63 protein-coding genes, 1 tRNA gene and 1 pseudogene (2 of these 65 running past the window's edge) are annotated in these 54,683 nt (G+C 60.4%); 14 read left to right on the top strand and 51 right to left on the bottom strand.

Annotation, left to right across the window (positions count from 1 at the left end):
* The 3 genes from GVK95_RS16115 to GVK95_RS16125 all read right to left on the bottom strand — a co-directional run.
* On the bottom strand, positions 1–448 hold the 5' portion of the coding sequence (locus tag GVK95_RS16115; RefSeq protein ID WP_159951427.1) for an ABC transporter permease. It extends 371 nt beyond the left edge of the window; 448 of the gene's 819 nt are visible here — the first part of the coding sequence; it begins with the start codon at positions 446–448; its stop codon lies off the left edge, out of view.
* Positions 445–1,233, bottom strand: a complete 789-nt coding sequence (locus tag GVK95_RS16120) for an ABC transporter ATP-binding protein (protein ID WP_200844303.1) — start codon at positions 1,231–1,233, stop codon at positions 445–447. Before GVK95_RS16120 ends, GVK95_RS16115 begins: the two co-directional genes overlap by 4 nt.
* 183 nt (positions 1,234–1,416) lie before the next feature.
* Positions 1,417–2,469 (bottom strand): ABC transporter substrate-binding protein, encoded by a 1,053-nt coding sequence (locus tag GVK95_RS16125; protein ID WP_200844304.1) that lies wholly within the window; start codon positions 2,467–2,469, stop codon positions 1,417–1,419.
* Between the two features lie 250 nt (positions 2,470–2,719).
* Here GVK95_RS16125 and GVK95_RS16130 point away from each other — a divergent pair.
* Positions 2,720–3,658, top strand: a pseudogene (locus GVK95_RS16130) (bifunctional helix-turn-helix transcriptional regulator/GNAT family N-acetyltransferase); the annotation flags it as partial.
* A gap of 107 nt (positions 3,659–3,765) precedes the next feature.
* Here the strand turns inward: GVK95_RS16130 and GVK95_RS16135 are convergent.
* The 3 genes from GVK95_RS16135 to wrbA all read right to left on the bottom strand — a co-directional run bounded on the left by GVK95_RS16135 (position 3,766) and on the right by wrbA (position 4,956).
* Positions 3,766–3,850, bottom strand: a tRNA-Leu gene (locus tag GVK95_RS16135).
* A 79-nt stretch (positions 3,851–3,929) separates the two neighbouring features.
* Complete coding sequence (locus GVK95_RS16140) at positions 3,930–4,190, bottom strand: PilZ domain-containing protein (RefSeq protein WP_159951431.1); 261 nt, start codon at positions 4,188–4,190, stop codon at positions 3,930–3,932.
* A 169-nt stretch (positions 4,191–4,359) separates the two neighbouring features.
* Positions 4,360–4,956: an NAD(P)H:quinone oxidoreductase type IV gene (gene wrbA, locus GVK95_RS16145; RefSeq protein WP_159951433.1), complete on the bottom strand. Its 597-nt coding sequence runs from the start codon at positions 4,954–4,956 to the stop codon at positions 4,360–4,362.
* A gap of 257 nt (positions 4,957–5,213) precedes the next feature.
* Between wrbA and GVK95_RS16150 the strand changes: the two genes are divergently transcribed.
* The 3 genes from GVK95_RS16150 (at position 5,214) to gpt (ending at position 7,765) form a co-directional block, all read left to right on the top strand.
* Positions 5,214–5,999, top strand: coding sequence for a competence/damage-inducible protein A (locus tag GVK95_RS16150; protein WP_159951435.1), 786 nt, complete (start codon positions 5,214–5,216; stop codon positions 5,997–5,999).
* 141 nt (positions 6,000–6,140) lie between these two features.
* Complete coding sequence (locus tag GVK95_RS16155; RefSeq protein ID WP_159951437.1) at positions 6,141–6,983, top strand: universal stress protein; 843 nt, start codon at positions 6,141–6,143, stop codon at positions 6,981–6,983.
* 284 nt (positions 6,984–7,267) lie between these two features.
* The gene (gpt, locus tag GVK95_RS16160; RefSeq protein WP_159951439.1) at positions 7,268–7,765 is read left to right on the top strand and encodes a xanthine phosphoribosyltransferase; all 498 of its coding nucleotides are present in this window, start codon (positions 7,268–7,270) and stop codon (positions 7,763–7,765) included.
* A gap of 69 nt (positions 7,766–7,834) precedes the next feature.
* Here the strand turns inward: gpt and GVK95_RS16165 are convergent, their stop codons facing one another.
* On the bottom strand, positions 7,835–8,656 hold the full coding sequence (locus tag GVK95_RS16165; RefSeq protein WP_159951441.1) for an SDR family oxidoreductase: 822 nt from the start codon (positions 8,654–8,656) through the stop codon (positions 7,835–7,837).
* Positions 8,653–9,846 carry a phytanoyl-CoA dioxygenase family protein gene (locus GVK95_RS16170; protein WP_159951443.1) on the bottom strand — a complete coding sequence of 398 codons (1,194 nt, stop codon included), beginning with the start codon at positions 9,844–9,846 and terminating at the stop codon, positions 8,653–8,655. The genes GVK95_RS16165 and GVK95_RS16170 overlap by 4 nt, the downstream gene beginning before the upstream one ends.
* 96 nt (positions 9,847–9,942) lie before the next feature.
* Between GVK95_RS16170 and GVK95_RS16175 the strand changes: the two genes are divergently transcribed.
* Positions 9,943–10,968 carry a LacI family DNA-binding transcriptional regulator gene (locus tag GVK95_RS16175; protein WP_159951445.1) on the top strand — a complete coding sequence of 342 codons (1,026 nt, stop codon included), beginning with the start codon at positions 9,943–9,945 and terminating at the stop codon, positions 10,966–10,968.
* Positions 10,969–11,010: 42 nt separating this feature from the next.
* On the opposite strand, the gene GVK95_RS16180 is transcribed toward GVK95_RS16175, so the two are convergent.
* Together GVK95_RS16180 and GVK95_RS16185 are read right to left on the bottom strand one after the other, a co-directional pair.
* Positions 11,011–11,640, bottom strand: a complete 630-nt coding sequence (locus GVK95_RS16180) for an NAD(P)H-binding protein (protein ID WP_159951447.1) — start codon at positions 11,638–11,640, stop codon at positions 11,011–11,013.
* A 163-nt stretch (positions 11,641–11,803) separates the two neighbouring features.
* Entirely contained in the window at positions 11,804–13,711 is a 1,908-nt protein-coding gene (locus tag GVK95_RS16185) for a methyl-accepting chemotaxis protein (RefSeq protein WP_159951449.1), read from the bottom strand.
* A gap of 773 nt (positions 13,712–14,484) precedes the next feature.
* Between GVK95_RS16185 and GVK95_RS16190 the strand changes: the two genes are divergently transcribed.
* Entirely contained in the window at positions 14,485–18,261 is a 3,777-nt protein-coding gene (locus GVK95_RS16190; RefSeq protein WP_159951451.1) for a vitamin B12-dependent ribonucleotide reductase, read from the top strand.
* An 843-nt stretch (positions 18,262–19,104) separates the two neighbouring features.
* Here GVK95_RS16190 and GVK95_RS16195 read toward each other — a convergent pair.
* Complete coding sequence (locus tag GVK95_RS16195; protein WP_159951453.1) at positions 19,105–19,464, bottom strand: DUF559 domain-containing protein; 360 nt, start codon at positions 19,462–19,464, stop codon at positions 19,105–19,107.
* Positions 19,465–19,560: 96 nt separating this feature from the next.
* Between GVK95_RS16195 and GVK95_RS16200 the strand changes: the two genes are divergently transcribed.
* A complete protein-coding gene (locus GVK95_RS16200) occupies positions 19,561–19,740 on the top strand; it encodes a YegP family protein (protein ID WP_159951455.1) in 180 nt (59 codons plus the stop codon).
* A gap of 628 nt (positions 19,741–20,368) precedes the next feature.
* Here the strand turns inward: GVK95_RS16200 and GVK95_RS16205 are convergent.
* Positions 20,369–20,800: an OsmC family protein gene (locus GVK95_RS16205; RefSeq protein WP_159951457.1), complete on the bottom strand. Its 432-nt coding sequence runs from the start codon at positions 20,798–20,800 to the stop codon at positions 20,369–20,371.
* A gap of 1,140 nt (positions 20,801–21,940) precedes the next feature.
* On the opposite strand from GVK95_RS16205, the gene GVK95_RS16210 reads away from it, so the two are divergent.
* Positions 21,941–22,252, top strand: coding sequence for a DUF1883 domain-containing protein (locus GVK95_RS16210; protein WP_159951459.1), 312 nt, complete (start codon positions 21,941–21,943; stop codon positions 22,250–22,252).
* 33 nt (positions 22,253–22,285) lie between these two features.
* On the opposite strand, the gene GVK95_RS16215 is transcribed toward GVK95_RS16210, so the two are convergent.
* From GVK95_RS16215 to GVK95_RS16225, 3 genes are all read right to left on the bottom strand, one after another.
* Positions 22,286–23,599: a replication-associated recombination protein A gene (locus GVK95_RS16215; RefSeq protein WP_159951461.1), complete on the bottom strand. Its 1,314-nt coding sequence runs from the start codon at positions 23,597–23,599 to the stop codon at positions 22,286–22,288.
* A complete protein-coding gene (locus tag GVK95_RS16220) occupies positions 23,596–25,008 on the bottom strand; it encodes a DegQ family serine endoprotease (protein WP_159951463.1) in 1,413 nt (470 codons plus the stop codon). The genes GVK95_RS16215 and GVK95_RS16220 overlap by 4 nt, the downstream gene beginning before the upstream one ends.
* Before the next feature lie 108 nt (positions 25,009–25,116).
* On the bottom strand, positions 25,117–26,142 hold the full coding sequence (locus GVK95_RS16225) for a serine hydrolase (RefSeq protein ID WP_159951465.1): 1,026 nt from the start codon (positions 26,140–26,142) through the stop codon (positions 25,117–25,119).
* A gap of 148 nt (positions 26,143–26,290) precedes the next feature.
* On the opposite strand from GVK95_RS16225, the gene GVK95_RS16230 reads away from it, so the two are divergent.
* Complete coding sequence (locus tag GVK95_RS16230) at positions 26,291–26,656, top strand: hypothetical protein (RefSeq protein ID WP_159951467.1); 366 nt, start codon at positions 26,291–26,293, stop codon at positions 26,654–26,656.
* 92 nt (positions 26,657–26,748) lie between these two features.
* Here the strand turns inward: GVK95_RS16230 and GVK95_RS16235 are convergent, their stop codons facing one another.
* From GVK95_RS16235 to GVK95_RS16245, 3 genes are all read right to left on the bottom strand, one after another.
* Positions 26,749–27,081, bottom strand: a complete 333-nt coding sequence (locus tag GVK95_RS16235) for a DUF5615 family PIN-like protein (RefSeq protein WP_200844305.1) — start codon at positions 27,079–27,081, stop codon at positions 26,749–26,751.
* Positions 27,078–27,302 carry a DUF433 domain-containing protein gene (locus GVK95_RS16240; RefSeq protein WP_159951469.1) on the bottom strand — a complete coding sequence of 75 codons (225 nt, stop codon included), beginning with the start codon at positions 27,300–27,302 and terminating at the stop codon, positions 27,078–27,080. The genes GVK95_RS16235 and GVK95_RS16240 overlap by 4 nt, the downstream gene beginning before the upstream one ends.
* Before the next feature lie 148 nt (positions 27,303–27,450).
* On the bottom strand, positions 27,451–28,359 hold the full coding sequence (locus GVK95_RS16245; protein ID WP_159951471.1) for a LysR substrate-binding domain-containing protein: 909 nt from the start codon (positions 28,357–28,359) through the stop codon (positions 27,451–27,453).
* 115 nt (positions 28,360–28,474) lie between these two features.
* Between GVK95_RS16245 and GVK95_RS16250 the strand changes: the two genes are divergently transcribed.
* Both GVK95_RS16250 and GVK95_RS16255 read left to right on the top strand, forming a co-directional pair.
* The gene (locus tag GVK95_RS16250; RefSeq protein ID WP_159951473.1) at positions 28,475–29,611 is read left to right on the top strand and encodes a TauD/TfdA family dioxygenase; all 1,137 of its coding nucleotides are present in this window, start codon (positions 28,475–28,477) and stop codon (positions 29,609–29,611) included.
* The gene (locus tag GVK95_RS16255; protein WP_159951475.1) at positions 29,608–30,372 is read left to right on the top strand and encodes a class II aldolase/adducin family protein; all 765 of its coding nucleotides are present in this window, start codon (positions 29,608–29,610) and stop codon (positions 30,370–30,372) included. Before GVK95_RS16250 ends, GVK95_RS16255 begins: the two co-directional genes overlap by 4 nt.
* Positions 30,373–30,384: 12 nt before the next feature.
* On the opposite strand, the gene GVK95_RS16260 is transcribed toward GVK95_RS16255, so the two are convergent.
* The 3 genes from GVK95_RS16260 to GVK95_RS16270 form a co-directional block, all read right to left on the bottom strand.
* Positions 30,385–30,813 carry a VOC family protein gene (locus GVK95_RS16260; protein ID WP_159951477.1) on the bottom strand — a complete coding sequence of 143 codons (429 nt, stop codon included), beginning with the start codon at positions 30,811–30,813 and terminating at the stop codon, positions 30,385–30,387.
* Positions 30,814–30,978: 165 nt separating this feature from the next.
* On the bottom strand, positions 30,979–32,814 hold the full coding sequence (gene ilvD, locus GVK95_RS16265) for a dihydroxy-acid dehydratase (RefSeq protein WP_159951479.1): 1,836 nt from the start codon (positions 32,812–32,814) through the stop codon (positions 30,979–30,981).
* A 360-nt stretch (positions 32,815–33,174) separates the two neighbouring features.
* Positions 33,175–33,378 (bottom strand): DUF1059 domain-containing protein, encoded by a 204-nt coding sequence (locus GVK95_RS16270; RefSeq protein WP_159951481.1) that lies wholly within the window; start codon positions 33,376–33,378, stop codon positions 33,175–33,177.
* A gap of 478 nt (positions 33,379–33,856) precedes the next feature.
* Here GVK95_RS16270 and msrP point away from each other — a divergent pair, with 478 nt between their 5' ends.
* From msrP to GVK95_RS16285, 3 genes are all read left to right on the top strand, one after another.
* Positions 33,857–34,804 carry a protein-methionine-sulfoxide reductase catalytic subunit MsrP gene (msrP, locus tag GVK95_RS16275; protein ID WP_159951483.1) on the top strand — a complete coding sequence of 316 codons (948 nt, stop codon included), beginning with the start codon at positions 33,857–33,859 and terminating at the stop codon, positions 34,802–34,804.
* A gap of 2 nt (positions 34,805–34,806) precedes the next feature.
* Positions 34,807–35,442, top strand: coding sequence for a protein-methionine-sulfoxide reductase heme-binding subunit MsrQ (gene msrQ / locus GVK95_RS16280; protein WP_159951485.1), 636 nt, complete (start codon positions 34,807–34,809; stop codon positions 35,440–35,442).
* A gap of 533 nt (positions 35,443–35,975) precedes the next feature.
* The gene (locus GVK95_RS16285; RefSeq protein WP_159951487.1) at positions 35,976–36,221 is read left to right on the top strand and encodes a hypothetical protein; all 246 of its coding nucleotides are present in this window, start codon (positions 35,976–35,978) and stop codon (positions 36,219–36,221) included.
* Positions 36,222–36,291: 70 nt separating this feature from the next.
* Here the strand turns inward: GVK95_RS16285 and GVK95_RS16290 are convergent, their stop codons facing one another.
* The 30 genes from GVK95_RS16290 to fusA form a co-directional block, all read right to left on the bottom strand.
* Positions 36,292–37,263 (bottom strand): hypothetical protein, encoded by a 972-nt coding sequence (locus GVK95_RS16290; RefSeq protein ID WP_159951489.1) that lies wholly within the window; start codon positions 37,261–37,263, stop codon positions 36,292–36,294.
* Between the two features lie 429 nt (positions 37,264–37,692).
* Entirely contained in the window at positions 37,693–38,115 is a 423-nt protein-coding gene (rplQ, locus tag GVK95_RS16295) for a 50S ribosomal protein L17 (protein WP_007598335.1), read from the bottom strand.
* A 116-nt stretch (positions 38,116–38,231) separates the two neighbouring features.
* The gene (locus GVK95_RS16300) at positions 38,232–39,242 is read right to left on the bottom strand and encodes a DNA-directed RNA polymerase subunit alpha (protein ID WP_007598337.1); all 1,011 of its coding nucleotides are present in this window, start codon (positions 39,240–39,242) and stop codon (positions 38,232–38,234) included.
* A 100-nt stretch (positions 39,243–39,342) separates the two neighbouring features.
* Positions 39,343–39,732 (bottom strand): 30S ribosomal protein S11, encoded by a 390-nt coding sequence (gene rpsK / locus GVK95_RS16305; protein ID WP_007598338.1) that lies wholly within the window; start codon positions 39,730–39,732, stop codon positions 39,343–39,345.
* A gap of 126 nt (positions 39,733–39,858) precedes the next feature.
* Entirely contained in the window at positions 39,859–40,227 is a 369-nt protein-coding gene (gene rpsM, locus GVK95_RS16310; RefSeq protein WP_007598340.1) for a 30S ribosomal protein S13, read from the bottom strand.
* 230 nt (positions 40,228–40,457) lie between these two features.
* On the bottom strand, positions 40,458–41,108 hold the full coding sequence (locus GVK95_RS16315) for an adenylate kinase (RefSeq protein WP_159951491.1): 651 nt from the start codon (positions 41,106–41,108) through the stop codon (positions 40,458–40,460).
* Positions 41,105–42,445, bottom strand: coding sequence for a preprotein translocase subunit SecY (gene secY, locus GVK95_RS16320; protein ID WP_159951493.1), 1,341 nt, complete (start codon positions 42,443–42,445; stop codon positions 41,105–41,107). Before secY ends, GVK95_RS16315 begins: the two co-directional genes overlap by 4 nt.
* A 239-nt stretch (positions 42,446–42,684) precedes the next feature.
* Positions 42,685–43,164, bottom strand: coding sequence for a 50S ribosomal protein L15 (gene rplO / locus GVK95_RS16325; protein WP_159951495.1), 480 nt, complete (start codon positions 43,162–43,164; stop codon positions 42,685–42,687).
* Positions 43,165–43,180: 16 nt separating this feature from the next.
* A complete protein-coding gene (rpmD, locus tag GVK95_RS16330; protein WP_007598359.1) occupies positions 43,181–43,390 on the bottom strand; it encodes a 50S ribosomal protein L30 in 210 nt (69 codons plus the stop codon).
* A gap of 14 nt (positions 43,391–43,404) precedes the next feature.
* Entirely contained in the window at positions 43,405–43,974 is a 570-nt protein-coding gene (gene rpsE / locus GVK95_RS16335; RefSeq protein WP_113140776.1) for a 30S ribosomal protein S5, read from the bottom strand.
* A 144-nt stretch (positions 43,975–44,118) separates the two neighbouring features.
* A complete protein-coding gene (rplR, locus tag GVK95_RS16340; protein WP_007598363.1) occupies positions 44,119–44,481 on the bottom strand; it encodes a 50S ribosomal protein L18 in 363 nt (120 codons plus the stop codon).
* 12 nt (positions 44,482–44,493) lie between these two features.
* Positions 44,494–45,027, bottom strand: a complete 534-nt coding sequence (gene rplF, locus GVK95_RS16345; RefSeq protein ID WP_007598365.1) for a 50S ribosomal protein L6 — start codon at positions 45,025–45,027, stop codon at positions 44,494–44,496.
* Positions 45,028–45,069: 42 nt separating this feature from the next.
* Positions 45,070–45,468, bottom strand: coding sequence for a 30S ribosomal protein S8 (rpsH, locus tag GVK95_RS16350; protein WP_007598367.1), 399 nt, complete (start codon positions 45,466–45,468; stop codon positions 45,070–45,072).
* 12 nt (positions 45,469–45,480) lie between these two features.
* Positions 45,481–45,786, bottom strand: a complete 306-nt coding sequence (gene rpsN / locus GVK95_RS16355) for a 30S ribosomal protein S14 (protein WP_007598369.1) — start codon at positions 45,784–45,786, stop codon at positions 45,481–45,483.
* A gap of 33 nt (positions 45,787–45,819) precedes the next feature.
* On the bottom strand, positions 45,820–46,377 hold the full coding sequence (gene rplE, locus GVK95_RS16360; protein WP_159951497.1) for a 50S ribosomal protein L5: 558 nt from the start codon (positions 46,375–46,377) through the stop codon (positions 45,820–45,822).
* Positions 46,370–46,678: a 50S ribosomal protein L24 gene (gene rplX, locus GVK95_RS16365; protein ID WP_113140772.1), complete on the bottom strand. Its 309-nt coding sequence runs from the start codon at positions 46,676–46,678 to the stop codon at positions 46,370–46,372. Before rplX ends, rplE begins: the two co-directional genes overlap by 8 nt.
* Positions 46,679–46,691: 13 nt before the next feature.
* Positions 46,692–47,060 (bottom strand): 50S ribosomal protein L14, encoded by a 369-nt coding sequence (rplN, locus tag GVK95_RS16370; RefSeq protein WP_003495199.1) that lies wholly within the window; start codon positions 47,058–47,060, stop codon positions 46,692–46,694.
* 230 nt (positions 47,061–47,290) lie between these two features.
* Positions 47,291–47,527: a 30S ribosomal protein S17 gene (rpsQ, locus tag GVK95_RS16375; protein ID WP_009109530.1), complete on the bottom strand. Its 237-nt coding sequence runs from the start codon at positions 47,525–47,527 to the stop codon at positions 47,291–47,293.
* Positions 47,528–47,538: 11 nt separating this feature from the next.
* A complete protein-coding gene (rpmC, locus tag GVK95_RS16380) occupies positions 47,539–47,739 on the bottom strand; it encodes a 50S ribosomal protein L29 (protein WP_009109531.1) in 201 nt (66 codons plus the stop codon).
* An 11-nt stretch (positions 47,740–47,750) separates the two neighbouring features.
* Positions 47,751–48,164: a 50S ribosomal protein L16 gene (gene rplP, locus GVK95_RS16385; RefSeq protein WP_159951499.1), complete on the bottom strand. Its 414-nt coding sequence runs from the start codon at positions 48,162–48,164 to the stop codon at positions 47,751–47,753.
* A 37-nt stretch (positions 48,165–48,201) separates the two neighbouring features.
* Positions 48,202–48,924 (bottom strand): 30S ribosomal protein S3, encoded by a 723-nt coding sequence (gene rpsC, locus GVK95_RS16390; RefSeq protein ID WP_159951501.1) that lies wholly within the window; start codon positions 48,922–48,924, stop codon positions 48,202–48,204.
* Positions 48,924–49,313: a 50S ribosomal protein L22 gene (gene rplV / locus GVK95_RS16395; RefSeq protein WP_009109538.1), complete on the bottom strand. Its 390-nt coding sequence runs from the start codon at positions 49,311–49,313 to the stop codon at positions 48,924–48,926. Before rplV ends, rpsC begins: the two co-directional genes overlap by 1 nt.
* Before the next feature lie 2 nt (positions 49,314–49,315).
* Positions 49,316–49,594, bottom strand: coding sequence for a 30S ribosomal protein S19 (gene rpsS / locus GVK95_RS16400; protein WP_009109540.1), 279 nt, complete (start codon positions 49,592–49,594; stop codon positions 49,316–49,318).
* A gap of 15 nt (positions 49,595–49,609) precedes the next feature.
* Positions 49,610–50,446: a 50S ribosomal protein L2 gene (gene rplB, locus GVK95_RS16405; protein WP_159951503.1), complete on the bottom strand. Its 837-nt coding sequence runs from the start codon at positions 50,444–50,446 to the stop codon at positions 49,610–49,612.
* Between the two features lie 17 nt (positions 50,447–50,463).
* A complete protein-coding gene (locus GVK95_RS16410) occupies positions 50,464–50,757 on the bottom strand; it encodes a 50S ribosomal protein L23 (protein ID WP_009109905.1) in 294 nt (97 codons plus the stop codon).
* Positions 50,754–51,374 (bottom strand): 50S ribosomal protein L4, encoded by a 621-nt coding sequence (rplD, locus tag GVK95_RS16415; RefSeq protein WP_159951505.1) that lies wholly within the window; start codon positions 51,372–51,374, stop codon positions 50,754–50,756. The genes GVK95_RS16410 and rplD overlap by 4 nt, the downstream gene beginning before the upstream one ends.
* Before the next feature lie 13 nt (positions 51,375–51,387).
* Positions 51,388–52,026, bottom strand: a complete 639-nt coding sequence (gene rplC / locus GVK95_RS16420; RefSeq protein WP_159951507.1) for a 50S ribosomal protein L3 — start codon at positions 52,024–52,026, stop codon at positions 51,388–51,390.
* Positions 52,027–52,202: 176 nt separating this feature from the next.
* Positions 52,203–52,511: a 30S ribosomal protein S10 gene (gene rpsJ, locus GVK95_RS16425; protein ID WP_009109911.1), complete on the bottom strand. Its 309-nt coding sequence runs from the start codon at positions 52,509–52,511 to the stop codon at positions 52,203–52,205.
* A gap of 254 nt (positions 52,512–52,765) precedes the next feature.
* Complete coding sequence (gene tuf / locus GVK95_RS16430) at positions 52,766–53,941, bottom strand: elongation factor Tu (RefSeq protein WP_159951509.1); 1,176 nt, start codon at positions 53,939–53,941, stop codon at positions 52,766–52,768.
* A 71-nt stretch (positions 53,942–54,012) separates the two neighbouring features.
* Positions 54,013–54,683, bottom strand: partial view of an elongation factor G gene (gene fusA, locus GVK95_RS16435; protein WP_159951511.1) — the 3' portion only. 1,429 nt of this gene lie beyond the right edge of the window; only the last 671 of its 2,100 coding nucleotides appear in the window; the start codon falls outside the window, past its right edge; it ends in the stop codon at positions 54,013–54,015.

The raw sequence follows: 54,683 nt of genomic DNA on the forward strand, positions 1-54,683 counted from the left end.
GGAAGAAGGAAATCAGGAAGGCGGTCAGCACCGCCGGCACAGTGCCGATGCCGAACCAGATGACAAGGATCGGCACCAGCGCCACCTTGGGGATGGCGTTGAAGCCGATCATCAAGGGGTAAAGCCCGGCATAGATCGACTTCGACCAGCCGATGAACAGGCCGAGCCCAAGGCCCGCGACGACGGCAATCAGGAAGCCGAGCGTCGTGGTGTAGAGCGTCTGCAGCGAGTTCTTCCAGATCGGCGACCAGTATTGCACGATCGCCTCGAACACTCTTGTCGGTGCCGGCAACAACGTCTGCGGCAGGGCAAAGGCGATGACCGACAGTTCCCAGATGGCAAACAGGCCGAGCGTATAGAGGAAGGGGGCTGCCCGCACCCAGTTGATCCGCTGCATCAGCGGCTTGACCACCGGTCGGGTCGGCACGGTCTCTGATGTCACACTCATGCCACCACCCTCGCCTTGGCAATTTCCCCATGCAGCAGATGCACCATGTCGTTGAAGGCGCCGTCATACATCAGGTCGATGTCGCGCGGCCGGGCAAACGGCACGGTATGTTCCTTGACCACCCGGCCGGGCCGGGCACTCATCACGAAGATCCGGTCGGCGAGAAACACCGCTTCGCGCAGATCATGGGTGACGAGCACGATGGTCACGCCTTGCGCCGCATGCAGGTCGCGGATGACGCACCAGAGTTCCTCGCGGGTAAAGGCATCGAGCGCGCCGAACGGCTCATCGAGCATCAAGAGTTCCGGCTCGTGTATCAGCGCCCGGCAGAGATTGGCGCGCTGCTGCATGCCGCCCGAAAGCTGCCAGGGGAATTTCGAACCGACACCCTTCAGCCCGACGATCTCAAGCAGGTTCTCCGCCTTCTCAATGTATTCTTTTTTATTGGCTCGCAGCCGGTGGCGATGACGCTCGACGATCTCCAGCGGCAGAAGGATGTTTTCGAGCGTCGTGCGCCAGGGCAGCATGGTCGGGTTCTGGAAGGCCATGCCGACGATCGAGACCGGCTTCGTCACCTGCTGGCCGCCGACGATGACGACGCCCGCTTGAGGGATATGCAGCCCGGTCACCAGTTTCATCAGGGTCGACTTGCCGCAGCCGGACGGCCCGACCACGGCGGCAAATTCGCCCTTGGCGACACGCATCGTCAGGCCGGAGACGGCCAGCGTGCCATCGGCACCGCCATAGCGCATGTCGACATTGTCGATGGAAACGAGGTGGGACAATATTCTCTCCGTCCGTATTGCAGAGGATCCCAAGACCCCCTCTGGCCTGCCGGCCATCTCCCCCACAAGGGGGGAGATTACGCGCAGCACGGCCTCGCCAGATTAACGCACCCACTGAAATGCTGACATGTCGGCAGATGAAGCCCCTCCCCCTTGTGGGGAGGGGTTGGGGAGGGGAATGCCTTACGGCAACATCCGATCTTCCTTGGCCGGCAGGAACGAAGCGTCGAAGACCTGTTCGGCCTTGACAGCGCCCTTCAGGCCCATCGAGATTTTCAGCGTCTCGATCGAGGCGGCAAGCCTTGCCGGATCCACGCCACCGAAACCGTTCTCGATGACAAAGGGCGTCTTGATGTTCATGGCATTGGCCATTTCCAGGCGTTCCTTCTCGATCTCGGGATTGAGGGTCTCGTTGCGCTTCAGGACGGCGGCCACACCTTCTTCCGGATTGGCGACCGCATCGGCAAAGCCCTTGGCCAGGGCTTTCAGGAAGCCCTTGACCGCATCCGGGTTCTCGGCGGCGAAATCGGTATTGACCAGAACGCTGTTGCCATAAAGGTTGAGGCCATGTTCGGCCATCAGGATGGTGGCGATATCGTCGGCCGGCACGCCTTGTGCCTTGAGGTTCAGGATCACCGAGAAGGCAAAACCGAAGACGGCATCGACGTCGCCCTTGGCGAGCATCGGTTCGCGCACCGGAAAGCCGATGCTCTCGATGGTGATCTGGCTGTCGTCGATCTTGGCGACATCCTTGAAGGCCTTCCACTGGGCGAAGGCGCCGTCTGGCGGCGGTGCGCCGAGCTTCTTGCCTTCCAGCGATTTCGGATCTTCGGTGATGCCGAGCGCCTTGCGGCCGACGACCGCGAAGGTCGGACGCTCATAGACCATCATCACGGCCTTGATCTTCTGGGCCGGATCTTCGTCGAGGAACTTGATCAGCGAATTGATGTCGCCGAAGCCCATCTGGTAGGCGCCAGTCGCCACCCGCGGGATCGCCTCGACCGAGCCATTGCCGCTGTCGATGGTCACGTCGAGGCCCTCGGCCTTGAAATATCCCTTGTCGAGCGCCAGCAGGAAGCCGGCGGCCGGGCCTTCGAACTTCCAGTCGAGCGTGAACTTGACCGCCGTTTCGGCATGGGCTGCCGTCACCGGCAGGACCAGTCCGGCGACAAGGCCCATGGCAGTGGACAGCGCAGCGGACAGAACCGTCGCTGCGAAAGTGCGTCTCTTGATCATCAAATCATGCTCCCCGTTCTTGGTGTTGTACCCATCAAAAACAAGTTTGCGCCGCAGCGCAAGCAAAGATTGCTCAAACTTTCGTCAAGTTTTGGACTGATTGTTTTTTGATCAATTCGCGGGCGCCGGGAAGATCCCGCCCGTGCGTCGCCGCGAGCGAAATCCTGCCGCACCGGTATCGAACGGGCTTGAAGTTGGATCCCTATCTTGCCAATATAGTTGCATCGATCAACCAATGTGGACGCCACGCATGACAATCGCGACACCCTCGACCGTGGAAACAGTGCGTTCCGCTGCGCGTGCACTGGTACGCCGGCTTGGCTTTCTCGGCGACGACCTGGCCGAAAGCGGCCTGCCGGCATCGGCCGTTCACGCTCTGATCGAGATCGGCGCAGCACAGCAACTCACGGCGAAGGACCTGCGCGGCCTACTGGGACTGGAAAAGTCCAGCGTCAGCCGGATGTTGCGCAAGCTGGTCGAGGCCGGGCTGCTGGAGGAGCGGCCGGACGACGAGGATGCGCGCGCCAAGCAGATTTCGCTGACACCGTCCGGAGCGGCCAAACTGGCGCAGATCGATGCCTTTGCCCGCCGGCAGGTCGAAACCGCCCTCGCCCGGCTGACGCCGACGCAGGGCGTGACCGTGACGCAAGGGCTGCAGCTCTATGCCGAAGCCCTGTCGCCGGCGCCGGAAAATCCGCGCTCGTCCTCATCCCTTTTACCTCTGGCCGAGATCTCCAACGGCTACCGACCGGGCCTGATCGGTCGCTGCAGCGACATGCATGCGCGCTACTATGCCCGCACCGTCGGTTTCGGCCGGGAATTCGAAGCCATCGTCGCCACCGGCCTGTCGGAATTCTGCACCCGCATCGAACATCCGGACAATGAAATCTGGACCGCCATCGCCGACGAAACGATCGTCGGCACGATCGCCATCGACGGCGAGGATCTGAACAGGCCGGCCGAGACAGATTTGGACACAGATCACCGCTCCAACGCTGTCTCGGGCACTGGCATCGACAACGGCATCGGTAATGGCGGCCGCATCGCCCATCTGCGCTGGTTCATCGTCGATGACGACCAACGCGGCAGCGGCCTTGGACGCCGGCTGCTCTCAGCCGCCCTTGCCTTCGTCGATGCCCGTGATTTCGCCGAGACGCATCTGTGGACCTTTCGCGGCCTCGATGCCGCCCGCGCACTCTACGAGGCACACGGCTTTGCATTGGCCGACGAGTATCAGGGCCGGCAATGGGGGAGTGCGGTGATGGAACAGAAGTTTGTCAGGCGGCAGATGGCCCCTGGTGCGGGCGGCGGGGGTCGAACCCGCACAGCCGAGGCCGAGGGATTTTAAGTCCCTTGCGTCTACCAGTTTCGCCACGCCCGCAACTGTGCCCTGTTTCATCCACTTGACGATTGTCGTCAAGGGTCGTTGGTCACGTCGCGGTACGCTGGCCCGGTGTTTGTCAGTTCATCTTGCGATCGGTGAACTCGACGCCCAGTTCGCGCGCCGTTCGCCAGCGCACGTGGCAGTCATGGGTGGTGCCGTCTTCGAAGCGCAGGCGGAAATCGGCGGGAATATCTGCCGTCGATTCGAACTGCACCTTGGCGCCGGCTTGCGACAGGTTGCGCACCATGCAGTCAAAGGTCGAATAGCCGCCAGCCAGAATGGCGCGGCCAGCCTTCAGCGCGCGGGTGCGCGGTATCTCTCTTCGTTCCGATTCCATGGCAAAGGCACCTGGCATTGATGTTGTGCCCGCCATCTATCGCAGATCGGGTTTAATCGCTGTTGAAACCAATTGGTTGGATCTTAACGATCGGAAACCTTGCAACAAAAGAGGGCGGGAAAACCCCGCCCTCGATGCATCGATTTGACAATTATCAGGCCGGCAAGAATCAGGCCAGCTTGGCGGCGAGCTTGGCGACATGCGCGCCCTGGAACTTGGCTGCTTCGAGCTCGATCTCGGACGGCTGGCGCGAACCATCGCCATCTGTGATCGTCGAGGCGCCGTAAGGCGAGCCGCCCTTGACCGCTTCAACGCCCATCTGGCCCTGGAAGGCGTAAGGCAGGCCGGCAACGACCATGCCGTGATGCAGGAAGGTCGGGATGAAGCCGAGGATGGTGGTTTCCTGTCCGCCGTGCTGGGTGGCTGACGAGGTGAAGGTCGAGCCGAGCTTGCCAACCAGCTTGCCGGAGAACCACAGGCCACCGGTCTGGTCCCAGAAATTGCGCATCTGCGAGGCGACCGTGCCGAAGCGTGTGCCGGCGCCGACGATGATCGCGTCATAGCCTGCCAGTTCGTCCACCGTTGCAATTTCGGCCTTCTGGTCCATCTTGAAATGCGAGGACTTGGCGACCTCTTCCGGAACCAGTTCCGGAACGCGCTTGACGATGACGTCGGCGCCGGCCGACTTGGCGCCTTCGGCAACGGCATACGCCATGGTTTCAATGTGACCGTAGGACGAATAGTAGAGAACCAGAACCTTAGCCATGACGTATCTCCTGTTGGATGTTGCTGGACTGTTGTCTTGCTGGGCGGTGTCGCCGCCCCGTATTCGATGGGTTGAGATCTAACGCAATCTGTCGCGCAGACCAGCCACGTCAAGAGGAACGCAGTGTTCACTCAAATTGCACTTACCCTTCTCAGAACGTTCACAAAGCGCTAGATTTGCCGATTGTTGCCGATACCAGCGCGTCGCCTCCCGGGTTATGGCCCGGGGTCTCGCCCCACCAGACTGACAGGATCTCCATGAGCCCCACGATCAAGACCGCCGGCATGCTCGCCATCGGCGACGAACTTTTGTCCGGCCGGACCAAGGACAAGAATATCGGCCATCTCGCCGATCTGCTGACGGTTGCCGGCATCGACCTGAAGGAAGTCCGGATCGTCGCCGACGAGGAGGATGCCATCGTCGAGGCGGTCAATGCGCTGCGCCAGCGCTATGACTATGTCTTCACCTCCGGCGGCATCGGCCCGACCCATGACGACATCACCGCAGACAGCGTGTCTACGGCCTTCGGCGTGCCTTGCGTGCATGATCCGGATGCGATGATGCTGCTCGGCAACATGTATGCGGCGCGCAACATGGATTTCACCGAGGCACGCCAGCGCATGGCCCGCATGCCGCAGGGTGCCAGCCATATCCCCAATCCGGTCTCGACCGCCCCCGGCTTCATCATCGGCAATGTGCATGTCATGGCCGGCGTGCCGCAGGTCTTCCAGGCGATGATCGCCCATGTGATCGAAACACTGCCGACCGGCACCAAGGTGCTGACCCGCGCCATTGCCTGCCCGTTCGGCGAAGGCGATATCGGCACGCTGCTCGGGCAGATCCAGAAGGCGCATCCGCTGACCTCGATTGGCTCCTATCCGCAATTCGACGGCAAGCGTTTTTCGACCGAGCTTCTGGTGCGCGCCCGCGACGAGACGGCGCTGGATGCGGCCGCTGCTGATGTCGCCGCCATGGTCGTGCAAATTGCCGCAGAAAAGGACGCCCTGGCGAAGCGCGATCTCGGCACTGGCGAGGTCGCCTGACGGCACGTCGATCCCTGAGCGACGCCTGGACAAAAATCTTGTTCCGTTTCGCCATTTGACCGATGTCAAAGCGGAACTTCGTCTTGACGGTCATAGTTTTCTCATGCGGACATTGCATAAGGACCGCGTGAGGAGACGACCATGGGTTATCGTACACTTCTTGCCATATTGGACACGCCGAACACGACGAAGCAGGTCACCGATTTTGCGGTGGCGTTTGCCAACCAGTTTCAGTCGCATGTGATCGGCGCGCATGCCGAGGCGATTGCCATGGTGCCGCTGGTGGCGCCGATGGAAATCCCGGATCCGGCCACCATCCAGGCGCTGCAGGACATGGCGCATCAGGAAACCGAGAGCGTCGAGGCGCTGTTCCGCGCAATTGCCGCACGCGAAGGCCTGTCGCATGAATGGCGCAGCTTCGTCACCTCGGCCGGCCTCAACTCCGCAGCCCTGATCGACAGCGCCCGCTCGACCGATCTGGTCATCGCGCCGCAGGGCGAACACGGCCTGCTGTCGGAAACACGGGCCGAGCTCGAAAGCTTCCTGTTCGAAAGCGGTCGCCCGGTACTGCTGGTGCCGCATATCCTCAAGACCCCCAAGCCGATCAAGCGGGTGATGGTCGCCTGGAACGGCTCGCGGGAAGCGGCGCGCGCCACCTTCGATGCCCTGCCCTTCCTGAAGGCAGCCGACGAGGTCGAGGTGTTCAGCGTCGATCCGCCGGAAAACAGCATCCAGACGGCCGCTGTCGCCGGTGCCGAGATCGCCTCCACCCTTGCCCGCCACGGCGTCAAGGTCACAGTGGCCACGTCCGAGCAAAGCGGGCTGTCGCCGGCCATGGCAATCGAAAACCGGCTGTCGGACAGTTCCATCGACCTCTTGGTCATGGGCGCCTACGGCAACAAGCGCTGGTGGGAAGTGCTGTTTGGCGGCGTCACCCGCACGGTGCTCGATTCGATGACGGCGCTGACGCTGCTGTCGCGCTAGGCATCCAGGCCGGCGGCATATTGGCCGGGCCTTGCCATGCGGCAGGGATTCCGGCTAATAGCAGCGGCCAAAGACCAGTGCCCGATCAGGGCGGCATTCGCGCGGTATAGCGGGATCCCGAAACGTGTCTGCGGCGTCCGCAACGGATCCGCTCTCCTTTTCGGATACCGAAACCGCGCGAAACGCATTTCGGGCATTGTCCCGACATGCGACGCCGCCCCGGCTCCGGTTTTGAACGCCGCTTGTGTCGGCGCCCGAAAACCTTGCCTGCGGAGCCTTGCGACATGTCTCTTCCCGATAAAGCCTTTCCCGTATCCTGGGACCAGTTCCACCGCGACGCGCGTGCGCTTGCCTGGCGTCTTGCCGGTCTCGGCCAGGAGTTCCGTGCCATCGTCTGCATCACCCGCGGCGGCCTGGTGCCGGCGGCGATCATCTCGCGCGAACTGAATATCCGCCTGATCGAGACGGTCTGCATCGCCTCCTATCATGACTATGTCAACCAGGGCGAAATGAACCTGCTGAAAGGCATCACGGCCGATCTGATGACCGATGGCGGTTCCGGCGTGCTCGTCGTCGACGACCTGACCGATACCGGCAAGACGGCGCTGGAAGTGCGCCAGATGATGCCGAAGGCACATTTCGCCTGCGTCTACGCCAAGCCGAAGGGCGTGCCGACGATCGACACCTTCGTTACCGAAGTCAGCCAGGATACCTGGATCTATTTCCCCTGGGACATGGGCTTCACCTATCAGGAGCCGATTGCCAAGGGTTCGAAGGGCTGAAAGCTCTCGGCTTCCTGTGATGAAAAAGCCCGCGTCGCCGCGGGCTTTGTCTATTGTGGGGGTTCCTTGCTAAAGCGCATGCCTCGGATGCGGGCTGTCCTCGTAGGCGCCCCAGATCGACTGGTCGAAATTGATCGTCGATCCGGTCATCAGGCCGGATTCGGCCGATGACAGATAGGCGACGGCCCGTGCCACCTCGGCCGGATCGACCAGGCGTCCAAAGGGCTGCGCGGCGGCGGCCTTGTCCAGCCAATCCTCGGCTGCACCATGGAACTCGCGCTGGATCCGGTCCTCGCCGTCGCTCGACATCCAGCCGATATTGAGCCCGTTGACCCGGATGCGGTTCTTCAACAGCGCAAAGGCGGTGTTGCGGGTCAGCGTGTCGAGCGCGCCCTTGGAGGCGCAATAGGCGGCAATAAAGGGCTGACCGCCCATCGCCGACATCGACGAGATGTTGACGATCGTGCCCTCGGTGCCATGCTCGCGCATGACCTTGATCGTATCCTGCATCAGGAAGAACGGCGCCCGCGTGTTGATCGCGAACATGCGGTCGAACAGATCCTGGTCGGTGTCGAGGATCGTGCCGCGATCGGTGATCGCCGCGACATTGACCAGTGCATCAATCGTCCCGAAACGCGCCTGCGCCGCCGCGATCACCTTGCGGCAATCCTCGACCTTGCCGAGATCGGCTTCGACGAAGACAACCGGCACCTCGTAGCGTTCGGTGATTTCGGCAGCCTTGGCCCTGCCCTTGTCGGCATTGCGGCCGCAGATCGTCAGGCCTTTCGCACCGCGTTCGGCAAACAGCCGGGCGACTTCCGCGCCCAGTCCCTGGGTGCCGCCGGTGACGACCGCATATTTTCCATCCATTCTACCCATGATACTCCTCATGCCCTGCGCTTGGCGGCGTGACGCTTGATCACGTCGGCGAAGCTTGCAGCGTCCATCCCGGCCTCCAGGGCCTCCGCCATGATGGCAGCCTGCGTCTTCGGCGCAAGCCCTCCGACCGGCGGATCGCTGTCGAGATTGGTCGGGAAGGCATAACCCTCGGCGGTGGCGGCGATCGCATTGGCAACATCCTGCGCCGTCATCGTGCCGGACTCCTTCGCCTCCAGCAGGGCCGGATAGACGGCCGTCGACATTCGGTCGCGGTCGATAGCCTCCATGGCCCGGCCGAAGGCGGACGAGACCTGCAGGAGGTTTGCCATGCGATAGATGTCGGTCGAGACATTGTTGCCGGCGCCATGCATCAGGGCCGGATTGAAGAAGACGGCGTCGCCCTTGGCGAGCGGCAACTGCACATGATGCTCGGCGAAATAATGCTGGAATTCCGGCCGGCCGAAGGCGAGGTAGCCCTCGAAGAAGGTCTGCGAATACGGCAGGAACAGTGTCGGGCCGCTTTCGATCGGCATGTCGCAATGGGCAACGGCGCCCTGCAGCGTGAGAACCGGCGAGATCGCATGGATATGGCCGGGATAGGCCTGCATCTGCGCCGGCGACATGAAGCCGAGGTGGTAGTCGCGGTGCGCTTTCTGCGCCGCTCCGCCCGGATTGACCCGGTTCATCTGCGCCGTCATCTGATAACCGGTGCCCAGCCAGGCCTGCGACACCATGGCGATAGCTTGCGAGGCATAATAGCTCGCAAAATTCTGCGGATCCGCCAGGCAATGCTTCTGCAGCGAATTCCAGATGCGGTCATTGGCGCCGGCCTTGGCGAAATGGTCGGCCGCAACCTTGCCCTTTTCCCGTTCGTCGCGAACGATCGCGTCGAAGACTTCGGTGGCCCGGTCGACGACGGAAAGATCCGGCATCGCTCCCTTGATGACGATCACGCCCGGTCCTGTGGCAAATGCCTCCACCCATTCGGCCATCAGTTCACGGCGCAGATGCGGGTCGAGGCTGATCTGGCGGAGCTTGATCCCGTCATAGATCAGGACATTTTTCTCGACACCGACGGCAAAAGGCCAGTCGGCCGGATCGGTGGTCTTTTCCACGCCGGCCCTGAAGTGATCCAGCCGGCCGCTGTCAGCGTTCAGCCAGACCTTGTCGCGGCGCCGGCTCGAAAGGGTTTGAGCATCCATGGTATTTCCTCCCTTTGGTGTTTCCGGACTTGATCCTAGGCAAGGGCGCGCGCATGAATAGCCGGAAATCACCTCAAAAACACCTCAGTAGGAAGAATGAAGCCGCCCTATCCGTTGAAGGACATTGCCTTCCAGGCCGGGCTCAGTCTCGCGACTGTCGATCGGGCCGTGCATCAGCGTCCCGGCGTGCGCCAGACCACCCGGCTGAGGATCGACGCGGCGATTGCCGAACTCGACCGGCAATATGCGCAATCGGGACTGGCGGGCCGACGCTTCGTCCTCGATATCGTCATGGAAACACCGCAGCGCTTTTCCAATGCCGTGCGCGCCGCCTTCGAAGCGGAGCTTCCCGGCATGCGGCCGGCCGCGTTTTCAGCCCGCTTCCATGTCGCCGAAACGATGAGCGAGCGCGATCTGATCGCCATCCTCAAATCCATCCGCCGACGCGGCAGCCATGGCGTGGTGCTGAAAGTGCCGGCAACGCCGGCGATGTCGGACATGGCAGGATCACTGCTCGAGGCCGGGATACCCGTGGTGACGCTGGTCACCGACCTGCCGGCCGTTGTGCGCACCGGCTATGTCGGCATGGACAACCATGTTGCCGGCGCAACCGCCGCCTATCTGCTCGGGCGCATGGCAGGCCCGCAGCCCGGCAAGGTGCTGGTCGCCCTGTCGAGCGCGCGTTTTGCCGGCGAGGAGGAGCGCGAACGCGGTTTTCGGCTCGCGCTGCAGGCGCGGTTTCCCTGGCTGTCGGCGGTGACGATCTCGGAAGGTTTCGGCGTCGATCGCACGACACGGACGATCGTACGGGATGCGCTGGAAAACCATCCTGACATACGGGCAGTTTATTCGATCGGCGGCGGCAACCGGGCCATCCGCCAGGTCTTTGCCGAGCAGAGGCGTGCTTGCGATATCTTTGCCGGCCATGATCTCGACAACGACAACCGCCAACTGCTCGCGACCGGTGACCTGACCTTCGTCATCCATCACGATCTGCGCCAGGATGCCCGCAGCGCCTGCCAGATGGTGCTGGCCTATCACCGCATGCTGCCCGCCGATTTCAGGATTGCCCCGTCAAGGGTTGCAATTGCCACGCCCTATGATGTCGGCGGAGCGACCTGACAGGCGTGTCATGTCTCCGCGCCGCTCCCGGTCGATAACCCGTCACACCAGCGCGTCAGACGTAACGACGGTCACGCCCGGCACCGCAGAGAACGCCTGCTCCAGCATGACCCGCGCGATCGTCTCCGGCCGGTTTGCCTGCAGCGACCGGGGCAGGACCGGTTTCAGCCGCCGCAGCAGCGTGCCGAACATCTGTTCGGCCGGACGCGGTTCGGTCCGGGGGCCATCGATCAGGCCGGGACGGACCAGCACCGTGCGCTCGAAACCCAGCGCCACGACATCCTTTTCCGTCTCGCCCTTGACGCGGCTGTAAAAGAACAGGGACTTCACGTCGGCGCCTTTCGCCGAATTGAGGACAAAGGTCCGCCCGCCGCCTGCCTTGGCCAGCCTGGCGATCTCGACCGTGTAGTCGTGGTCGATGCGGTGAAATCGCTCGCGTGAGCCCGCCACCTTCAGGGTCGTGCCCAAGGCGCAGATGACCGCATCGGCCTTCCAGATTTCCGCATCCTGAGGCAGGTTGTCGAAATCGATTTTGGGTGCGGTCAGCCGCGGATGCTCGGCCAAGGCCCGGCGCGTTGGTGCCGTCACGGCGGTGATCCGTGGATCGGCCAGCGCCAGTTCCAGCACATGACTGCCGACGAGCCCGGTCGCGCCGAGCAGTAACAGATGCATGATATCCCATATCTCCCGCTGAAATCCTTCCGCCTGCCCTGCGCTCAAGTCCCTGAGGCTGGGCTGGGTAGATGCAGCATGCCTTTGTCCGGCCATCGCCCGCAACGGAAAAAGGCGCCGCATTGCTGCGACGCCTTCAATATGTCGGCTATGCCTTGCCGTATCAGGCAGCGCTGCGATACTGGGCGCCACCCGATGCGCCCGCTTCCAGCTGGAAGCGTTGCAGCTGCGCCTGCAGCTGGCGGGCTTCGCCCGCGAGAACCTGGCTGGCGGCCGTGGTTTCTTCGACCATGGCTGCGTTCTGCTGGGTCATCTGGTCCATGTGGTTGACCGAGGTGTTGATCTCGCCGAGGGCCAGCGACTGTTCCTGGGCTGCGCGGGCAATCGAGGTGACGTGGTCGTTGACGCGGTTGACCAGTCCTTCGATCTCCTTCAGCGCCTCGCCGGTGGACAGGACGAGCGACACGCCGCCCTTCACTTCCACAGCCGAGGTGTTGATCAGGGTCTTGATCTCCTTGGCAGCGTTTGCCGAGCGCTGGGCCAGTTCGCGGACTTCCTGGGCGACGACGGCGAAACCACGGCCGGCTTCACCGGCACGGGCTGCCTCGACGCCGGCGTTGAGCGCCAGCAGGTTGGTCTGGAAGGCGATCTCGTCGATTACCGAGATGATCTGGCTGATCTTCTGCGAAGACTGCTCGATGCGGCCCATGGCGTCGATGGCGTTGCGGACGATATCGCCCGACTTGCCGGCGCTGTCCTTGGTTTCGCGCACCATCTGGGTCGCTTCATGCGCACGCTCGGTCGAAGTCTTGACCGTGGTGGTGATTTCCTCGAGGGCTGCGGCTGTTTCTTCCAGCGAGGCTGCCTGCTGCTCGGTGCGGCGTGCGAGCTGGTTGGCGGACGAAGACAGCTCACCGGAATTGTCGGTGATCGTGCCGGCGGCCTGGCGGATGTTCTGCATGGTGCCGCGCAGCGTTGCCATCGTCTGGTTGACGTTGGTCTGCAACTCGGCAAAGGCGCCCTGGAAGTTGCCCTGCATGTCGTGGGTCAGGTCGGCATCGGCCAGCGCTGCAATGACACGGCGGACTTCGGTGACGCCAAGATCGACGCTTTCTACCAGTTCGTTGACGCTGTCGGCGAAACGCTTCAGGTCGGCATCGTCATAGGACTTGGCGATGCGCTTGGAGAAGTCACCGGCGGCTGCGGCAGCGACAATGCCGCTGATCGAGGACTGCAGGTCCTTGCTCTGGGCATGAAGGGCGGCTTCCTGGGCTTCCATGGCGCGCATCTGCTGCTCGTTGGCGCGGAAGACTTCCAGCGCGCGGGCCATTTCGCCGATTTCGTCCTTGCGGTCGGTACCGGGAATGGTCTCGCCGAGCTTGCCGCCGGCCATGTCCGACATGATGCCGGTCAGGCTGCGGATCGGGTTGACGATGCCGCGACGGGCCAGCAGGAATGAGACGGCGACGCCAGCGACGATACAGACGGCAGCGGTCGCCATCAGCACCAGCATGGTCTGGGTCGAGGCGGCCAGCGCGTCGGCGCGCGATGTTGCAAGTGTGGTGGCCGAATAGGTCGAGTATTCCTTGACCGCGGCTGTGACGATCTTCTGGGCGTCCAGTGCCTTGCCGAGCTCGGTCTTCATCACGGCCGGATCCTTGCCGGCGTCGGAACCGGCAACGGCAACCATCGAACGGATCTGGTTGAAGTAGCTGTCGAGCGTGGTGCGGATACCGTCCAACAGCTTCGTCTCGTTGGCATCGGCAGTGGAGGCAATCTTCGGCAGACGGGCAAGCATTTCGCCGGAACGCTTTTCGGTTTCAGCCTTGAAATCGGCGGCCTTTTCCGGCGCGAGCGCCAACTGGTAGGTCATCCGGCTGATGGCGATGATATCGACGCGCAGGTCCATGGCTTCACGGGCCACTTCCTCGCGGGCGCCGGTGTCCTTCAGCGACGCGCCGAGCGAGCCTAGACCCTGCGCACCGACCGCAGCAATCGCGGCTGCCGCGACGCCCATCAGGACGACGACCAGCGTCACTTTTTTCAGAATAGAGAGATTACTAATATTCATAGTGAGACGACTCCGTTCCAAACCCTCCATCCTGGAGAGCGGCCATACACCGGCCAACGCATGGACGTCATTCCACACTCACATGCGGCAATTTGTATGATTCAGACCTTTCAATTTCGTTGACTGGCAGAAAACTGTGGGAATCTTGTTGCGGCGCACCATCCAGCGCGTGATCTCGATCGATGCCGGATCACAAAATCCGGGCCGTCCGCCCCGCCGTCCACAGTGCCAAAATGACACTTAAAAAATATAGACTGATCGGCTTGACACGGCAGGCCATGGGATCGCGTCGATTCTGGCGCCCCGGAAAGCCTTGATATTCCCGTGACTTCGATATTTCCCCCGTTATCCACACCCCCACCCACAATATCTAGCGTTAATATTTCGTTCACAACCCACCCCTTGACGGAATCAGTGCTCTCGATGTTAATGACCCCTGTTGCGGCGGCGACGAACCGGGCATGAACGAGGCCGGGTTTCATCACACATTGTCACGCGTTTTCGGCACGGTGGAATAGCGTTTTAACGACGCCCTCCCCGAGAGGAAAATTGTGCGATTTTGCCCGCCAAAACGCAGGCGGGGGCCTGGCGCAAGAATTTGTTAATACTATATATAGTAGGCTTGCAGCCAATAGCACCACAAGATACAGGACTGATCATCTCCGGATGACTCACCTGACGAGATGAACAAACAACCGGCTGCGCGCTTTGGACGCGAAGCCGGGAGGGCTTTTTCGCGCCAAATGGCGCACTAGATCGAGGGACACAGGCAAATGCGCATTGAACGCCGCTTTACCAAACCGGGCCAATCTCCTTATGCGGAGATCGAGTTTCGCAAGGCTATCAGCGAAATCAAGAATCCCGACGGCTCAATCGTATTTCGTCTTGCCGACATCGACGTTCCGAACCAGTTCAGCCAGGTGGCAGCCGACATCCTGGCGCAGAAGTATTTCCGCAAGGCCGGCGTGCCGAAGTTCCTGAAGAAGGTCGAGGAGAACGATGTTCCCTCGTTCCTCTGGCGCTCGGTTGCCGACGAGAAGGCTCTTGCCACCCTGCCCGAGAACGAGCGCTATGGTTCGGAAACCGATGCACGCCAGGTCTTCGATCGCCTGGCCGGCACATGGGCCTATTGGGGCTGGAAGGGCAAGTATTTCACCTCGGAAGACGATGCCCTGACCTTCAAGGACGAGCTTGCCTATATGCTCGCCACCCAGCGCGTCGCGCCGAACAGCCCGCAGTGGTTCAACACCGGCCTGCACTGGGCCTATGGCATCGACGGCCCCGGCCAGGGCCATTTCTATGTCGACCCCTTCACCGGCAAGCTCGTCAAGTCGAAGTCGTCCTATGAACATCCGCAGCCGCATGCCTGCTTCATCCAGTCCGTCGAAGACGATCTGGTCAACGAAGGCGGCATCATGGACCTGTGGGTCCGCGAAGCCCGCCTGTTCAAGTATGGCTCCGGCACCGGCTCCAACTTCTCCTATCTGCGCGGCGAAGGCGAAAAGCTGTCCGGCGGCGGTCGTTCCTCCGGCCTGATGTCCTTCCTCAAGATCGGCGACCGGGCAGCCGGTGCGATCAAGTCGGGCGGCACCACCCGTCGTGCGGCCAAGATGGTCGTCGTCGACATCGACCATCCGGATATCGAAGCCTATATCGACTGGAAGGTGAAGGAAGAGCAGAAGGTTGCCGCCCTCGTCACCGGCTCGAAGATCGTTGCCCGTCACCTCAAGGCGATCATGAAGGCTTGCGTCAATTGCGAGGCCGACAATGGCGATTGCTTCGACCCGAGCAAGAACCCGGCCCTGAAGCGCGAAATCCGCGCCGCGAAGAAGGACCAGGTTCCGGAAAACTACGTCAAGCGCGTCATCCAGTTCGCCCAGCAGGGCTACAAGGATCTCGAGTTCAAGACCTATGACACCGACTGGGATTCGGAAGCCTATCTGACGGTTTCGGGCCAGAACTCGAACAACTCGGTTTCGCTGAAGGACGACTTCTTGCGCTCGGTCGAGACCGACGGCGACTGGAACCTGACCGCCCGCAAGGACGGCAAGGTGATGAAGACGCTGAAGGCACGCGACCTGTGGGAAAAGATCTCCTACGCCGCCTGGGCATCGGCCGATCCGGGCCTGCATTTCAACACGACGATGAACGACTGGCACACCTGCCCGGCTGCCGGCCCGATCCGCGCGTCGAACCCGTGCTCGGAATACATGTTCCTCGACGACACGGCCTGCAACCTCGCTTCGCTGAACCTGTTGCAGTTCAAGGACGCCAAGACCAAGAACATCGACATCGGCGATTACGAACACGCGGTTCGTCTGTGGACCGTCGTGCTTGAAGTCTCCGTCATGATGGCACAGTTCCCGTCGCGCCAGATTGCCGAACGCTCCTACGAATACCGCACGCTTGGCCTCGGCTACGCCAATATCGGCGGCTTCCTGATGTCGTCCGGCATTCCCTACGACAGCGACGAAGGCCGCGCCATCTGCGGTGCCTTGACCGCGATCATGACCGGCGTTTCCTATGCGACCTCTGCCGAGATCGCCTCGGAGCTTGGTCCCTTCCCGGGCTACAAGCCGAACCGCGAGAACATGCTGCGCGTCATCCGCAACCACCGCCGCGCGGCCTACGGCGAGACGGCCGGCTATGAAGGCCTGTCGGTCGATCCGGTAGCCCTCATCCATGCCGAATGCACCGATCCGGCCCTGATCGCCCATGCCACGGCTGCCTGGGACAAGGCACTGGAACTCGGCGAGAAGCACGGCTACCGCAATGCCCAGGTCTCGGTGATTGCCCCGACCGGCACGATCGGCCTGGTCATGGACTGCGACACGACCGGCATCGAGCCCGACTTCGCGCTGGTCAAGTTCAAGAAGCTCGCCGGTGGCGGCTACTTCAAGATCATCAACGCCGCCGTTCCGGAAGCGCTGCGCACGCTCGGCTATTCTGAAAGCCAGATCGCCGAGATCGACGCCTATGCCGTCGGCCATGGCAACCTGAACCAGGCGCCGGGCATCAACCCGTCGACGCTCCGTGCCAAGGGCTTTACCGACGAGAAGATCGAAGCCGTCAACGGCGCGCTGAAGGCCGCCTTCGACATCAAGTTCGTCTTCAACCAGTGGACGCTCGGCGCCGACTTCCTGAAAGAAACCCTGAAAGTTTCCGACGACCAGCTCGCCGACATCAGCTTCAACCTGCTCGACCACATGGGCTTTGCCAAGAAGGACATCGAGGCCGCCAATATCCATGTCTGCGGTGCGATGACGCTCGAAGGCGCGCCTTTCCTGAAGGCCGAACACCTGCCGGTCTTCGATTGCGCCAATCCGTGCGGCAAGATCGGCAAGCGTTATCTGTCGGTCGAAAGCCACATCCGCATGATGGCGGCCGCACAGCCGTTCATCTCGGGGGCGATCTCCAAGACGATCAACATGCCGAATGAAGCGACCGTCGAAGATTGCGGCGCCGCCTACATGCTGTCGTGGAAGCTGGCGCTGAAGGCCAACGCGCTCTACCGCGATGGCTCGAAGCTCTCCCAGCCGCTCAACGCCTCGCTGATCGAGGACGAGGACGACGAAGACGGCGTCGAGGAACTGTTCCAGCAGCCGATGGCGGCCCAGGCCGTGACCATCACGGAACGCATCGTCGAGCGCATCGTCGAACGTGTCGTGCGCGAACAGGAAAAGCTGCCGGCCCGCCGCAAGGGTTATACCCAGAAGGCGAAGATCGGTGGTCACACCATCTTCCTGCGCACCGGCGAATATGACGACGGCCGTCTTGGCGAAATCTTCCTTGACATGAACAAGGAAGGCTCGGCGCTCCGCGCCTTCATCAACAACTTCGCCATCTCCGTTTCGCTCGGCCTGCAGTATGGCGTGCCGCTCGAGGAATATGTCGATGCGTTCACCTTCACCAAGTTCGAGCCGGCCGGCATGGTCACCGGCAACGACGCGATCAAGAATGCCACCTCGATCCTCGACTACGTCTTCCGCGAACTGGCGATCTCCTATATCGGCCGCAGCGATCTGGCCCATGTCGACACGTCCGACTTCTCGACCACGGCGCTTGGCCGCGGGGTCAAGGAAGGCAAGGCCGATGTCGTTTCCAAGGGCCTGACCCGCGGTTACAAGCCGACGCTCGTCTCCAACCAGCCGATGTCGGCCGAACCGAAGGGCGCGGCCACCGCCATGCCCGCCAAGGCCTCGGTCTCGTCCGTCACCGCCTTCTCCTCTTCGGGCAGCGCCGCCCGCAAGCTGGAAGTGACGACCGCGATCGCAACCTCTGAAGTGGTCTCGTTCAAGCGGGATTATGAAGAGCGCGCCGTCGAACTGGCCGAAGAGATCGCCGAAGAAGGCCTGTTCTCGGATGCTGCTGCCGACGAAGCCGAAGCCGCCAAGGCCGACGCCAAGAAACTCGAAGCCGCCCGCCGCATGCGCTCGATCGCGCAGGGGTACACGGGCAACATGTGCTCGGAGTGCCAGAACTTTACAATGGTGCGCAACGGGACGTGCGAGAAGTGCGACACTTGCGGAAGCACGAGTGGGTGCAGCTGATCAGCTGAGATTTGAATGAGGACATCGGCCCGGGGGAAACCTCGGGCCGAAGTGTTTTGCGGCACCCTATCTCCCCCCATGCGGGGGAGGACGGAAAATCGAAGGCTTAGGCCAGCGCAAGCGGCCTAAACTTTAGATTTTCCTGGAGAGGGGCATAGTTCGGTTGGCACAACCCTCACCAAGCCCCTCTCTTGCGAAATCTGAGGTTTGGCCCTGATCGGGCCAATTCCTCGATTTCGCTTTCTCCCCCGCAAGGGGGGAGATAGGCCCTACCGTATTGCGCTAGAAGTCATTGCCAGCGATCTGCAAGGTACGGCTCTGGAGGGATGAAGATCGAGGCGACGCCGCAGCCCTACCTCCCCCCATGCGGGGGAGGATGGAAAATCGAAGGCTTGGGCCAGCGCAAGCGGCCTAAACTTCAGATTTTCCTGGAGAGGGCATAGTTCGGTTGGCACAACCCTCACCAAGCCCCTCTCTTGCGAAATCTTAAGGTTTGGCCCTGACCGGGCCAATTCCTCGATTTCGCTTTCTCCCCCCCAAGGGGGAGAGATAGGCCCTACCGTATTGCGCTAGAAGTCATTGCCAGCGATCTGCAAGGTACGGCTCTGGAGGGATGAAGATCGAGGCGACGCAGCACCCACCTCCCCCCTTGCGGGGGAGGACGGAAAATCGAAGGCTTGGGCGCGCGCAAGCCGCCTAAACTTCAGATTTTCCTGGAGAGGGGCACGGTTCCGCTGGCACAACCCTGACCTTGCCCCTCTCTTGCGAAATCTTAAGGTTTGGCCCTGACCGGGCCAATTCCTCGATTTCGCTTTCTCCCCCGCATGGGGGAGATAACGCGCCTCACTCGCCGGAATTCCGCAATTCGCTCAGGATCAAGGCGCAGACACCGTCGAGGTTGTCCTCGACGTCCCCGTTCCACACCCTCAGCACCCGGAACCCCTCAGCGATAAACCATGCATCCCGCCGTGCGTCGTGCTCGCTCTCTGCATGCTGGTACCCGTCCACCTCGACGATCAACCTCACCTCGAAGCAGACGAAATCGAGGATATATCCGTCGACCGGCACCTGACGCCTGAACTTGAAGCCGCCCAGTTGTTTTGCACGCAATACCTGCCAAAGGCGGTTCTCCGCGCGCGTCGCATCCGCCCGCATGGTGCGAGCAAAGCGGCGATGATGGTGCGGCACATCCCGATGCGTCATCCGAGCCCCCGCGAAACCACCTGAGATTGCACCCGGTTCGTGGCAAAGAAAAGAGGCTTCGGATAGGCATCAAAGCTGCTTTCGAAGGAGGACACTATGGAAAGCTGCAAGGACAAGAATGGCGACACCTGGGAGATCCATCAGAGCGGCGGTTGGCGATGGCGTCGAACGGCCTCCAACGGTCGAATAGTCGGTTCATCGACAGAAAGTTACGTCAATAAAGGCGACTGCATCGCCAATGCTCAACGCAATGGAATGACCTGCACGCCGAAATGACGCGCCCACCTCCCCCTTGCGGGGGAGGACGGAAAATCGAAGGCTTGGGCGCGCGCAAGCCGCCTAAACTTCAGATTTTCCTGGTGAGGGGCATAGTTCGGTTGGCACAACCCTCACCAAGCCCCTCTCTTGCGGAATCTGAGGTTTGGCCCTGATCGGGCCAATTCCTCGATTTCGCTTTCTCCCCCGCAAGGGGGGAGATAGTACCCCCGAGGCTCCGCCCACGCCCATTGGATGAGTCATCGCCAAAAACGATCTGCAAGGAACGGCTACGGCTCTGGGGGAAGAAGATCGTGGCGCCTCCGCAGCCCGTCCTCCCCCCAAGCGCGGGAGGACGGAAAATCGAAGGTTTAGGCGAGCGCAAGCCGCCTAAACTTCAGATTTTCCTGGAGAGGGGCACGGTTCCGCTGGCACCACCTCACCAAGGCCCCTCTCTTGCGAAATCTTAAGGTTTGGCCCTGATCGGGCCAATTCCTTGATTTCGCTTTCTTTCCCGCGCGGGGAGAGAAAGCCCCACGGGCTCTCACCGCGTCCGTCAAGGTGACGTTCTGACGAAAAACGGCGTCCGGGCAAAACAGCCGGACGCCGCATCAATGCAACGTGCCGGCAAGCGCCGGCCCGACAGTGCTCAGCCGAATGTCACGTTCAGCGTGATCGGCACCGCCTTCAGCGCCTTCGACACCGGGCAGCCGACCTTGGCCTTTTCGGCGATCGCGGTGAATGTCGCCTGATCGGTGCCCGGCACCTTACCATTCAAGGCAAGCGCGATGCCGGTGATCTCGAAGCCGTCGCCGACCTTGTCGAGCGACACGGTCGCCTTGGTCTCGAGGCTGTCCGCCTTAAGCCCCTCCTGTTCGAGCTGCAGCGACAGCGCCATGGTGAAGCAGGCAGCATGGGCAGCTCCGATCAGCTCTTCCGGATTGCTGCCCGCCACGCCCTCGAAACGGGTCCGGAAGCCGTAGGGCTGGTCCTTCAGCGCGCCGCTTTCGGTCGAAACCTTGCCGAGACCGTCCTTCAGGCCACCTGTCCAGTGGGCCGAACCATATTTCTGAATGGCCATGGGGTCTTCTCCTTCTGTGAGGGTGAGTGTTGGCTGTGGATGCATGATCAATGCCTGGCGCGACGATCTGTTCCGCCGAACGGCCAGCGCTGTCGCGCCGCAACCCGGCGAACGGCCGCGCAACCAGCATAGGCTTGGCTTGGGCTGGCGTCCATCATCCCGCTTGCACGACACTACGGTTGCCCTGCCCCTCACCTCACCACCCCCAAAACCCACTCCCGCGGGGATGACTTTTCCAAATCTATCAACCTTTTCAACAAAAACACCTGCATTTCATCCCCCTCGTTTTCGCCCGTGCCATACTCCTCCCGTTCCGCTTTCGGATACACCGGGTGTTGCGAGCCCGGCGAAGCGGAACCGGCGCCGGAGGGCGCGGCTGTCGCAGGCCAGACCCTCCGGGCCGGATGCAACGGTCTCCCTCTGGTGGAGGGATGGTGGATGGCAAAGACCTCGGATGGTTTGAGCCAACCTCGATCCCAACGGCCATCGGACGTGCCTCAGCGGCACACAAACAAGGCGCCGGATCCGGTCAACGGGTGCGGTGACAAAGACGGCGGGAGCTGCGGCGACAATGCCAAGGCTCCCCGGGCGAGGGTCAGGTCGGGATGTGCGCACATCCGCCGAGAACCTGAAACCTCCCGGGCACCCGGCCAGGACGTCTCGATGAGACGTTTCGGACCCAAGCCCGGTTGACGGTGAAACGCTTGGTTTCGCCGGCCAGAGCCGCCTTGCCAGAGAGACGCATGCAACCGGCAAAAATCGCCGAACGGGGCGCCGGAAGGAGCCATATAAATTATTCAATCAGGTTGCTTCTGGCGCCCTGTCCGAGACTGACACGCTATCCCCGGAGGAGGACAATCCAACCGGTGTTTTGGCATGGGATTTTTGAGGGTTTGAAATGATGAGGATGTTGGATCGAGCTTGGAAACGTACACGTCAGTGCCAGTTCGCCCCCCTCTGTCGGCTCCGCCGACATCTCCCCCACACGGGGGGAGATCGCCGAGACCTCGGCGCAAGGGTCACCGAAGCCGCGTTGCCCCTACCCACCCCCGCAAAACCATGCACCGCATGGCAAACTTTTCCTTAACCGGTCGCCTGTAATTTAGCCACAGTCAAAACACCAGCGAGACGAGCAGCAGCGTGTCCAAGCCGAGTTTCCGCTTTACCCATTACGACCTGAAGGAACAGCGCGCCGGAACCATCATCGAGGTGACGCTGTCGGCCGTCAACAATGTGCGCCTGATGACGCCGGCGAATTTCCAGCGCTTCAAGGAGACGCTGGATTTCAAATATATCGGCGGCGTGGCGAAGAAATCTCCGCTCAAGCTGGTCATCCCGGAAAGCGCCCACTGGCACCTGATCGTCGACATGGAAGGCCATCACGGGCTTGCCGAATCCAAGGTCAAGATGCTGGCGGCTCCGGTATCCGCGCCGAAGCAGAAGGCTTCCTGAGCGCCGCGTCTCCGACAATGCCGCGCTTCAGACCTACGGCTCACCACGCTCGCGGCGCAGCTTCGACCACCAGTCGAGGCGCTTCTTGATGTCGCGCTCGAAGCCGCGCTCCGGCGGATCGTAATACTGCTGGCGACCCATCTTCTCGGGAAAATAGTTCTGCCCGGAAAAGGCGTCCGGCTCGTCGTGGTCGTAGCGATAGCCTTCGTTATAGCCCTCCGCCTTCATCAGCTTGGTCGGCGCATTGAGGATATGCTTGGGTGGCAGCAGCGAGCCATGCTCCTTGGCGGCCCGCATCGCCGCCTTGTAGGCGACATAGACGCCGTTCGATTTCGGCGCGGTGGCGAGATAGACGCAGGCCTGGGCGAGCGCGAGTTCCCCTTCCGGCGAACCGAGATAGTCGTAGGCATCCTTGGCGGCATTGCAGATCACCAGCGCCTGCGGATCGGCAAGCCCGATATCCTCGACCGCCATGCGCACCAGCCGCCGTCCGAGATAAAGCGGGTCCTCGCCGGCATCGAACATGCGGCAGAGATAGTAGAGCGCCGCATCCGGATCGGAACCGCGCACCGACTTGTGCAGCGCCGAGATCAGGTTGTAGTGGCCGTCCTGACCCTTGTCATAGACAGGCGCCCGGCGCTGGACGATGCGGGCCAGACCCTCTGTGTCGAAGACCTCGCCTGCCCTTGCCGCCCGCCAGACCTCTTCTGCCAGCGTCAGCGAGGCGCGGCCATCGCCATCGGCCATGCGGATCAGCGCGGCGCGGGCATTGCCGTCGAGCGGCAGCGGCTTGGCTTCGGTGTCTTCGGCGCGCTTCAGCAGCGTCTCGATGCTGTCCTCGTCATGGCTCTTGAAGGTCAGGACGCGAGCTCGCGACAGAAGCGCTGCGTTCAGCTCGAAGCTCGGGTTTTCCGTCGTCGCACCAACGAGGATCACGGTTCCGTCTTCCATGACCGGCAGGAAACTGTCCTGCTGGGCACGGTTGAAACGGTGGATCTCGTCGACGAAAAGCAGCGTCTGGCGGCCCTCCATCCGGCGCATGCGCGCACCTTCGAAGACCTTCTTCAGATCGGCAACGCCGGAAAAGATCGCCGAAATCTGTTCAAACGCCAGACCCGCCTCGCCCGACAGCAGCCGGGCGACCGTGGTCTTGCCGGTGCCGGGCGGACCCCAGAAGATCATCGAGCCCAGCGAACCGGCCGAGATCATCCGCGCCAGCACGCCGTCTTCGCCGGTCAGATGCTCCTGGCCCGTCACTTCCGACAGGTTTTTCGGCCGCAGGCGATCTGCGAGCGGGCGGCGCTCGGCGATGTCCTTCGGAACATGCGAGGCGAAGAGGTCGCTCATCGGAAGATCTGCCGGATGCGCTGGCCGTCGCGCTCGATCTCGACCCGCCAGAAGCTGGCATCGCTGCCGGAGGCCGCGACCAGTTCGTCCACCGAATTGACGTTGGCGCCATTGATCGCAACGACGATATCGCGCGGGGCAAAGCCGAGCCGGGCAGCGGGCGAGCCCTTCAGCACTTCGGTGACGACGACGCCGGTCACTTCGGAGGCCATGCGCAACTCGTAGGCGAGACGCGGCGACAGATTGGCGGCGCGGATGCCGGCAAACGGGCTGCGGCCCTCGATCAGCTTGATGTCGCGCGGCCGGGTTTCCGGCGCTGATGCCAGCTGCAGGTTGATTTCTTCCGCCTTGCCGTTGTCGCTGACGGAGAGCTTGACCGTCTTGCCGAGACCGGCCGTGGTCAGGCGATAGCCCAGCGCATCGGGATGTTCGACGGGAATGTCGTTGACGGCGGTAATGACTTCGCCCGGCTTCAGGCCCGCCTTGGCGGCCGGGCCGTCTTCGACAACCCGAACCACCAGCGCGCCGCGCACGGTTTGAAGCCCAAGCGCCTCGGCGACTTCCGAGGTCACCGGTTCGAAGATGGCGCCGATATAAGGCCGCTCGAAATTGGCATCGCCCTTGTCGGCCGCGTCGAGGAAAACCCGGACGAGGTTGGCCGGAATGGCAAAGCCGACGCCGTTGGAGCCTCCGCCCTTGGAGAAGATTGCCGTGTTGATGCCGATCAGCTCGCCCTTCATATCGACCAGCGCGCCGCCGGAATTGCCCGGATTGATCGCGGCATCGGTCTGGATGAAGAAGCCGAAATCGCCCTCGGTCACCTGATTGCGGGCCAAAGCCGACACTATGCCACTGGTCACCGTCTGACCGACACCAAAGGGGTTGCCGATGGCGAGAACCAGATCGCCGACCTCGGTCTTGTCGGAATCGGCGATCGGCAGGAAGGGCAATGTCTCCTTGGTCTCGAAGCGCAGCACGGCGAGATCGAGGCGATCATCCTTCAGCACCACCTTGACCGGGAACTCGCGACCGTCGGCGAGCGCCACCTTGATGTCGTCGGCACCTTCGATGACGTGGTTGTTGGTGATGACGGTGCCGTTCGATTCGACGATGACGCCGGACCCGAGCGAAGACTGCTTTTCGGTGCGGTTCGGCATGCGCTGGCCGAAGAACTGCTCGAAGAAGGGATCACCGGCAAACGGGCTGGCGCGGCGCTGGACCATGCGCTCGGCATAGACGTTGACCACCGCACCCCGGGTCTGCTTGACCAACGGCGCATACGAGAGCTGGACATCGAGTTTGGATTGCGGAACGACTTTTTCCTGTGCCGTGGCACCCATCGGCAAAGCCAGTGCAGCGATGAGAGCAACGGGCAGTATAACAGGAAGACAGTGTTTGAGACGAAGCATGCGAATCCCCTTCGAGGCATTGGCAAAAGTTCTAGACCTCGTTCCTGCAAACCGAAATAGGCGGAAGCAAGGAAGCGCCTTTGCAAATGGGGATAAAAGCCCTGATGCTCAAGCCTTAATCGCCTCGATCATGTCCGTCACCAGAGCGTGCAACTCATCCCGGTAGCCGGTGCGGGCAGATGGTGCCGCCTCGTTCGAGGTCATGGTGACGGTGAGGTCGATGCCCGGCACGATGTAGAGCATCTGCCCGCCATAACCCCAGGCATAGTTCACCCGCTCGCCGGCCATGTCTTTCAGGAACCAGGCATAGCCGTAGCCATCGCCGTTGAAGACCGAATTGGTGCGCTGGACCCAGCTTTCGCGGATCCAGGCCTCGGAAATCAGCCGGGTTCCGTCACCGGTGAGGCCGCCGCGGCGATAGAGTTCACCGAAGGCATGCAGCGAGCGCGGCGTCATCGCCATCTGGTTGCCGCCGAGATAATAGCCCTGCGGATCGCGGTCCCAGGCGCCAATGCGGAAGCCCTCGAGCGGACCGAGCCAGTCTCGGGCGAGCGCCAAAGTCGGCTTGCCGGAAACCTTGGTGAGAATGACCGAAAGCAGATGACTCGAGGCCGTGGAATAGAGCATGCCGCCGCCCGGCTCGTCGATGAAATCGGCGGCAAGCGCCGTCCGCACCCAGTTTCGGCTGGCAACCCAGCGGCCATAGTTCGGCCCTGACATCCGGTCAAGGCCGGAGCGCATCGACAGCAGATGACCGATGGTGATCTTCGACAGACGCGGATCGGGATCGGCGGGGAAATCGGAACGCAGGACCGTTTCGATCGGCTGATCGACGCCCTTGAGCAGCCCCTTGTCGATGGCAATGCCGACCAGGGCCGAGACGATCGATTTCGACGCGGACTTGATATTGGTCGAGCCGGCCAGCGCATTGTCGCCAAAGGCACGCTCGGCGAGCAAGTCGCCATTGCGCGTCACGATTGCGGTTTCCAGGCCGTCGAGCCTGCGCGCCGCATCCAGCAATCCGGCAATGCGCTCCTTCGGCACATCGCCGCCCGCCAAGGACTGGGCAAAACTACGGCTAGCGGCGACGGCCGGAAGGGCGGCGGCGAGGGCAATGAATGTTCTTCTGTTCATGTCCTACCATTTAGCAAAAGTGCCGGACGAACAAAGGTCGACGGCATGGATCTCACCTGATCGTGAGAACCTGTCATGCGCAAGATGCATGGAACGATCTCCGGCCGGACGACGTTGATCAGCCGTTGTTAAAATAAGTGAGGTGACCATGTCCAATCCCGATGCAGCCGCACGCGCGGTCGTCTTCGCACTGCTTGCCGCGCCGTTGCTGGCCGGTGCACTGCCAGCCGAAGCCGCGAGCTTCGATTGCAGCAAGCCGGATCTGGCTGCCGACGAAACGGCTATCTGCCAGACCCTGTCGCTGAACGACATGGACGTGAAAATGGTCACGACATTCGAGCTTCTGTCCGGTTTCCTGGCGATGGGAAGCCGCGGCGAATTGCAGGACCAGCAGATCGCCTGGCTGACCAAGCGCGGCGATTGCAAGGCCGATGTCGATTGCCTGACGGCCGCCTATGCGGCGCGCATGGCGCAACTGGCGAGCGTGCATGAGGGGATCGAGCGGCCGAAGTGACAATCATCGTTAATTACTTAAAAGACTAATTACCAAATAGATTACCTTTGCGGGCTCGGAACTTGCGAAATGGCGCAGATCAGCCGATCCGGCTATACGAGTTCAACAAGATGATCCCCGCGCTCAAGGGCTTTGATCATCTGCGGCAGCATGATCTCAAACCATTGCAGCAATTCGCGGCGTCGGGAGTTCGGCAGCCGCACCCAAACAATCGGCGGCCCCGATCTGTCCAATGTCTTGCGGAGTGCAAAGTCCTCATCTTTTGAAATGATGGTCGCATCGGTGTTCAGAGCCACGTCCCATATCACTCTGTCCGATGCACCTTGCATATCCAGGTCGACAAGATGTTGGGCTTCATGGCCACATGCAACAAGCCAGCGCGCAAGTGCGGGCGGCAGTAGTGCATCAACGAGGAACCGAATCAAGCGACACGAAGTATCGTGTGATCAGCCTGACGCGCGGCGAACTCAAGCACGGCGACAATGTCTAGCGCTTCCAGGTACGGATAATCCTCAAGAATTTCCTCATGGCTCGCTCCTGCGGCGAGAAGATCGAGGATATCCTTCACCCGGACACGTAGTCCGCGAATTGTCGGACGGCCTGAGCAAATTTCCGGGTCGACGCTGATCCTGTGAAGTTCCGACATGAGGCCGTCCTGTTTGTCCTGAAGTTGAGAATAACACAGCACTCAATCAGGACAAACCCGGAGCGCGCCTGCAAGTTTTGCGACCACGGTGAGCCCTGCAAACGCTGCTCAAAGACAAGCGCGCCCTCTCCAACCTGCGCCCATTTGTTTAGAGGCGAACTGAGGATTTGATCGCATAGCCACCCAACCATTCGACAAAGGCCTGCACGGCGGCCCTTTTTTCCCCTGTACGCGATACCGTTGCATAATAGCCAGTGCCGAGATCCAGCGCGCCCTCCGGCCAATGCACCAGCGCGCCGTCGGCGACGAGGCCGTCGGTGATCGAGTGCCAGCCGAGCATCAGGCCACGGCTATCGAGGGTTGCCTGGACGGCCTGGACGTAGTTGTCGAAGACCTGGCCGGCATTGCCGGGTTTGCCGAGGCCACGCAGGTTCAGGTAGTCGCTCCATCCGGCCCAGTGGCGCGTTTCGGTCGAGCGGACATGAATGAGCGGCGCCTGCTCCAGCTTCTCGCCTGTGGCAAGCAGTCTCTCGACCAGCGCCGGACGCCCGACCGGGCAGACGGTTTCGTCGAACAGCTTGGTGGTCGCGCCGTCGTTCCAGTTGCCAGAACCATAACGCAGGACGAGGTCTGTGCCTTGCGAGATCAGCGGAAGATCGGTGGGTGGGACCTGGACATTGACCATGACATCCGGATAGCGGGCATAAAAATCGGTGAGCCGCGGCATCAGCCAATAGGTGGCCATGCCGATGGTGCAGGCGACCGTCAGGCGCTGCTCTTCAAGCCCGGCGCTGATGCGGATCTCCTCGATCGTATCGGCGATCAGGTCGAGGCCATCGCGGGTGGCGCGGGCGAGCTGCTGGCCGGCTTCGGTCAGGCGTGCCGGGCGTGTCGTGCGGTCGATCAGCGGCGCGCCGACATGCTCCTCTAGTGCTTTCAAGGCCTGCGTCACGGCCGGCTGTGTGACATTCAGGCGGGTTGCTGCCTCACGCATCGAGCCGAGACGCGAAACCGCCTCGAACGTGGTGAGAAGTCGCAAGGGCGGCAAGCGGCTCAAGTTAACCTCCAGCTTAATTTACAATAAGCATAATCCCTCTGGTTTCCCATGGAAAGGAGCATGATGATCGTCAAATCAGATCACACTTCCGTCGAGCCAGATTAAGGAAACCGCGATGAACATGCATGTAGCGACCGAGGCCGTCACGCTTGCCGAAAAAGGGCTTCATGTGCCGCTGGCCGAGGGCCGGACCGGTTATTTCAACTACTACTGGCTGCGCGACAACTGCCCCACCTCCTTCGACAGCGCGACGCGCGAGCGCAGCTTCGATATCTTCCATCTCGACCAGCCGCCACGCGCTGAAACAGCCGCCATCGAAGGTGAGGCGCTGGTGATCCAATGGGCAGGCGAAGATCATGTGTCGCGCTATCCGACGTCGATGCTTTCGCTCTATGCAGACGGCCGGCACCGCGCCGATCCCGCCGACCTGCCGCGCCGCGCCTGGTTCAGCGATCACTATCCAACGATCGCGCGCTTTTCGCAGGCCGAGCTGAAAGCCGATCCGGCCAAGGTTGCGGACTGGATCAGGGCAATGATCGTCGATGGGTTGACCATCGTGACCGATATGCCGGACAGCGACGAAGGCCTGACCGAGACGGTCAAGCTGATGGGCCATGTGCGGCCGACCTTCTTTGGCGAATATTTCGACGTGAAGACGCATATCAACCCGACCAACACGGCCTATACAGCCAAGGCGCTGGAACTGCATACCGATACGCCGGCCGAGGAATATGCGCCGGGCATCCAGTTCCTGCATTGCCGGGCGAATTCCGTCGAGGGTGGCATGAGCATCTATTCCGACGGCGTGGCGGTGGCGAATACGTTTCGCGACATCGATCCCGAGGGGTTCAAGCTGCTGTCGGAAATCGACATTCCGTTCTATTGCGAGCATGACGACTATGACATGCGCTCGCGCCAGCGGGTGATCGAGCTCGACAGGCACGGGGAAGTCTCAGGCCTCACAATCAGCCAGCACATGGCCGACATCTTCGACCTGCCGCAGACCGTGCTCGACGACTATTATCCGGCCTTCTGCCGCTTCGGGCGAATGTTGCAGGATGACCGGTTCATGATGCGTTTCCTGATGAAGGCCGGCGACTGCATGGTGTTCGACAACCACAGGATCGTGCATGGGCGTATGGCCTATTCGGCGACCAGCGGCGACCGATATCTGCGCGGTTGCTACGCCGACCGCGAGGAAATGCGCTCGACCTACCGGGCGCTGGTCAGCGAAGGGAGGTTCAAGGCATGAACATGGCCCCTGCTCTTCCCGCCATGCTCGACGACGCGGCGCTGATGGCGCTTCGTCAGGATCTGGCGGCCGCCTTCCGGATCTGCCACCGCTTCGGCTGGAGCGAGTCGGTCGGCAACCATTTCAGCGCGGCGGTCTCCGCCAACGGGCGAAAGTTTCTGCTCAATCCGCGCTGGCAGCATTTCGCCACGATCAAGGCGAGCGACCTCTTGCTGCTCGATGCCGATGATCCTGATGTGATGAAGGGTGAGAATGCGCCCGATCCGTCGGCCTGGACCGTGCATGGTACGCTGCACCGGATGCTGCCGGAGGCGCGCGTCATCCTGCACTGCCATTCGCCGCATGCGGTGGCGCTGTCGTGCCTCAAGGATCCGACGCTTCTGCCGCTCGACAACAACACGGCGCGGTTCTTCGGTCGGATCGGATACGACCTGGACTTCGGTGGCATCGCCGATGCCGCCGAAGAGGGCGAACGGCTGGCCGAGATGATCCGCGGCAAATCCGTGCTGGTGATGGGTAATCACGGCGTGACGATCGCCGGCGAGACGGTGGCGGATGCGTTCGAGGATTTGTATTTCTTCGAAAAGGCGGCGCAGACGATGGTCCTGGCGCTATCGACCGGAAAACCGCTGGCTGTGCTCACCGACGAGATCGCCCAAGCGACATCGGACGGCTGGATCCCCTATCGCGGCATGGCAGAACGACATTTCGACTATCTGAAATCCTGCCTCGACAGGGAGGATATGTCCTGGCGGGATTGAGCGCCGATCGGATCAGGCACGCCCGTCCGGATATTCGGCCGGGCCCTTGATCTCGATCGTGTTTCCGAACGGGTCGCGGACATAAAAGGAATGGCCCATGCCGCGGGCGCCGCCATGGAGAGCCTCGCGGTCGATGGCAACGCCGTGGCGGCTCAGATGGGTTCGCAATTCGTCATGGTCAAAGGGGCCGGTGGCGATGCAGACGTGGTCGACATTGCGGCCGCCGGCAACCGGCGGGGTTGCCTTGTGGCCGCCCGGATGGGTGATATCCCAGAGAACGATCAGGGCAGCACCACACCAGACCTGCTCCATGCCAAGCGCCGGATAGGAATAGCCGGGGCGGCAGCCGAGGACGTCGTGGTAGAAGCCGAGCGCCCGCACCATGTCGTCGACGATGAAGACGACGTGGTCGATGCCGACGAGACTGAAGGGAACGGTCATGGCGGGTCCGGCTGATCGAGGGACTGAAGAGAGTTTTCCCAGATCCAACCACCGCGATCCTGCCACCGCGATTTTTCCGGTGCGAGCGGACGGCATCCCGTATGGAGAAGCTGCGACGTGTGAGACGGGCGGCGGCGAACCGCCACCCGCGTGATCAGCGATGGCTTACTCGGGCAGGATGCGCACGGCGCCCTTGTCGGCAGAGGCGGCGAAGGCGGCGTAGGCTTTCAGCGCTGTTGTGACGTTGCGCTTGCGCTTTTCCGCGGGGAACCAGCCCTTGGCGTCCTGCTCGATGCGACGACGCTCCAGTTCGGCAGGATCGACCGCGAGGTTGATCGTGCGGTTCGGGATGTCGATCTCGATCAGGTCACCTTCGCGCACCAGGCCGATGGCGCCGCCCTGGGCTGCTTCCGGCGAGGCGTGGCCGATGGAGAGGCCGGACGTGCCGCCGGAGAAGCGGCCGTCGGTGATCAGCGCGCAGGCCTTGCCGAGGCCCTTCGACTTCAGGTAGCTGGTCGGATAGAGCATTTCCTGCATGCCGGGGCCGCCCTTCGGGCCTTCGTAGCGGATGACCACGACGTCGCCGGCCTTGACCTCGTTCGACAGGATCGCCTTGACCGAGGCGTCCTGGCTTTCGAAGACGCGGGCGGGACCGGCGAACTTCAGGATCGATTCATCGACACCGGCGGTCTTCACGATGCAGCCGTCGAGCGCGATGTTGCCGTAGAGCACGGCGAGACCGCCATCCTTGGAGAAGGGATTGGCGACCGAGCGGATGACGCCGTTGTCGCTGTCGGTATCGAGGTCGTCCCAGCGCGATGACTGCGAGAAGGCAACCTGGGTCGGCACGCCGCCGGGCGCTGCCTTGAAGAAGGTGCGGACGGTTTCGGAATTGGTGCGGGTGATGTCCCAGCGGTTGATGGCATCTCCCAGCGTCGGCTCGTGTACCGTCTTGCAATCGGTGTTGAGCAGGCCGCCTCGCTCGAGTTCGCCGAGGATACGCATGATGCCGCCGGCGCGGTGCACGTCTTCCATATGCACGTCCTGCTTGGCAGGCGCGACCTTGGACAGGCAGGGTACGCGGCGCGACAGCCGGTCGATGTCGTCCATGGTGAAGTCGACGCCACCTTCATAGGCGGCCGCGAGAATGTGCAGGACCGTGTTGGTCGAGCCGCCCATGGCGATATCGAGCGCCATGGCGTTCTCGAAGGCTTCCTTCGTCGCAATGTTGCGCGGCAGAACGCTGTCGTCATCCTGCTCGTAGTAGCGGCGGGCGAGATCGACGATCAGGTGGCCGGCTTCGACGAACAGGCGCCTGCGGTCTGAATGGGTGGCGAGCGTCGAGCCGTTGCCGGGCAGCGACAGGCCGAGCGCCTCGGTCAGGCAGTTCATCGAGTTTGCGGTGAACATGCCGGAGCACGAACCGCAGGTCGGACAGGCCGAGCGCTCGATGACGGCGACGTCCTCGTCGGAGATTTTGTCGTCGGCGGCAGCGACCATGGCATCGACGAGGTCGAGCGCGACGGTCTTGCCATGCATGACGACCTTGCCGGCCTCCATCGGGCCGCCGGAGACAAAGACGGCCGGAATGTTGAGGCGCATGGCGGCCGACAGCATGCCGGGGGTGATCTTGTCGCAGTTGGAGATGCAGACCATGGCATCGGCACAATGCGCATTGACCATGTATTCGACCGAGTCGGAGATGATCTCGCGCGAGGGCAGTGAATAGAGCATGCCGTCATGGCCCATGGCGATGCCGTCATCGACGGCGATCGTGTTGAATTCCTTGGCGACGCCGCCGGCCGCTTCGATTTCGCGGGCAACCAGCTGACCAAGATCCTTCAGATGGACGTGGCCGGGAACGAACTGGGTGAAGGAATTGACCACGGCGATGATCGGCTTGCCGAAATCGCTGTCCTTCATGCCGGTGGCGCGCCATAGGCCGCGCGCGCCCGCCATGTTGCGGCCGTGGGTCGTGGTTCTTGAACGATAGACTGGCATCGGTGTTACCTCGGATTTCTTCTTTCGCGCGGGCAGGCCCTTGAACGCGTCCGGTAAAAAGGCCGCAACACGCCCGCTTTTGACACCGTTCGTAAAGGATCGGCCAAGGGCTGTCACTATCGGCAACCGGCAATTCGGTACGGTCGAGGATAACAGGTCGGCAGTGGCTGCGCCAGCCGAGCAGGCGCGGCCATGCGAGCCTGCCTATCGCACGGCCGGACCGCATGAGGTCATGCCGTGCCTCGGACGATCTCACGGCGCAATTTTTCTGAGGCGGGAAAGGTGCTGCTCGCCACCCTCCTCGCCGTTCTGGGCCTGCCATAATTTCTGCCTGCATCTTCGCCGTTCATTCGCTGCTCGTCAGGCAACGTTGCGGGGCGCTTCCATCTGATGGACGGCCTTCTTGAGTTCGGCCCGGAAAGCCGGACTGTCGTGCTCGCCGTGAACCGATACCGCATGCGCGACCGCGGCATTGATCAGCTCATCCGTGCTGTCCGCGGATATGGCGATGCTGCATTTCATTTCGCTTGGAAATTCACGGCAATCGATAAATTTGCGTGCCATCTTTGCCTCCCTAGCAAGTCCGTGAAACCGGTTGGAAAACCGATCGGGCGGACGGCTGGATTTTACGCCTATCGCCGAGGCACGACAAACGGGAAATATACAAGGCGAAGCCTGCGACCGTCGATTATGCCGGGGAATACAACCACTGACATTGCCTCGCCTGACCGCACCGTGCCTGGCGTGCCGCGCAGTCGATATGGCGGCTGCTCCGGATGTGGATCAACCGGGTCGATGCGACGCAGTGCCACATACGCGAGTAGACATGGGCAGGGAGGACATGGGTGGGAGAAGATGGCGGGCCGAAGGCATTGAGAAAGCCGATGTATCTGGCGCCGCCAATTTCTTACAGCTAGATCAAACAATTCCGTACACAAAATTGTTTTCGGCCATGTGCTTTTCCAAAGGGTGAAACTCTGTTTTCCTATCCTGCGTCTCCTATGTCATCGGATATGCCGATCAGGAGCGAAAAGAGGTTACCATGTCGCGCTACCATCCGCCGAAAATCGCCTCGAGCGAGATCACCCCCAAGGGGCTCTATCTCAACCGCCGCAGCCTGATGGGGCTTGCCGCAGGTGGGATTGCAGCGGCTGCCGCGCCCGGCGCCTTTGCGGCAGCGCTGACGGTTGCGCCAAGCGCCTACAAGGTCGATGCCAAGCTGACCTCGAAGGAAGACGTGACGACCTACAACAATTTCTACGAATTCGGGACCGGCAAGGAAGATCCGTCGCGCAACGCGGGATCGCTGAACACCCGTCCCTGGACGATCGAGGTTGGCGGTCTGGTGGCCAAGCCGCAGGTGATCGACATCGAGACGATCATGCGCGACTACACGATGGAAGAGCGGGTCTACCGGATGCGCTGCGTCGAGGCCTGGTCGATGGTGATCCCGTGGGCGGGCTTTCCGCTGTCCGCGCTTCTCGACAAGGTCGAGCCGCTCGGCTCGGCGAAATATGTCGCCTTCGAAACGCTGGTCCGGCCGGAGGAAATGCAGGGCCAGGCCGGCATTTTCCAGGCGCTCGACTGGCCCTATGTCGAGGGCCTGCGCCTCGATGAGGCACGCCACCCGCTGACGCTGCTGGCGACCGGCCTTTACGGCGAAACCCTGCCGAACCAGAACGGCGCGCCGATCCGGCTGGTGACCCCGTGGAAATACGGCTTCAAGGGCATCAAGTCGATCGTCAAGATCACACTCACCGAGCAAGAACCGCCATCGACCTGGAACCGGTTGCAGGCCTCGGAATACGGCTTCTATGCCAACGTCAATCCGGCGGTCGATCATCCGCGCTGGAGCCAGGCGACCGAGCGGCGGATCGGCGAGGCCGATGGCCTGTTCGGCGGTGCGCGCGTCGATACCCTGCCCTTCAACGGCTATGCCGACGAGGTCGCCAGCCTCTATGCCGGTATGGACCTGACGAAGTTCTACTGACCATGGCAAGCCTTGCACTTCCTGCCCGCTACAAGCCGGCTTCGGTCTGGGCGCTCTATGCGCTCGGGCTGATGCCGGGCCTCTATGCGTTCTATCTCGGCATTTTCGGCGGGCTTGGCGCTGACCCGGTACGCAGCTTCGAGCACCTGCTCGGCCTCTGGGCCCTGCGTTTCCTCTGTGTCGGACTGGCGGTCACGCCGATCCGCGATCTATTAGGCTATAACCTTATTAGCTACAGGCGTGCACTCGGCCTTCTCGCCTTCTATTATGTGCTGGCGCATTTCACCGTCTACCTGACGCTCGACCGCGGCCTGATCCTGTCGTCGATCGCCGGCGATATCCTCAAGCGGCCCTATATCATGCTCGGCATGGCGGGGCTGATCATGCTGATCCCGCTGGCTGCAACCTCGAACAAGTGGTCGATCAAGCGGCTCGGGCCGCGCTGGAACCAGCTGCACAAGCTGGCCTATGCGATCCTGTTCGTGGCCATCCTGCATTATGCGCTGTCGCTGAAGGCGATCACCGGGGAGCCGGCGTTTTACATCGCCGTGGTGACCGTGCTGCTGGGCTATCGGCTGGTGCGGCCGAAACTGATGGAGCGCCGGCGGGCGAAGCGGATGGCGGCGGTTACGCGGTGACAGGGTTTGGTGGGGAGGATGGGCCGGGATTGGTGGCGATCGCGGCGGTTTGGTGTTGGGGTTGGGCCGATGGCAGTCTGCAGGATGCCGCCTTGCACTGAATGAACACTACTGTAGTTGATGCCGAAGATGGCAGCGTGGCGGATTCTACGGCATTGCGCAAATGGCGGTCGTCAAAGAAAATCTTGAGAAGGTAGATAGCCTTAACCTAGAGGAATACGGGCCACGGAATATCGTGAGCCTTGGCGAGGCATTTGAGACCGCGTTTAGAATTCGAGGCTGCACGGAACTCGGTTCAACGCCTCCTAACGCCCTTTTCAGCCGCTTTCTACCTAGTGTTCTCACGCTTTACGACTTTTGCAATTGTACCTACGGTGAACCATACTAAAACGAACCATAGAGTAGTGACGAAGTAACGCACAATGTCGATGGACCATTCTTGCCAAATCCTGTGTGGCTCGAAAGAAAATTTCATCAACGTTCTTTGCCCGACATATAGTGGGCAACTTCCATAGATTTTCACGAAGTCTTCGATGCAGACGAACCCCCTAGCATCTCTAAAGAGAGAGCTGGACGTTGGGATCGAGAAAGTAAGGAGCAAGACTGTCAGGAAGTACACGACGATAGCCGCGAAGAACAACGAAAACTGCGGTCGTGGCCTAGTAGTACCTGAGCCGATCTTCAAAATAAGGAATAACTCCAAGACCGCTGATAATGAAAAAATTAGCTCTTTTGGCTTTAGCGGAGGTGTAAGAGCAGTCTTGAAAACCAGAAAATAGCTTACAACTAAGCAACCGAGCAGAAGTCCCGCTTCAGACTTGTACCTCAATATGAACGATTCCATTATGGTTATCTCTCTATAAGAACCTCACGGGGCTTTTCTTGAATGCTGTCGAAGCTCATCGTGTCCCTCTGATAGAAGCCATCGTCCCAGACAACTTGATACCGATAGCTTCCCGACATGTAGTTCTCTTCAGGCAACATGACGTGCCAGAGGTCGCATTTATTTATGTCGTAGGGGTCGGAGACTAAAGCTTTGCAGCGGTCGAAATCGCTATCTAATATATACCGCGCAATCACTGCCTTTGGCGTGATGGAAAAGTTAACCAGCTGCGAGTCATCTTCTTGTGCGCCACAGCCACTGTTCCAAGAGAAATTGACGTGCGCAGCCTGGGCAATCTTTTTCGAAGCGAAAGCGACATCCTTGAAAACAGGTGATAAGAGCATCTGCTTTTCCACCAAGGATCGGTCTCCCTCAAGAATACCCTTGGCTTTCTTCAGGCCACCCTCGATGCGCTCGTATAACATACCAATCTCCGTGGACCATTTGCCAGCAGCTTTGAGGAGCGGAGGATATTGGTCTGCACGGAGTTCCAGCAATTCCATCCTATCGATTATGCTACCGGGACCAATATCGGCCTTCACCTCAAAGCTGTCCACAGCGTCCTCGACATCGCCTTCTGGTGGAGTCAGTAACCCGCATTCTTCCGCGGGAGAAAGGTCAATGAAGCTTTGACACACAGCTTCCATGTCGAAGCCGATTTCCCTCTTCAAGAAGTAGCTATCTCGTGCATCCTCAGATACCTGAATGCTTGCCAACTCGGCCTTCGTCAAAGGAACAAAATCGCTATATCGCCAGCTATCGAGGCTGTAGCAGCCTCTTTCGTCAGTCTGTCCGCTTTCAACGAGTTCGTTCCTATTGTCGTCTACAATCCTCTGTAAATCCTCAGCAGACGGAAATGAACCGCTATCCTCTTGGCAAGCAACGGTCAATGGCACTGACAATGCTATAGTTGACGAAAGCAAGAACATGCGACCCATGACACTCTCCTCCGCTTTGCGTCTTTCAATTATATCCCTATCTTGCTTGATTTGCTACGGCACGCGAGCACCTGAGTTGGTACACAGCTTCATCACTTTCGCTGTGACTACGCGCTATTCACCCATGAAAGAGCGACAGCCACCAGCATCGAAGGGCCGAAGACTGCAATATCGGCCAGTTGCTTCACGGGTAAGATCTATTGCGCGGCTGACCCGCTGATGTGGTGGCGCTCGCCTTTTCGTCTGCAAGGCGCCGAAACCGGAAGAACGTACCCCCCGGTCACTTTCACCAAGTTGCACGCTCTGCGATCCGCACTTCGCCCAGCCCACTGACTAGGAGCAACAACCGCCCCCTCCCGCAAACGCAAAAGAGCCGGGTGATCGCTCACCCGGCTCTTTTTGTTATCCATCCCTTGCGGGAGGGAAATATTACGCTGCTTCAGCTTCGGCTTCAGCAGCAACGCGGGCCTTGTCGGCTGCGCCCTTGGCGTCGACGTCACGCTCGACGAATTCGACAACAGCCATGGCGGCGTTGTCGCCGAGGCGGTAGCCGGCCTTCATGATGCGCAGGTAGCCGCCGTTGCGGGTGGCGTAGCGGGTTGCGATCGCGTCGAACAGCTTGGCAACAACGGCCACGTCGCGGATCTGCGAGATTGCCTGGCGACGTGCATGCAGGTCGCCCTTCTTGCCGAGGGTCACGAGCTTTTCGACGATCGGGCGAATTTCCTTCGCCTTCGGCAGGGTCGTGACGATCTGCTCATGCAGGATGAGCGAAGCAGCCATGTTGGCGAACATCGCCTTACGGTGGCTGGCGGTACGGTTCAGCTTGCGGCCGGCTTTCTGGTGGCGCATTGCTATTCTCCTTTAAGTGCAGGCTCTATCTCAGAGGCTGCCGTTTCCTGACACATACAGGCATGCGCCTGCAGTTTGACGGGGAAAGGCAGATTTAGAGGCTGCCTTCACTGTTATTAATATTGGTCTTCGTAACGCTTTGCGAGATCTTCGATGTTCTCTGGCGGCCAGGCCGGTACTTCCATACCGAGGTGCAGGCCCATGGAAGCGAGAACTTCCTTGATTTCGTTCAGCGACTTGCGACCAAAGTTCGGCGTGCGCAGCATTTCCGCCTCGGTCTTCTGGATCAGATCGCCGATGTACACGATGTTGTCGTTCTTCAGGCAGTTTGCCGAGCGGACAGACAATTCGAGTTCGTCGACCTTCTTGAGGAGAGCCGGGTTGAATGCGAGTTCGGTGACCGATTCCTCTTCGACTTCCTTCTGCGGTTCGTCGAAGTTGACGAAGACGCCGAGCTGGTCCTGAAGGATGCGGGCGGCGAAGGCAACTGCGTCTTCACCGGTGACCGAACCGTCGGTCTCGATGGTCATGGACAGCTTATCGTAGTCGAGAACCTGGCCTTCGCGGGTGTTTTCCACCTTGTAGGACACTTTCTTGACCGGCGAGTAGAGGCTGTCGACCGGGATAAGACCGATCGGGGCATCTTCTGCGCGGTTACGATCAGCCGGGACATAACCCTTGCCGTTGTTGACCGTGAACTCCATACGGATCTCGGCGCCCTCGTCGAGCGTGCAGATCACGTGGTTCGGGTTCAGGATCTCGATGTCGCCGACCGTCTGGATGTCGCCAGCGGTGACAACGCCCGGACCCTGCTTGCGAACGACCATGCGCTTGGCATCGTCGCCGTCCATCTTGATGGCGATTTCCTTGATGTTCAAAACGATATCGGTGACGTCTTCGCGGACGCCCGGGATCGAAGAGAACTCATGCAGAACGCCGTCGATCTGAACAGCCGTAACAGCAGCACCGCGCAGCGACGACAAGAGAACGCGACGCAGAGCATTGCCGAGCGTCAGGCCGAAGCCACGCTCGAGCGGTTCTGCAACCAACGTTGCCTTGGTGCGGCCAGACGAGGTGAATTCCACCTTGTTCGGCTTGATCAGTTCCTGCCAATTCTTCTGGATCATAATTATACCTTCCGTTCGTCGTCACCATCCAATCGTGACGACCGAGCATGAGAAGCACCGGGAACGCGCTTTCGGCACATTCCCGGCAAACGAAGAATGATCAGACGCGACGCTTCTTGCGCGGACGGCAACCATTGTGCGGGATCGGGGTCACGTCGCGGATGGACGTGATCATGAAGCCGGCAGCCTGGAGGGCGCGCAGAGCGGATTCACGACCCGAACCCGGACCGCAAACTTCCACTTCGAGAGACTTCATGCCGTGTTCCTGAGCCTTCTTGGCGCAGTCTTCGGCCGCGATCTGAGCCGCAAACGGGGTCGACTTACGCGAACCCTTGAAGCCCTTCGCACCAGCAGACGACCAGGCAATTGCATTGCCCTGTGCGTCGGTGATGGTGATCATGGTGTTGTTGAAGGTCGAGTTGACGTGAGCGACACCCGACGAGATGTTCTTGCGTTCGCGACGGCGAATGCGTGTGGCTTCCTTGGCCATGGTATTCCTTTCGTTGATCTTAGCACCGCCGTAATTCCAGCGGCTCCACCAATCGAGACAATAGGCCAAAGGCTTTGCGCAATAGAGACCTATTGCCCAAAGCCTTCAAACCGATCGGCTCGAAAATTACTTCTTCTTACCAGCGATCGCCTTCGCCGGACCCTTGCGGGTGCGGGCGTTGGTGTGCGTACGCTGACCGCGGACCGGAAGGCCACGGCGATGACGCAGACCGCGGTAGCAGCCCAGGTCCATCAGACGCTTGATGTTCATCGAGTTTTCGCGACGCAGGTCGCCTTCGACCTGGTAGTCGCGGTCGATGGTTTCGCGGATTGCCAAAACTTCAGCATCCGTGAGCTGGTGAACGCGACGTTCAGCCGGAATACCGACCTTCTCGACGATCTCCTGTGCGAATTTTGTGCCGATCCCGTGAATATACGTCAGCGCAATAACTACGCGCTTCGCGGTCGGGATGTTGACGCCAGCGATACGTGCCACGCCTATTCTCCTTGCGTTCCAGTTGCCATCCGGCAAGTGGTGTCTCGTTACACGGCCCCCACGGAGCCGCAATTACAAATCCGGTTCTCAACAGTCAAAACGATCGAACCCGGTCTTCCGTCGTCAGGAAGAACGCGCCGATCGCATCAAAGTCGCGAGTTGGCGCGGTCTTTAGCGGAATCGGTCGACAAAAGCAACCGGCCCCGCGAAGATTCTTAATCTCTAAGGCCTTACAGGCCCGCGAGAATGGCATCGATTTCCGCAGTCACGGTATCGATCTCACCCATGCCGTCCACCGAATGCAGCTTGCCCTTGGCGTAGTAGTAGCCAAGCAGCGGTGCCGTTTCCTTGTAATAGGCCGACATGCGCGTGCGCACGGTTTCGGCGTTATCGTCAGGACGGCGCTTGAAGTGTGTGGATCCGCACTTGTCGCAGACCCCTTCCACCTTCGGCTTCAGATTGGTGTCGTGGTAACCGGCGCCACAGTTGGCACAGGTATAACGACCGGCAACACGATCGGCCAGAACGACATCATCCACCTTGATCTCGATGACCGCCGACAGGTCGAGACCCTTGGCGTTCAGCATCGATTCGGTGGCATCCGCCTGCACCAGGGTGCGGGGAAAGCCATCGAGGATGAAACCCTTCGAACAATCCGGGGCGTCGATGCGCTCCGAGACGATCGCGATGACGATATCATCGGACACCAGCTTGCCGGCATCCATGACGGCCTTGGCGCGCTTTCCGACTTCGGTGCCTGCGGATACGGCCGCACGCAGCATATCGCCCGTGGAGAGCTGCGGGATACCGTGCTTTTCCACGATCCGCTGGGCTTGGGTCCCCTTACCCGCGCCCGGCGGTCCTAATAGAATCAGTCTCATCGTCCCCTCTTTCCTCCACGCAACTTCGACTTCTTGATCAGGCCTTCATATTGCTGCGCGATCAGATGTCCCTGAATCTGTGCTACAGTATCAAGGGTGACGCTGACAACAATCAAAAGCGATGTACCACCAAGGGCTAATGGCACGCCGGTCTGCGCGACGAGGATTTCGGGAAGAATACAAACAACGACGAGGTAGAGCGCGCCGACCACGGTGATCCGGGTCAGAACGTAGTCGATGTATTCAGCCGTACGGTCGCCAGGGCGGATGCCCGGAATGAAGCCGCCATGCTTCTTCAGGTTGTCGGCCGTGTCCTTCGGATTGAAGACGATAGCCGTGTAGAAGAAGGCAAAGAAGGCGATCAGGGCCGCATACATCATCATGTAAATCGGATGACCATGGGTCAGGGCAGCGACGATGGTCGTTGCCCAGCCCGGCAGCTGGGCGCCGCCAGCAAAGCCTGCAGCCGTTGCCGGCAGGAGCAGCAGCGACGACGCGAAGATCGCCGGGATGACGCCTGCAGTGTTCAGCTTCAGCGGCAGGTGCGAGGTGTCGCCCTGGAACATGCGGTTACCGACCTGGCGCTTCGGATACTGGATCAGAAGGCGACGCTGGGCGCGCTCGACGAAGACGATCAGGGCGATCGCTGCAATCGCGACAACGATGACGGTCAGGATCAGCGCAGTCGACAGGGCGCCGGTGCGGCCAAGGTCGAGCGTGTGGGCGAGCGCCGTCGGCAGGCCTGCGGCGATGCCGGCGAAGATGATCAGCGAAATGCCGTTGCCGATGCCGCGCGAGGTGATCTGCTCACCGAGCCACATCAGGAACATCGTGCCGCCAAGCAGCGTCAGAACCGTCGAAACACGGAAGAACCAGCCCGCATCGGTGACAAGCCCCTGCCCGCTCTCGAGACCGACGGCAATGCCGTAGGCCTGCAGAGCGCCGAGCAGAACCGTGCCGTAGCGCGTATACTGGTTGATGATCTTGCGGCCCTGCTCGCCCTCTTTCTTGAGGTTTTCCAGCGCCGGCACGACCGAGGTCATGAGCTGGACGATGATCGAGGCAGAGATGTAAGGCATGATCCCGAGGGCGAAGATCGCCATGCGCTCGACAGCGCCACCGGAAAACATGTTGAAAAGACCGAGGATACCACCGGACTGACCCTGGAAGGCCGCGGCATATGCCTCCGGATTGAGGCCAGGCAGCGGAATATGCGTGCCAAGGCGATAGACCAGCAAGGCGGCCAGAGTGAACCAGAGGCGCTTCTTCAGATCTTCCGCCTTGGCGAAAGTCGAGAAGTTCAGGTTCGAGGCCAGTTGTTCCGCTGCAGAAGCCATAAAATTCTCCGCAAACCATGATCGGCAATGCTCATGCACCGACCGCAGGCTGTTCGTTCAAACTGCTTTTAAGAAAACAGGCGCGTGGGAGAAGTTGCCGAGCAACAGCATGCCTCACACTCTTGTTTTCCAGTACTTCCCGGAAGACGAAACCACGTCATTCCGTCCTGGGATCGTGAGGCTCACATATGGGAGCAAAATCGCCCGGTGTGAAGCACCCCGGGCGATTGTTTCGTCACTTATTCAGCAGCTTTTGCAGCTGCTTCGAGCAGCTTGATCGAGCTGCCCGACTTTTCGATCTTCTCGACAGCAACCTTGGAGGCGCCGGCAACTTCAAAAGTTACCTTCGTCGTCAGTTCGCCGCCAGACAGGATACGAACGCCGTCCTTCAGGCGACGGATAACACCGGCCGCCTTGAGGGATGCTGCGTCAACCGTTGCCTTCGCATCGAGCTTGCCGGCATCAATCGCCTGCTGAACGCGGCCGAGCGATACGGTCACATATTCAGAAGCGAAGATGTTGTTGAAGCCACGCTTCGGCAGACGACGGTAGATAGGCATCTGACCGCCTTCGAAGCCGTTGACGGCAACGCCAGAACGGGCCTTCTGACCCTTGACGCCGCGACCACCGGTCTTGCCCTTGCCAGAGCCGATACCGCGACCTACGCGGATACGGTCCTTGGTTGCGCCTTCGTTGTCTTTGATTTCATTCAGTTTCATGATGGTATCCTCCGTCTCACTTCTCGTCGACGACGCGAACGAGATGCTGGACAGCACGGATCATACCGCGAACCGAAGGTGTATCCTCCAGCGTGCGAACCCGGTGCATCTTGTTGAGGCCCAGACCGACCAGCGTTGCGCGCTGGACTGCCGGACGGCGAATTGGGCTGCCGATCTGTTCGACCGTAACCGTCTTTGCTTCAGTCTTCTTCGTAGCCTTAGCCATGGATCAGACTCCTCTTATTCTTCAGACGCATTGCCGGAAGCGGCACGGCGAGACTGAAGCGTGGCGAATTTCAAGCCGCGCTGAGCTGCGATGTCCTTCGGATGCACCTGGTGCTTCAGGGCGTCGAACGTAGCGCGAACCATGTTGTACGGGTTCGAAGAGCCAGTCGACTTGGCGACGACGTCAGACATGCCGAGCGTCTCGAATACGGCGCGCATCGGACCACCGGCGATGATACCGGTACCAGCCTTGGCAGAGCGCAGCAAAACCTTGCCGGCGCCGTGGCGGCCATGAACGTCGTGATGCAGCGTACGGCCGTCACGCAGCGGAACGAAGATCAGTTCGCGCTTGGCGGCTTCGGTTGCCTTGCGGATCGCTTCCGGCACTTCACGTGCCTTGCCGTGGCCGAAACCAACGCGACCCTTCTGGTCACCAACGACGACGAGAGCTGCAAAGCCGAAACGACGGCCGCCCTTCACCACCTTGGCAACGCGGTTGATCGCGACCAGCTTGTCTACAAACTCGCTATCGCGCTCTTCACGGTTCTGGCGATCATCGCGCGAACCACGCTTTTCTTGTGCCATTGTCCTTTTCCTTTTTTCTTTTCCGGGTGCAATCGGCAGATTACTAAAATTCCGCCCTGCCCTTTGCAGGCATGGACGCGAATCCGGGAGTGACCGGCTTAAAGCCGGAAAACCGCCCGAGCACAAGCCCGGGCGGAGATTTCATTAGAAGTTCAGACCACCTTCGCGGGCTGCCTCGGCCAAAGCCTTGATGCGGCCGTGATAGATGAAGGCGCCGCGGTCGAATACGACATCCTTGACGCCAGCCTTGACAGCGCGTTCTGCAACGAGCTTGCCAACTGCAGCAGCTGCTGCAACATCGGCGCCGGTCTTGAGACCAGTCTTCAGGCCGCCGTCGAGCGTCGAGGCAGCCGCGAGGGTCTTGCCAGCGACGTCGTCGATGATCTGAGCGTAGATGTTCTTCGACGAGCGATGTACCGACAGACGCGGACGGCCATTGGCCACCGCCTTGATCTGACGTCGTACGCGGTTGGCACGACGAACAAGTGCTTCTTTTCTGCTTGCCATTTCGCGCGTTCCTTACTTCTTCTTGCCTTCTTTGCGGACAATCCGCTCTTCGGCATACTTAACACCCTTGCCCTTGTAAGGCTCGGGTCCGCGATATTCGCGGATTTCAGCGGCGACCTGGCCGACCTGCTGCTTGTTAATGCCGGAGACGACGATTTCAGTCGGCTTAGGAACAGCGATCGAGATACCGACCGGCGGTTCGTAGACAACGTCATGGCTGAAACCGAGCGCCAGCTGCAGGTTCTTGCCCTGCAGAGTTGCGCGGTAACCAACGCCGTTGATCTCGAGCTTGCGCTCGTAACCGTCCTTGACGCCCTTGAAGATGTTTTCGATCATCGTGCGGGACATGCCCCACTTCGAACGAGCATCCTTGGACTGGTTGATCGGCTGGACGACAACAGCGTTGTCTTCAAGCTTCACGGAGACTTCGTCATTGGCGACGAAGAAGAGTTCGCCCTTGGGGCCCTTTGCAGTTACCTTCTGGCCTTCAACCGAGGCCGTGATCCCTGCAGGAACCTGAACGGGCTTTTTACCGATACGAGACATTTTAGAATCCTGTCTGTTCGCTAGGGAGATCCTTGCTCAGCCTTAGAAGACCGAGCAAAGAACCTCGCCACCAACATTCTGTTCGCGAGCCTGGTGATCGGCCATTACACCCTTCGGAGTCGAAAGGATCGTAATGCCGAGGCCGTTCGCGACCTGCGGGATGGACTTAACCGAGACATAAACTCGGCGGCCCGGCTTGGAGACACGGCCGATTTCGCGGATGACCGAAGCACCTTCGTAGTACTTCAGTTCAATCTGCAGCTCGGACTTGCCATTACCGTAATCGACCTGGGAATAGCCGCGGATATAACCTTCGGCCTGCAGGACATCGAGAACGCGTGCGCGCAGGTTCGAGGCCGGTGTGTTCACCGAGCTCTTGCGGCGTGCGGCGCCATTGCGGATTCGGGTGAGCATATCGCCCAACGGATCAGTCATCGTCATTTGCCCGTCTCCTTACCAGCTCGACTTGACAATGCCCGGCACCTTGCCGGAATTGCCCAGTTCGCGAAGTGCGATACGCGACATACCAAGCTTGCGATAGAACGCACGCGGGCGGCCAGTCACTTCGCAACGATTGCGAACACGTGTCTTGGAGCCATCGCGCGGCAGATCCGCGAGCTTCAGTGTTGCCTTGAACCGATCTTCAATCGAGAGCGACTGGTTCATGATGATCGCCTTCAGCGCGGCCCGCTTAGCGGCGTGCTGACCGACCAACTTGCGGCGGCGCTTGTTCTTTTCAACTGCGCTTGTCTTCGCCATATGGAAGTTCCTCTTCTACGCTCGTCGTTACGGTTATGTACGGAACGGGAAGTTGAACTCTTTCAAAAGAGCCCGTGCTTCGTCGTCCGTCGGCGCCGTCGTGCAAACGATGATGTCCATGCCCCACATCTGATCAACCTTATCGTAGTTGATCTCAGGGAACACAATGTGCTCCTTGATGCCCATGGCGAAGTTGCCACGGCCGTCAAAGCTCTTCGGGTTCAGGCCTCGGAAGTCGCGAACGCGCGGAAGCGCGATGTTGATCAGGCGGTCCATGAATTCATACATGCGGGCGCCACGAAGAGTAACCTTCGCACCGATCGGCATGAATTCGCGAACCTTGAAGCCTGCGATGGAGTTGCGTGCCTTGGTGATAACCGGCTTCTGGCCGGCGATCGCTGCCAGGTCCGCAGCTGCCACTGTGGGCTTCTTCGAATCGGCGGTTGCTTCACCAACACCCATGTTGATGACGATCTTGTCCAGCTTGGGGATCATCATCTCGTTGGCGTAGGAGAACTGCTCCTGCATCGCTGCGCGAATGCGGGAAACGTATTCAGCCTTGAGCCGCGGCTCGTACTTGGACTCAGCCATCGATCACATCCCCCGAACGCTTGGCCACACGCACCTTCTTGCCGTCGACGACGGAGAAACCAACGCGGGTCGGCTTGCCGTCCTTGCCGACGATGGCAATGTTGGACAGGTGAATGGAGGCTTCCTTGTTGATGATGCCAGCTTCCTGCGTCTGAGACTGACGCTGGTGGCGCTTCACCATGTTGATACCACGCACAAATGCGCGATCTTCTTTCGGCATAACCTGCAGGACTTCGCCAGTGCGGCCCTTGTCCTTGCCGGAGAGTACGACAACGCTGTCGCCTTTGCGGATCTTATTCATCGCTTCCCGCTCCTTACAGTACTTCTGGAGCCAGCGAGATGATCTTCATGTGGTTCTTGGCGCGAAGTTCGCGCGGAACCGGTCCGAAGATACGGGTGCCGATCGGCTCTTTCTTGTTGTCGATAAGAACAGCAGCGTTGTTATCGAATCGAATGACGCTGCCGTCAGCGCGACGGATGTCCTTGGCGGTACGAACAACAACCGCCTTCATCACGTCACCCTTTTTCACGCGGCCGCGCGGGATGGCTTCCTTGATCGAGACGACGATAATATCGCCGACCGAAGCGTACTTGCGCTTGGAGCCGCCCAGCACCTTGATGCACATGACACGACGTGCGCCGGAATTATCCGCGACGTCGAGGTTAGTCTGCATCTGAATCATGTCAGGTCGCCTTCTTGTTGTAACCGAGACGGTTGGGCGCGAGCCCCCTATTCCGGCTTATGGTAAATGTCGACTGTGCGCGGGAAGATAAATACAGGGTGGTTTCCCATACGGGACCTTCCGTGCGCTCAAAGCAAAAGAACGCCCGATTCCGAGCGTTCTTGCGCCAATGGCCTGCTTCATACAGAATTCTGCGCAAGGTGCAAGCCCTTGCGCAGAAACTCCGTAAATTAAGCCTGGGCGGCGATAACCGTCCAGGTCTTGTCCTTGGAGATCGGTGCGCATTCCTCGATGGAAACGACGTCACCGGTCTTGTACTGATTGTTCTCGTCATGCGCCTTGTACTTCTTCGACCGGCGAACGGTCTTCTGAAGCAGCGGATGGGCAAAACGACGCTCGACGCGGACCACGATGGTCTTGTCGTTCTTGTCGCTGACGACGACGCCCTGCAGAATGCGTTTTGGCATATTATTCTTCCTTAGGCCTTGGCTTCTGCCGCCTTCTGGCGGGCAATGGTTTTCACGCGGGCGATATCCTTGCGGACTTCGTTGACGCGGGACGACTTTTCAAGCTGGCCTGTTGCCTTCTGGAAGCGCAGGTTGAACTGCTCCTTCTTAAGCTTGGCAAGCTCGTCATTCAGTTGATCGGCGCTCATGGCGCGGACGTCTGCGGCTTTCATGAACCTGATCCTTACTCTGCAATGCGCTGAACGAAGCGCGTCTTGACCGAGAGCTTGGCAGAGCCGAGACGAAGCGCTTCACGAGCGATTTCCTCAGAGACACCATCGAGCTCGAACATCATACGGCCGGGCTTGACCTTGCAGGCCCAGTATTCAACCGAACCCTTACCCTTACCCATACGCACTTCGGTCGGCTTGGCTGTGACTGGAACGTCGGGGAATACCCGGATCCATACACGGCCTGCACGCTTCATGTAGCGAGTGATCGCACGACGAGCAGCTTCAATTTCGCGGGCGTTGACGCGGTTAGGCTCAAGAGCCTTGAGACCGAACTCGCCGAATGCCAGGTCGAAACCGCCCTTGGCAACACCCTTGATGCGGCCCTTGAACTGCTTGCGGTACTTAGTACGCTTTGGCTGCAACATTTTCTTATTCTCCGAACTTATCTTTCGCCAGCGCTAATCAAGCGTTCTCGCGGCGACGGTCGCCACGTTCACGGCTTGCCGGACCCTGCGCATCGCCTTCCATCGCACGGCGCTCGGAGGCCATCGGATCGTGCTCAAGGATTTCGCCCTTGAAGATCCAGACCTTGACGCCGCAGATGCCGTATGCGGTTGCGGCTTCAGCCGTACCGTAATCGATGTCTGCACGCAGGGTGTGAAGTGGCACGCGGCCTTCGCGGTACCATTCGGTACGTGCGATTTCCGCGCCGCCGAGGCGGCCGGCGCAAGTGATCTTGATGCCTTCGGCACCGAGACGCATTGCCGACTGAACGGCGCGCTTCATAGCGCGACGGAATGCAATACGACGCTCGAGCTGCTGGGTGATCGACTGGGCAACGAGCGTTGCGTCGACTTCCGGCTTGCGCACTTCAACGATGTTGAGATGCGTCTCGGAGTTCGTCATCGACGAGATCTTCTTGCGAAGCTTCTCGATGTCTGCACCCTTCTTGCCGATGATCAGACCCGGGCGAGCCGAGTGGATCGTGACGCGGCACTTCTTGTGCGGACGCTCGATGACGACCTTAGCGATACCAGCCTGCTTCAGCTCTTCCATCAGGTAAGCGCGGATCTTCAGGTCTTCGTGGAGCAGCTTGCCGTATTCGGCATTGTCGGCGAACCAACGGCTGTCCCAAGTGCGGTTAATGCCGAGGCGGAAACCGATTGGATTGATTTTCTGACCCATTATGCGGCCTCCACTTTGGCTTCGACTTCGCGCACCACGATGGTGAGGTGCGAGAACGGCTTTTCGATGCGCGATGCGCGGCCGCGGCCACGAGCGTGGAAACGCTTCATGACGATCGACTTGCCAACATAGGCTTCGGCGACAACCAGCTGGTCGACGTCGAGGTCATGGTTGTTCTCGGCGTTTGCAATCGCGGATTCGAGCGTCTTCTTGACGGTCGCTGCGATACGCTTGCGGGAGAATTCCAGGTCAGCGAGAGCGCGCTCTACCTTCTTGCCGCGGATCAGCGCGGCAACCAGGTTGAGCTTCTGAGGGCTGACGCGCAGCGTACGTGCTACGGCCTGCGCCTCATTGTCCTTGAGCCGGCGTTCGGCTTTTGCCTTGCCCATGATTACTTCCTCTTCGCCTTCTTGTCCGCGCCGTGACCATAGTAGGTCCGGGTCGGAGAGAATTCACCGAACTTGTGACCGACCATGTCTTCGTTGACGTTGACCGGAATATGTTTGCTGCCGTTGTAGACGCCGAAAGTGAGGCCGACGAACTGAGGCAGGATGGTGGAGCGACGGCTCCACATCTTGATCACTTCACTGCGACCGCCTTCGCGAACCTTCTCAGCCTTCTTGAGAAGATAGCCGTCGACGAACGGGCCTTTCCATACTGAACGAGCCATTTCAGACTACCTCTCTTACTTCTTCTTCAGGTGGCGCGAGCGCATGATGAACTTGTCGGTCGACTTGTTCGAACGAGTCCGCTTACCCTTGGTCGGCTTGCCCCACGGGGATACCGGGTGACGACCACCGGATGTGCGGCCTTCACCACCGCCGTGCGGGTGGTCGACCGGGTTCATGACGACACCGCGGTTATGCGGTGTCTTGCCGCGCCAGCGAGTACGACCCGCCTTGCCATCATTGATGTTGCCGTGGTCCGGGTTGGAAACGGCGCCGATGGTTGCGAGGCAAGAGCCAGGTACCAGACGCTGTTCGCCGGAATTCAGGCGAAGGATTGCCATGCCGGCATCGCGGCCGACCAGCTGAACATAGGTGCCTGCAGAGCGAGCAATCTGACCGCCCTTGCCTGGCTTCATCTCGACGTTGTGCACGATCGAACCAACCGGGATCGACTGCAGCGGCATGGCGTTGCCAGGCTTGACGTCAACGGCCTTTTCAGACGCGATGACCTTGTCGCCGGCAGCGAGGCGTTGCGGAGCCAGGATGTAGGCCTGTTCGCCGTCGGTGTAGGTCACCAGGGCGATGAAGGCGGTGCGGTTCGGGTCGTATTCCAGACGCTCGACCGTGCCTTCAACTTCAAACTTGCGACGCTTGAAGTCGATCAGACGGTAGGTGCGCTTGTGACCGCCGCCGATGAAGCGAGCAGTGATACGGCCGAGGTTGTTACGACCGCCGCTCTTGGAGAGACCTTCGGTCAGAGCCTTTACCGGCTTGCCCTTGTGGAGGCCCGAGCGGTCGACGATGACCAGCTGGCGCTGGCTCGGCGTGATCGGGTTAAAGCTTTTCAATGCCATTGTACTTGTTCCCTACCTCAGACGCCCGTCGACACGTCGATGGACTGACCTTCGGCAAGCGTGACGATCGCCTTCTTGACGTCCTTCTGCTTGCCGGCGAAGCCGCGGAAACGCTTGGTCTTGCCCTTGCGGAGCAGCGTATTAACGGCGGTAACCTTGACGCCAAAGAGCGCTTCGACAGCAGCCTTGATTTCCGGCTTGCTGGCACCCTTGGCGACGTTGAAGACGACCTGGTTGAATTCGGAAACCGTGGTCGATTTTTCGGTGATCGACGGAGACACGATCACATCGTAGTGGCGAAGATCAGTCATTTGAACCGCTCCTCCAGAGCTTCAACCGCAGCCTTGGACAGCACGAGCTTGCCACGACGCAGGATGTCATAAACGTTGATGCCTTGAACCGGCAGAACATCGATGTTCGGGATGTTTGCGGCAGCGAGCTTGAAGTTGCTGTCGATTTCGGCGCCGCCGATGACGAGAGCATTGGTGAGGCCGAGCAGCTCGAACGTACCGACAAGCGTCTTGGTCTTTGCTTCAGCAGAGATCAGCTGATCGATGATGATCAGATCTTCCGACTTCAGCTTGGCCGACAAGGCGTGACGCAGAGCAAGAGCACGAACCTTCTTCGGCAGGTCATGAGCGTGGCTGCGAACAACCGGGCCATGAGCCTTACCACCGCCGCGGAACTGCGGGGCGCGAGCCGAATGGTGACGAGCACGACCGGTGCCCTTCTGCTTGTACATCTTGGCGCCGGTACGGGAAACTTCCGCACGGGTCTTCGTCTTGTGCGTGCCCTGACGCTTGTTGGCAAGCTGCCAACGGATCATGCGAGCGATGATATCCTCGCGCGGGTCGAGGCCGAAAATGTCGTCAGACAGAGAAACCATGCCGGCTTCTTTGCCCTCGAGGGTCTTGACGTTAAATTCCATGTCCTTGGCTCCCTTACTTCGCCGACTTGACGGCGTCGCGGACGATGATCCAGGAACCCTTGGAACCGGGAACGGCGCCCTTCACAAGGATAAGACCACGATCTTCATCGGTCGAAACGACTTCGAGATTCTGGGTGGTGACGCGGGTCTGGCCCATGTGACCAGCCATGCGCTTGCCCTTCCAGACCTTACCCGGATCCTGGTTCGAACCGGTCGAACCGTGCGAACGGTGCGATACGGACACACCGTGGGTCGCGCGAAGACCACCGAAGTTGTGGCGCTTCATAGCACCAGCAAAACCCTTACCGATGGTCGTACCGGTGACGTCGACCAGCTGGCCGGCTTCAAAATGGCCAGCCGTGATCTGTGCGCCAACGTCAATCATGTTGTCTTCCGACACGCGGAATTCAACAAGCTTTGCCTTGGGCTCGACGCTTGCTGCGGCGAAATGGCCGCGCAGGCCCTTCGACGTATTCTTGACCTTGGAGTTACCGGCACCGAGCTGAAGCGCTACGTAGCCGTTCTTTTCAACAGTGCGCTGAGCAACGACTTGTACGTTGTCCATACGCAGAACTGTTACCGGGATATGCTCGCCGGCGTCGTTGTAGACGCGCGTCATTCCCACTTTCTGTGCAATCACACCTGAACGCATTGGTTCATTCCTCTTGAGAGTCGCTTCAGGATCCTTTGTGAGATCCCTCGCCCGCCTCTTTGTTTAAGGATTCCACTCAAGCCCTTCCGAGCCATCGGGTTTCCCGTTTCGAGAAGTCGTTGGCAGGTCTTGCCACGTACCTTCCTTGTTATTTCGGCTCTCGCCGGAATTTCATCTTAGAGCTTGATCTCAACGTCGACGCCAGCAGCCAGGTCGAGCTTCATCAAAGCGTCAACTGTCTGCGGGGTAGGATCAACGATATCAAGCAGGCGCTTGTGAGTGCGCATCTCAAACTGTTCGCGGCTCTTCTTGTCGACGTGCGGCGAACGGTTAACAGTGAATTTTTCAATTCGGGTCGGGAGCGGTACCGGACCGCGGACGCTTGCACCTGTGCGCTTTGCCGTCTGCACGATTTCGCGCGTAGAGGCATCGAGAACCCGGTGATCAAACGCTTTAAGGCGGATGCGGATATTCTGGCCGTTCATTCGACTTGTCCTTGTTTTTACTTGCGTCCCGCATGCGCAGAGACAGTGAATTACCAATTACGGCCGGCCCCTAATTTTCAAAAATCACAGGGACACCGTGAGGGTGTCCCTGTCACTTATTGTCTGAGGTGCCCTGCCGCCCAAAACCCGTTTCCGAGTTTCGTGAATACAGCGCTAGAATCGCACGATGCAATCACCGTACGATTCTGATTGTGGTCGGCGACATACACCGTCGCCGACTATTCGTCAATCGATTACTCGATGATCGAGGCAACGATGCCGGCGCCGACGGTGCGGCCGCCTTCGCGGATCGCGAAGCGCAGCTTTTCTTCCATCGCGATCGGAACGATCAGTTCAACCTGAACCGTGACGTTGTCGCCCGGCATAACCATTTCCGTGCCTTCCGGAAGCGACACGATGCCGGTCACGTCGGTGGTGCGGAAGTAGAACTGCGGACGGTAGTTGGTGAAGAACGGCGTATGGCGGCCGCCTTCTTCCTTCGTCAGGATGTAGGCTTCTGCCATGAACTTCTTGTGCGGCTTGACCGAACCCGGCTTGCACAGGATCTGGCCACGCTCGACGTCGTCGCGCTGGATACCACGAACCAGGGCACCGATGTTGTCGCCAGCCTGGCCCTGATCGAGCAGCTTGCGGAACATTTCAACGCCGGTAACCGTCGTCTTCTTCGTGGCGCGGATGCCGACGAACTCGACTTCTTCACCAACCTTGACGATGCCACGCTCGACGCGGCCGGTCACAACCGTACCACGCCCCGGGATCGAGGACACGTCTTCGATCGGCATCAGGAACGGCAGGTCGATCGTACGCTCGGGCGTCGGGATGTAGGCGTCAACAGCGGCCATCAGCGCGCGCACGGCGTCTTCGCCGATCGTCTTGTTGCTGTCGTTCAGAGCAGCCAGAGCCGAACCCTTGACGAACGGAATGTCGTCGCCCGGGAAGTCGTAGGACGACAGAAGTTCGCGCACTTCCAGTTCGACCAGTTCCAGCAGTTCTTCGTCGTCGACCTGGTCAACCTTGTTGAGGAACACAACGATCGCCGGAACGCCAACCTGACGGGCGAGCAGGATGTGCTCGCGGGTCTGCGGCATCGGGCCGTCGGCAGCCGAGCAAACCAGGATCGCGCCGTCCATCTGCGCTGCACCGGTGATCATGTTCTTGACGTAGTCGGCGTGGCCGGGGCAGTCAACGTGGGCGTAGTGGCGAGCCGGCGTCTCATACTCGACGTGTGCCGTCGAGATGGTGATGCCACGGGCCTTTTCTTCCGGAGCGGCGTCGATCTGATCGTAGGCCTTGTATTCACCGAAATACTTGGTGATCGCAGCCGTCAGAGACGTCTTGCCGTGGTCAACGTGGCCGATCGTGCCGATGTTAACGTGCGGCTTGTTGCGTTCAAACTTACTCTTTGCCATTTTCGGCTCTCCATTCTTGATCCCGTTAAGGGGAATTCTGTTTATTTCTTAAAGGCTTTGGTGTGTTCCGGTCACTTCTGACCGGAATACTTTGCCTGGATTTCTGCAGCAACGTTGCTCGGGACCGGCGAATAGTGGTCGAACACCATCGAGTACTGGGCGCGGCCCTGCGACATGGAGCGCAGGTTGTCGACGTACTTGAACATGTTGGCGAGCGGAACGTGAGCGTTGATCACGATCGCGATGCCGCGCTGTTCCTGGCCCTGGATCTGGCCACGACGGGAGTTCAGGTCGCCGATGACGTCACCGACGTAATCTTCCGGCGTGACAACTTCGACCTTCATCATCGGCTCGAGCAGCTGTGCGCCAGCCTTCTTGGCTGCTTCACGGAAGCAAGCACGCGAGGCGATTTCGAAGGCGAGAACCGAGGAGTCAACGTCGTGGTAAGCGCCGTCGATCAGGGTTGCCTTGACACCGAGCATCGGGAAGCCAGCAAGCGGACCCGAAGACAGAACGCTTTCGATACCCTTCTGAACGCCCGGGATGTATTCCTTCGGAACAGCACCACCGACGATCTTGGATTCGAACTTGAACTCGTCACCTTCCGGATTCGGTTCGAAGACGATCTTGACGCGCGCGAACTGACCGGTACCACCGGACTGCTTCTTGTGCGTGTAGTCTTCTTCGTGGTTCCGCGTGATGGTTTCGCGGTAGGCAACCTGCGGAGCACCGACGTTGGCTT

Origin of the sequence: Rhizobium sp. 18065 (assembly GCF_902706095.1) — a bacterium.
In the GTDB taxonomy this organism is placed as follows: Bacteria; Pseudomonadota; Alphaproteobacteria; order Rhizobiales; family Rhizobiaceae; genus Allorhizobium.

Coding starts and splice junctions, on each gene's coding strand:
- GVK95_RS16270 (WP_159951481.1), bottom strand. CDS start 33,378: ATGGCACGCAAATTTATCGATTGCCGTGAATTTCCAAGCGAAATGAAA.
- GVK95_RS16150 (WP_159951435.1), top strand. CDS start 5,214: ATGAGCCCCACGATCAAGACCGCCGGCATGCTCGCCATCGGCGACGAA.
- GVK95_RS16225 (WP_159951465.1), bottom strand. CDS start 26,142: ATGAACAGAAGAACATTCATTGCCCTCGCCGCCGCCCTTCCGGCCGTC.
- rplB (WP_159951503.1), bottom strand. CDS start 50,446: ATGGCATTGAAAAGCTTTAACCCGATCACGCCGAGCCAGCGCCAGCTG.
- rplQ (WP_007598335.1), bottom strand. CDS start 38,115: ATGCGCCACCAGAAAGCCGGCCGCAAGCTGAACCGTACCGCCAGCCAC.
- GVK95_RS16220 (WP_159951463.1), bottom strand. CDS start 25,008: ATGCTTCGTCTCAAACACTGTCTTCCTGTTATACTGCCCGTTGCTCTC.
- rplP (WP_159951499.1), bottom strand. CDS start 48,164: ATGTTGCAGCCAAAGCGTACTAAGTACCGCAAGCAGTTCAAGGGCCGC.
- GVK95_RS16290 (WP_159951489.1), bottom strand. CDS start 37,263: ATGGGTCGCATGTTCTTGCTTTCGTCAACTATAGCATTGTCAGTGCCA.
- rpsJ (WP_009109911.1), bottom strand. CDS start 52,511: ATGAACGGCCAGAATATCCGCATCCGCCTTAAAGCGTTTGATCACCGG.
- GVK95_RS16255 (WP_159951475.1), top strand. CDS start 29,608: ATGAACATGGCCCCTGCTCTTCCCGCCATGCTCGACGACGCGGCGCTG.
- msrP (WP_159951483.1), top strand. CDS start 33,857: ATGTCGCGCTACCATCCGCCGAAAATCGCCTCGAGCGAGATCACCCCC.
- rpsK (WP_007598338.1), bottom strand. CDS start 39,732: ATGGCCAAGGAAGCCACACGCATTCGCCGTCGCGAACGCAAGAACATC.
- msrQ (WP_159951485.1), top strand. CDS start 34,807: ATGGCAAGCCTTGCACTTCCTGCCCGCTACAAGCCGGCTTCGGTCTGG.
- rplD (WP_159951505.1), bottom strand. CDS start 51,374: ATGGAATTTAACGTCAAGACCCTCGAGGGCAAAGAAGCCGGCATGGTT.
- rpmD (WP_007598359.1), bottom strand. CDS start 43,390: ATGGCTAAGGCTACGAAGAAGACTGAAGCAAAGACGGTTACGGTCGAA.
- GVK95_RS16205 (WP_159951457.1), bottom strand. CDS start 20,800: ATGGCCATTCAGAAATATGGTTCGGCCCACTGGACAGGTGGCCTGAAG.
- GVK95_RS16180 (WP_159951447.1), bottom strand. CDS start 11,640: ATGCATCTGTTACTGCTCGGCGCGACCGGGCTCGTCGGCAGTCATGTG.
- rpsS (WP_009109540.1), bottom strand. CDS start 49,594: ATGGCTCGTTCAGTATGGAAAGGCCCGTTCGTCGACGGCTATCTTCTC.
- GVK95_RS16155 (WP_159951437.1), top strand. CDS start 6,141: ATGGGTTATCGTACACTTCTTGCCATATTGGACACGCCGAACACGACG.
- rpsN (WP_007598369.1), bottom strand. CDS start 45,786: ATGGCGAAGACAAGCGCAGTTGAAAAGAACAAGCGCCGCCGCAAGTTG.
- GVK95_RS16410 (WP_009109905.1), bottom strand. CDS start 50,757: ATGACTGATCTTCGCCACTACGATGTGATCGTGTCTCCGTCGATCACC.
- GVK95_RS16190 (WP_159951451.1), top strand. CDS start 14,485: ATGCGCATTGAACGCCGCTTTACCAAACCGGGCCAATCTCCTTATGCG.
- rpsC (WP_159951501.1), bottom strand. CDS start 48,924: ATGGGTCAGAAAATCAATCCAATCGGTTTCCGCCTCGGCATTAACCGC.
- GVK95_RS16170 (WP_159951443.1), bottom strand. CDS start 9,846: ATGGATGCTCAAACCCTTTCGAGCCGGCGCCGCGACAAGGTCTGGCTG.
- rplE (WP_159951497.1), bottom strand. CDS start 46,377: ATGGCTGAGTCCAAGTACGAGCCGCGGCTCAAGGCTGAATACGTTTCC.
- GVK95_RS16195 (WP_159951453.1), bottom strand. CDS start 19,464: ATGACGCATCGGGATGTGCCGCACCATCATCGCCGCTTTGCTCGCACC.
- GVK95_RS16125 (WP_200844304.1), bottom strand. CDS start 2,469: ATGATCAAGAGACGCACTTTCGCAGCGACGGTTCTGTCCGCTGCGCTG.
- rplC (WP_159951507.1), bottom strand. CDS start 52,026: ATGCGTTCAGGTGTGATTGCACAGAAAGTGGGAATGACGCGCGTCTAC.
- secY (WP_159951493.1), bottom strand. CDS start 42,445: ATGGCTTCTGCAGCGGAACAACTGGCCTCGAACCTGAACTTCTCGACT.
- GVK95_RS16165 (WP_159951441.1), bottom strand. CDS start 8,656: ATGAGGAGTATCATGGGTAGAATGGATGGAAAATATGCGGTCGTCACC.
- GVK95_RS16215 (WP_159951461.1), bottom strand. CDS start 23,599: ATGAGCGACCTCTTCGCCTCGCATGTTCCGAAGGACATCGCCGAGCGC.
- rplF (WP_007598365.1), bottom strand. CDS start 45,027: ATGTCTCGTATCGGTAAAAAGCCCGTTCAGGTTCCTGCAGGGATCACG.
- wrbA (WP_159951433.1), bottom strand. CDS start 4,956: ATGGCTAAGGTTCTGGTTCTCTACTATTCGTCCTACGGTCACATTGAA.
- ilvD (WP_159951479.1), bottom strand. CDS start 32,814: ATGCCAGTCTATCGTTCAAGAACCACGACCCACGGCCGCAACATGGCG.
- GVK95_RS16185 (WP_159951449.1), bottom strand. CDS start 13,711: ATGAATATTAGTAATCTCTCTATTCTGAAAAAAGTGACGCTGGTCGTC.
- rpsQ (WP_009109530.1), bottom strand. CDS start 47,527: ATGCCAAAACGCATTCTGCAGGGCGTCGTCGTCAGCGACAAGAACGAC.
- gpt (WP_159951439.1), top strand. CDS start 7,268: ATGTCTCTTCCCGATAAAGCCTTTCCCGTATCCTGGGACCAGTTCCAC.
- rplX (WP_113140772.1), bottom strand. CDS start 46,678: ATGAATAAGATCCGCAAAGGCGACAGCGTTGTCGTACTCTCCGGCAAG.
- rpmC (WP_009109531.1), bottom strand. CDS start 47,739: ATGAAAGCCGCAGACGTCCGCGCCATGAGCGCCGATCAACTGAATGAC.
- tuf (WP_159951509.1), bottom strand. CDS start 53,941: ATGGCAAAGAGTAAGTTTGAACGCAACAAGCCGCACGTTAACATCGGC.
- GVK95_RS16140 (WP_159951431.1), bottom strand. CDS start 4,190: ATGGAATCGGAACGAAGAGAGATACCGCGCACCCGCGCGCTGAAGGCT.
- rplR (WP_007598363.1), bottom strand. CDS start 44,481: ATGGCAAGCAGAAAAGAAGCACTTGTTCGTCGTGCCAACCGCGTACGA.
- rpsH (WP_007598367.1), bottom strand. CDS start 45,468: ATGACGATGACTGATCCGTTGGGCGATATGCTCACCCGAATCCGCAAT.
- GVK95_RS16230 (WP_159951467.1), top strand. CDS start 26,291: ATGTCCAATCCCGATGCAGCCGCACGCGCGGTCGTCTTCGCACTGCTT.
- GVK95_RS16300 (WP_007598337.1), bottom strand. CDS start 39,242: ATGATCCAGAAGAATTGGCAGGAACTGATCAAGCCGAACAAGGTGGAA.
- GVK95_RS16285 (WP_159951487.1), top strand. CDS start 35,976: ATGCAGACGAACCCCCTAGCATCTCTAAAGAGAGAGCTGGACGTTGGG.
- rplN (WP_003495199.1), bottom strand. CDS start 47,060: ATGATTCAGATGCAGACTAACCTCGACGTCGCGGATAATTCCGGCGCA.
- rpsE (WP_113140776.1), bottom strand. CDS start 43,974: ATGGCACAAGAAAAGCGTGGTTCGCGCGATGATCGCCAGAACCGTGAA.
- rplV (WP_009109538.1), bottom strand. CDS start 49,313: ATGGGCAAGGCAAAAGCCGAACGCCGGCTCAAGGACAATGAGGCGCAG.
- GVK95_RS16240 (WP_159951469.1), bottom strand. CDS start 27,302: ATGTCGGAACTTCACAGGATCAGCGTCGACCCGGAAATTTGCTCAGGC.
- GVK95_RS16315 (WP_159951491.1), bottom strand. CDS start 41,108: ATGAGACTGATTCTATTAGGACCGCCGGGCGCGGGTAAGGGGACCCAA.
- GVK95_RS16200 (WP_159951455.1), top strand. CDS start 19,561: ATGGAAAGCTGCAAGGACAAGAATGGCGACACCTGGGAGATCCATCAG.
- GVK95_RS16175 (WP_159951445.1), top strand. CDS start 9,943: ATGAAGCCGCCCTATCCGTTGAAGGACATTGCCTTCCAGGCCGGGCTC.
- GVK95_RS16250 (WP_159951473.1), top strand. CDS start 28,475: ATGAACATGCATGTAGCGACCGAGGCCGTCACGCTTGCCGAAAAAGGG.
- rplO (WP_159951495.1), bottom strand. CDS start 43,164: ATGAAACTGAATGAAATCAAAGACAACGAAGGCGCAACCAAGGACCGT.
- GVK95_RS16260 (WP_159951477.1), bottom strand. CDS start 30,813: ATGACCGTTCCCTTCAGTCTCGTCGGCATCGACCACGTCGTCTTCATC.